A 44,586-nucleotide genomic window follows, 5' to 3' on the forward strand; every position below is an offset into this window, starting at 1 on the left:
GATCTTGCGCTCGTCGTAGGCGGCTTGGGCACGCAGCCCGTCGCGCAGCAGCCAGGCGCCCAGCAAAAGCACGCCGGCACCGACCAGCCCGACCGCCAGCCCGGCGGCGCCGGAGGTGAGTGAGGTCGCGGCGAGGATGATGGGCGGCACAAAGAGCACGTTCGAGCGTGCGCCAACGGGATCGACGCGCGCGCCATGGTAGAGCGGGCGTTCGTCCTGCGTCTTGCCGTCGGTGGAAGACCCGTCGGGGCTGTACTTTCCGCCATAGCGCTGTGCCAAGGTCAGAGCCCTCCCAGCCAGCCGGAAGTGACTCCGAAGAGAAGCACGATCAGCAGCACGTAGGCCACCTTGCGCAAGCCCTTGTCGGTCATGATGGTCCCCGCAAGCTCTCTCGGTTCAACAAGAACCTAAGCGGTTCGCGGGGTACTTGCTAGGGGGGAGTTCCGGTAGGGAAGCCTCAGGCGACCTGCTTGTCGACCATCCGGTTCCACAGAAGGTCCGCTTCGACGTCATAGGCGTCGCGGCCCTGTTCGGCGCCTGCCTTGCGCAGGCGGTCCTCGAAGGCTTCGCCGAGGGCGGTCAGCCGACCGAGGTAGCGCCGCCGCGCCCGAAGGCGGTCGTCGGTGTTCCAGGCGTCGATCAGCCGGGCGTTTTCCTTGCCAAGAAGGTCGAGGAAGCGCGCCACGGGCTTGCGCAGGCGGCGTGCGGCAAGCGGATCCTGCGATATCGCGTGCAGCAGCCCCATTACCCCGCATTGAAGGGCTTCGGCGCGGCGGCTGAGCTCTGCATCGCCAAGCGCGGCAACATCGGCAACGGCGACGGTGATCGCCGCGTCGATACGGTCGAGCGTCTCCTGGGTGCGCAGCTGGCGGAGCTCCTCGCGGGGGGCGCCTTCCTTGTCGGTGAGCGGATCTCTGCCGAAGGCGGCGACGCCGAGCCCGAAGCCGAGCACGCCGAGCCCGAAGGCCATCACCAAGGAGACGAAATGATGCCCGGCGAGAATCATCACAAGCAGGCCAAGCAGCGCCGAACCGACCATCTTGCGGGGCAGGCGCGGGGCCTTGGCGCTCTCTGCGGCATCATAAGCCGCGGCAATGGTCGCGCCGCGATGGATCAGCCGCACTGCCACAGCGAAGAGCGAAAGCATCAGCACGGCGGTGAATGCGGTGGCGGGCGGGCCCTGGAAGAGCAGCAGCAGCAACGGGAAGGCCGCGAGTATCAGGATGCCAATGCCGGACTCGAGCGGGCCGGGAGACTGGGGCTGCTGGCGAGAAGGTCGTGTCATTCTCATGCTCGGGTCCGTGGTATGAAGGCTACGGGTCTTCGATCGGGCAACTGGGGAGGAGGCGGCACCGTCAGGCGACGCGCGCCTGGCCGGGTCGGGGCCGGGTCATACATACCCAAGCAGGAAGATCATCAGCCAGAGCAGCCCGAAAGCCAGCTTCGCGCCCAATGTGCCATCGGCGCGGGCGCGGGAGGTGGCGTCGGCCAGCGCGCGGTAGGTGTCGGTCGCGACAACGCGGATATTGCCCAGAACGAGGGCAGAGGTCGCGGCAAGGATGGTCAGGGCGAGAAGTGTGCTCATGCCCCTGAGATTGTCGCCGAATCCGGGCGAAATGAGGGCGTCATCCCGCCCAATCCGTGAAAACTTCTTGAGCGTTAACGGCGCATTAGGACAAGAATGACCGCATTTGGGCGCCTGCGCCCGCCTGCCGCCGCAATCGCTGTCGTCAGGAGCGTTTCTTGGGCGGTGGACCGCGGCGCTGGCGCTGGGGCGCTGGCTTGTCGGGTTTCGCGCCCTCCAGCCCGAGCTGGTCGCGTACCACCTTGGGACGGAGCTCCTGCACCTCACCTTCCTTCAGTTCGCCGAGTTGGAACGGCCCGTAGGACACGCGGATCAGCCGGTTCACCGTCAGGCCGATATCGGCCATGGCCCGGCGGATCTCGCGGTTCTTGCCCTCGCGCAGGCCGACGGTCAGCCAGGCATTGGCGCCCTGTTGGCGGTCGAGGGTGACCTCCATCGGCTGGAACTTCTGGCCCTCCACCATGATGCCCGCCCGCAGCGGCTTCAGCATGTCCTCGGTGGGCGAGCCGTTCACCCGCACGCGGTACTTGCGCAGCCAGCCGGTCGAGGGCAGCTCGAGCTTGCGCTTGATGCCGCCGTCGTTGGTCAGCAGCAGCAGCCCCTCGGAGTTGAGGTCGAGCCGGCCGATGCTCATCACCCGCGGCAGATCCTCGGGCAGCCGGTCGAAGATCGTCTCGCGGCCCTTCTCGTCGCTGGTGGTGGTCACGAGGCCGACAGGCTTGTGATAGAGCCAGAGGCGCGGTGCCTCGGGCGCGGCCAGCGGCACGCCGTCGACGGTGATCCGGTCCTTTGCGGTGACGTTGAGCGCGGGGCTCTCCAGCACCTTGCCGTTCACCGACACGCGGCCCTCCTCGATCATCTTCTCCGCCTCGCGGCGGCTGGCGACCCCGGCGCGGGCCAGCACCTTGGCGATGCGGCCGTCCTCGGTGGCGATCGGCGTGCCGGTCGGCCGAGGCTCGGGCGCAGGCTTCGGGCCGGGGCGGGCACCGCGGGGGCCGGGCGTCGCACCGGGCTTGCCGCCCGCCTTGAAACCGCCGCGCGGGGCGCTCGCGTACTCCGCCTCGTCGCGGACGATGCCGCGGCCCTTGGGCTTGGTGGCGGACTTGGTGGCGGGTTTACCGGCCGGTTTGCCGAACGTTTTGCCCTCGGGCTTTGCGCCGCGCGCGCCACCTGCAAATTCACCCTTCGGCCCGCCCTTGAATCCGGGCTTGGCGCCGGGCTTCGAACCGGCTTTCGGAGCAGCCTTCGGACCCGTGCTGGCACGGGACTTGGGACCGGAGGGTTTGGCGGGGCGCGACGGGGGTTTGCTCATGCCTTTCGCCATACTGCATCGGCGGGGCCGGGGGAAGCCGACTCGCCAAGCGCCGCGCTTCGCGCTAAGCGAGCGGGATGAAATTTCGCTCTCACATGGATCAGGCGCTGGCCGAGGCGCGCGCGGCCGCCGCCCGCGGCGAGGTGCCGGTGGGCGCCGTCATCGTCTCGCCCGCGGGCGAGGTGCTGGCCTCGGCTGGCAACCGCACGCGCGAGCTGAACGATCCCACAGCCCATGCCGAGGTTCTGGCCCTGCGCGCCGCATGTGCCGTGCTCGGCTCGGAACGGCTGCCGGAGCATGATCTCTACGTGACGCTGGAGCCGTGCCCGATGTGCGCCGCGGCGATTTCCTTCGCCCGCATCCGGCGGCTCTACTACGGCGCGTCTGACCCCAAGTCCGGCGGCGTGGCGCAGGGCGCGCGCGTCTACGCGCATCCGCAGTGCCACCATGTGCCCGAGGTCTACGACGGGCTCGCCGCCCCCGAGGCCGAGATGCTGCTGAAAGAGTTCTTTGCCGCGCGCCGGGAGGTGTGAGATGGCCCGCGTGATCCTTCTCAACAAGCCGTTCAACGTGTTGTCGCAATTCACCGACAAGGGCACCGAGGGCAGCGCGCGCGAGACCCTGTCGAGCTACGTGAAGGTTCCGGGCGTCTACCCTGCGGGACGGCTCGACCGCGACAGCGAGGGCCTGCTGATCCTCACCGACGACGGCAAGCTGCAGGCGCGCATCTCGAACCCGAAGTTCAAGCAGCCCAAGACCTACCTCGTGCAGGTCGAGGGCACGCCGACCGAGGCGCAACTCGCGCAGCTGCGCAAGGGCGTGGAGCTCAAGGATGGCATGACCCGCCCGGCCGAAGTGCGTCTGATCCCCGAGCCCGAGCTCTGGCCGCGCACCCCGCCGGTGCGCTTCCGGAAGTCGGTGCCAGATGCCTGGATCGAGCTGAAGATCACCGAGGGGCGCAACCGGCAGGTGCGGCGGATGACGGCGCATGTGGGGCTTCCCTGCCTGCGGCTGGTCCGCTGGGCGGTGGGGGCCTGGACGCTCGACGGCATCCCGCCGGGCGAATGGCGCGACATCTGAGGGGCTGGCGCGCAGCCCGCGGCGCGCTACCCTAGCGCACATGTGCGGACGTTTCGCGGTCACCCTTCCCGACGATGCCATGACCAAGATCTTCGAGGCCATGCCCGGCAATGACTTGCCGCATGTGCCCAATTACAACGTTTGCCCGACGAACGACGTCCACGTGATCCGCTCCGAGGACGGCACGCGGCTGCTGGTCTCGATGCGCTGGGGCTTCATCCCGCAGTGGTACAAGGCGCCCAATGACGGCCCGCTGCTGATCAACGCCCGCGCCGAGACCATCGCCGAAAAGCCCGCCTTCCGCGGCGCCTGCCGCGCGCGCCGCTGCCTGATTCCGGCGAGCGGCTTCTACGAATGGACCAGGACCGAGGATGGCAAGCGCCTGCCGTGGTACATCGCGCCGGTCCGGGGTGAGGTGCTGGCCTTCGCCGGCATATGGCAGGACTGGGAGCGCGAGGGACAGGGCTTTCGCACCTGCGCCATTGTCACCACCAGCGCCAATGCCGAGATGGCGCAGGTGCATCACCGAATGCCGGTGATCCTGCAGCCGAAGGACTGGGGCCTCTGGCTGGGCGAGGAGGGGCGGGGCGCGGCCAAGCTGATGAAGGCTGCGCCCGACGCGTCGCTCCAGCTGCACAGGGTCGACCCGGCGGTCAATTCCAACCGTGCCGAGGGGCCGGAGCTGATCGAGCCGATCTGAGCCGGATCAGGAGTTGTTCTCGAGTTCGAGCGGCGCCGGATTCACGTAGTCGATGTAGCCGGCGGCGGCGCTTTCAGCATCGTAGGTGTCGCCGAAGGCGCCCTGCATCCCGTCGGTCACTTCCAGCGCAAAGCTCTCGCCCGGCTGCAGCACGCCGGAATCCCAACTCGCGTCGGTGGCCGTGGCCGACATGGGGATGGAAGACTCGTTCACGAAATTGATCACGTCCCCAACCGAGACGTAGATCTCATCGGGAAAGTAGCCGAGCCCCATCAGCTTCACTTCTTGCTCGGCGGCGGCCAGCGGCCCAGCGACACCCGCCAGAAGAATCAATGACATTCCAAATTTGCGCACCATGTCGGGATCCTCGCGCGGCATGAACCTTCGGGGCGCCATCCGCCCCGCCGGTACACAGCCGTAGTTCCCAACTGGGGCGAAATTGGGCCGCTTGAGGGCAATAACCGTGGCGCTGCGGCTGGGTCAGGCCTCGTTCGCGTGGCGCAACTCGACCTGCACCACGTCGGTGCGTCCGCTGGCGAATGTGGCGGCGCAGGCGTCAAGGTAGAATTGCCAGCTGCGCAGGAAGCTCTCGCCGTAGCCGAGGCTCTCGATTCGCTTGCGCTGGCGCAGCAGCCCGCTCTTCCAGATCCGGCACGTCCGCGCATAGTCCTGCCCAAAGGCGAAGCTTTCGCGCAGCACCAACCCAGCCTTTTGCGCCTCTCGCGCCAGCACCGCGTTACAGGGCAGCATGCCCCCCGGAAAGGTGTGCTGGCGGATGAAGTCGGTGCGCTTGCGGTAAAGCGAAAACTCGGCGTCCTGCACGGTGATCGCCTGCAGCACGGCGCGGCCGCCCTCGGCCAGCCGGTCCTTGATGGTCGAGAAATAGACCGGCCAGTAACGCTCGCCCACCGCCTCGATCATCTCGATCGACACGATGTTGGCAAAGCGCCCTTGCGTTGCTCGGTAGTCCTGCAAGCGAATCTCAGCGCGCCCGTCGAGGCGGGCGTCGGCATAGCCTTTCTGGCTGGGCGAGAGAGTGATGCCGGTCACCTGGCGTCCCTGTTCCGCCGCGCGTTCGGCAAAGCCGCCCCAGCCGCAGCCGATCTCCAGCACCGAGGGCGCGTCGTTCAGCCGTGACAGGATGCGGTCGTACTTGCGGTCCTGCGCGCGGGGCAGGGCCTCGTCGCCTTCGCCGTCCGCGAAAAGCGCCGAGGAATAGGTCATGCCCGGATCGAGCCACAGCTGGTAGAACTCGTTGCCCACGTCGTAATGCGCCCGGATGTTGCGCGACGAGCCGCTCAGGCTGTTGGCGCGCAGCACCCGGTCGATCAGCCGGAAGCGCAAACGGGCCAGCGGACCGGGGGTGACGTAGTGCTCCACCACATCCAGGTTGTCGAGCGCCAGGCGGATCAGCCGCTCGGGGTTCGAGCTGTGCCAGAGGCCCGCCACGTAGGTCTCGCCAAGCGCCACCTCGCCGCGTGTCGCCAAGGCCGGCAGCAGCGCCCAATCGTGGATGTGGATGTCCGCCTCGGGCCCGGTGTCGCCAAAGCGGTGGCGGGTGCCCTCGGGGGTGATCAGGGTGAGTTGGCCTGTCTCGATCCGCTCGAGCGTCGAAAGGAAGCGGCGTTTCATCAGGGCGGTGACGGGCAGGATCATTGGCTGACCTCGTTTTCGGGCGGCGAGGGAAGCGGACGGTAGTCCGCCCCCTTCAGTTTCAGGCGGAGCGCATTCCAGTAGATGAGCACAATCACGCGAATCGTGCCACCGGGACGCTTGAGCGCTGCGCCGAGCAGACGCTTCGGCGTGGCGGCGGCGAAATCGCCGTGCATCGTGGCGATCAGCCCCTCGGCGCCATCGATCTGGTGGATCGCGATGGCCGTGGCGGCGGGGCTAATGGCGAAGCGGAAGAGATACTTGCCGCGCACGTCCTGAAAGGGCGAGACATGGAAGACCTTGGTCGCGGTCAACTCGTCTCCGGCGCGGATCGGCGCGAAGCCGGCATGATGGCACAGGTAGCTGTGGCGCTGGCCAAAGGTGTTGCTCACTTCGGCAATCACCGCCAACAGCTCATCGCCGCGCAGCGCCAGCCAGAAGGACACAGGGCAGAACCAGTAGCCGAGAAAACGCGGCTGGGTCATCAGCGCCACGGTCGTGCCTTCGAGGCCCGCGCTGGCAAACACCTTGCGCGCCCAGGCTGCGCCTTCGCCGGCACCGCGAGCCCCGCCGTGATCGCGGTCATGCAGCGCGAAGAGGTTGAAGCGATTGCGCGAGAAAAAGGTGCGTCGCCGCACCCGCTCGGGATCGAGCAGCAGGTAATCGACCTTGTAGGCAAAGGCATGGTGGATGCTGCCGCGCCGCGCGTGGGTGACCCGGGCGGGCAGGTGCAGCAGCTCGCCGCCTTCGAGCTGGGCCGCGAGGCTGGCGCTCATGCGGCCACCGCGGCAGGCAGCATCTGCCGGGCGATGCGCACGGCGCTGGCGAATCCGTCCTCGTGAAATCCGTTGCGCAGCCAGGCGCCAGCGTACCAGCTTCGGTTCTGCCCCTGCAGCGCGGCGATCTTCCTTTGGGCGTCGAGCGCGCCCAGATCGAATACAGGGTGGCGGAAGGTGTTCTGGTCGTAGATCAGTTCGTCGGGAATATCTTGCTGCGGATTGAGCGTGACGAACATCGGGTCGCTGTCGGGAATGCCCTGCAGCCGGTTCATCCAGTAAGTTACGCCGACGGGCACGTCCGCCGGGGTCCCGGGTTCGCTGCGGAAGACCCAGGAGCTCCAGCACCGGCGGCGGTTCGGCATGAGCCGGGCATCCCGGTGCAGTACGGCATGATTGTCCTGGAATTTCACCGCCCCGAGCGCGCGACGTTCATCGGCACTGGGCGCTTCCAGCAGCGAGAGGGCGACATCGGCGTGACAGGCAAAAACCACCTGGTCGAAGGTCTCGGGGGCCTCGCCGTCGGTCATCACCTGCACGTGGCGGTCATCCCGCGTCACCTGACACACCGGGGTGCCGGGGCGCAGCGACACCTGCCGCGCCTCAAGCGCGGCGGCAAGGCGCGAGACATAGCTCTGGCTGCCGCCGGAAACCGTCCACCACTGGTGCTGGCCGCCTGCCGAGAGCAACGCGTGGTTGCGCAGGAAGCGCATCAGCGCCTGCGCCGGGAAGTCGCCAATGCGCGCCGAGGGCGTGGACCAGATTGCGCCGCAGATCGGGTAGAGATACCGCTCGCGGAAGGCGCCGCCGAGGCCCATGACGTCCAGCAGCTCGCTGATCGAGGCATCCGGGCGCGCCTCGGCCACCGCCTCGGCCTGCTGGTTGAACCGCAGGATGTCGCGGATCATCGCGTAGAAGCCGGGCCGTGCAAGGTTGCTGCGCTGGCCGAAAAGCGCGTTCCCCGAGCGCAGCGCATACTCCAGTCGCCCGCCATCCAAAGAGACGCCGAAGCTCATGTCGCTGCGCTGCACCGGCACGTCGAGATCGCGGAAGAGCGCTGTCAGATGCGGGTAGTTGGCGTAGTTGAAAACGATGAAACCCGTGTCCACCGGCTGGTCGCCGTAGCGCCCGGCGACAACCGTGCGGGCATGGCCGCCAAGCCGGGGTGCCGCCTCGTAAAGCGTGACGCGGCAACGATGAGACAAGAGCCATGCGGTGGCGAGGCCCGAGATGCCGCCGCCAATCACCGCAACGCGCTGGGGAACTCCGAAAGACAGGTCTAGGGCCACGCAAACCTCCGCCGCGAAAACTGGACATATTATTCTTACGCACGCGGATCCCAAATGGATCACCAAAGCCTTGTGACGAGAGCAAATTCCTTGAGAATGCCGATATAGGGAGTTTTTGCGCGGCCAACGGCACGGCGTTGCAGCAGCACCACCCGAAAGCTCGAAAAAATCGCTCTTCAAGGTGATCCTTTTCGTCTCGGGCGCCGTATCCTCTACATGTCTCTTGATGGCCGCCTCACCGCGCCCGAAGCGCCCGCCGCCTTCCAGCCGGAAGGTCCGAGTCCCGTTTCGGGAATGAGGCAACCGCGCAAGAGAAAGGACATACGTGTGACGCCCGCCGAACGAACCGAACAAACGCAATGGCTTCTTGCCGTGCGCGACCGGAGGGACCGCGAGGCCTTTGGTCGGCTGTTCGATTTCTTCGCGCCGCGGCTCAAGGCGATGCTGATCCGCGGCGGGCTGCGCGACGGCAGCGCCGAGGATGTGGTGCAGGATGTGATGATCTCGGTCTGGAACAAAGCCGCGCAGTTCGATCCGCACAGGGCCGAGGCTTCGGCCTGGATCTACCGTATCGCGCGCAACCGACAGATCGACCTCTACCGCCGCAAGCCCTTGCCCGAGCCGGAACTCATTCATGAGCCCGAGAGTTCGGAGCCCGACGCACCTCAGATTCTCGCCATGGAGCAGGAAGCGGCGCAGCTGCGCGCGGCGCTGAAAAAACTGCGGCCAGAGCAGATCGAAGCCCTGCGTCACGCCTACATGGACGAGCTGCCCCATAGCGAGATCAGCCGGATCACCGGCCTGCCGCTGGGCACGATCAAATCCCGTATCCGCCTTGGGCTCGACCGCCTGCGGCGCGACCTGAACGACCTGAGACCCCAATGAGCAAGATCACCCATCATATCCCCGAGGAGATGCTCCGAGCCTATGCCGCCGGCGAGCTGCCGCAGCCTTTCGCTGTGGTGATCGCGGCACATGTCTCGCTTTGCGATGACTGCCGCGCCGCGGTCGAGACCGAGGCGGCTCTGGGCGGCGCGCTGCTGTCCGGCATGGTTCCGGCACCCGTGTCTGCGGATGCGCGCGATCGCCTCTTCGCCGCGCTCGACGGCACCCCGCCGCCCGCGCCCCCGCAACGCGGCTCGGGCATCTTTCCCGCCCCTGTGATGGAGGCGCTGAACGGCCAGCCGCCGCGCTGGAAGATGCTTGGCGGCGGCATTCGCCAGCAGATACTCAGCGCCGATGCCGAAGGCTCGCTGCGCCTGCTTTACATCCCCCGGGGCCGTGCCGTGCCCGAGCACACCCACGGCGGGCTCGAGCTGACGCTGGTGCTGCAGGGGAGCTTCTCGGACTGCGAGGGCCGTTTCGGACCCGGCGATGTCGAGGTGGCCTCGGATGAGGTGGACCACCAGCCGGTGGCGGGCTCCGAGGGCCCCTGCATCTGCCTTGCCGCCACCGATGCGCCGCTGCGCTTCCGCGCGATGATTCCGCGGCTTCTGCAGCCGCTGTTCCGCATCTGACCATGGGCTACGCGGGCAAACGCATATGGCTCATTGGCGCCAGTTCGGGAATCGGCGCGGCGTTGGCCAAGGAGTTGGCAGGGCAGGGCGCGCGGCTGGTGCTTTCTGCCCGCAACGAGGATGCGTTGCAGGGCCTTGCCGCGGAGTGTGGCGGAGCCGAGGTGGTTCCGCTCGATCTGGCGCAGCCCGAGACACTCAGAGCCGCCGCCGAACGCATCGCCGCGGGAGGCAAGCTCGATGCTCTGATCTGCACCGCCGCGCTTTACGATCCAGCGCGCGTGGTCGACCTCGACCCCGAGAAGACGGCCGCACTGGTGCAGGTCAATGTGACCGGCACGCTGCTGGTGGCGCAATGTGCACCAAAGGTGCTGCGCGAAGGTGGACAGCTGGTGCTCTTCGGCTCCGTTGCGGGCTACGTGGGTCTGCCGAAGGGCCAGGCCTATTCCGCGACCAAGGCGGCGATCATCAATCTTGCCGAGACGCTGCGGGTCGAACTGGCGCCCCAGGTCGACGTGCGGCTGGTCTGCCCCGGCTTCGTTCGGACCCGGCTGACCGACAAGAACGATTTCACCATGCCCGCGATTATCGAGCCCGAAGAAGCTGCGCGCGAGATCTCCCGCGGCATGGCGGGGCGCAGTTTCGAGATTCACTTCCCCAAGCGCTTTACCTATGCGCTGAAGCTGCTCAGGCTTCTGCCCTATCCGCTCGCGCTGCGCCTCACGGCGCGGCTTGCGGGCTGAGCGCCTCGCCCCCGGAGCGGTCAAGGGCGAGGAGGGCTCATGCCCGTGACAGGGTCAGGAGGGTTTCGGAAAGACCGCCATTACCGCCGCCACCCCGGCCCAGGCCGAGACCCCGGTCAGCACCGCGCCCCAAAGGCAGTCGGCGATCACCTGCTCCCAGCTCCAGTCGGCCAGCGTGGCGAAATTGGTCATCTCGTAGGTGCCGTAGCACATCAGACCCAGCAGCGCCCCCATCCAGAGCGCCTGCAGCGTTGCGCCCTCGCGCAGGGCGGGCAGCGAGACGAAAACCAGCACCCCCACCACGTAGGCCAGATAAAAGCCCGCCGCCGGGCCGAGCCGCAGCGGCTCTGCCAAGAGGTGCCCCACGTGCCGCTCGAACACCGGGCGGATGAGGAACCGCAGCCCGAGCATGTCGAGCCCAAGGAAGACGGCGGCGGTGACGATGTAGAGAACGAGCGTTTGCATGGGGCGTCCTTTGGAACCTTACCCTGGGGATACGTTTCCCGCGCGCGGGCGGATCACCGCAAAAACCCGGCGGCATCCTGCAAAAGCCGCGCGGGGGCGGTTGACCGGGCCGAAAGGTTGCAATATCTCTCCCGCCACTACGCGGGCGTTGTGTAGTGGTAAGACCTTAGCCTTCCAAGCTAATGACGCGGGTTCGATTCCCGCCGCCCGCTCCATTCCTCCCTGACATCGTGATTTTCAAGCGACTCGTGCCTTTGTGGTCCGCGTTGCAGGACCGCGTGCGCCCCTCCGCGACACGCCGCGCCTTGACGCAGGGCGCCGCGCCCCGCAATACCGTTCTGAAGACAAAGGAGCGGCCATGGCCCACGGAAACCCGGCTGCCATCGTGCAGGACGATCGCGAGAAATCCCGGAAACTCGGCTCTCTGGCCGCTCTCTGGCCCTTCATGAAGCCGTATCGGGGGCTGATGATCGCGGCGGTCCTCGCGCTGATTGCCACGGCCACCGTCTCGCTGACCCTGCCGCTGGCGGTGCGCCGGGTGGTGGACAATTTCGGCACCCAGGACGGCGCGCTGCTCGACCGCTACTTCATGGCGGCACTCGGCATCGCCGCGCTTCTGGCGCTCGGCACCGCGGCCCGCTACGCGCTGGTCACGCGGCTCGGCGAGCGCGTGGTGGCCGACATCCGAAAGGCGGTTTTCGACCGGGTGATCGGCCTCTCTCCGGCCTTCTATGAAAACACCATGACCGGCGAGGTGCTGAGCCGGATCACCACCGACACCACGCTGATCCTGTCGGTGATCGGCTCGTCGGTGTCGATCGCGCTGCGCAACCTGCTGCTCTTCGTGGGCGGGCTGACGCTGATGCTCTTCACCTCGGCCAAGCTCACCGGGATGGTGCTGCTGATCGTGCCGGTGGTGATCGTGCCGATCCTCACGCTGGGCCGCCGCCTGCGCAAGCTGAGCCGCGAGAACCAGGACTGGATCGCGGTCTCTTCGGGAAATGCCGCCGAGGCGCTTTCGGCCGTGCAGACCGTGCAGAGCTACACCCACGAGGCGATCAGCCGCGAAGCCTTTGCCGAGGTCACCGAGAAGAGCTTCGACGCCGCCCGCCGACGGGTGAAGACTCGCGCGCTCATGACGGCGATCGTGATCTTCCTCGTCTTCACCGGCATCGTCGGCGTGCTCTGGGCCGGGGCGGTGGACGTGCGCGCGGGGCAGATGAGCGCCGGCGCGCTGGTGCAATTCGTGATTTATTCGGTGATGGTCGCCGGCGCCGTCGCGGCGCTCTCGGAGATCTTCGGCGAGCTGCAGCGCGCTGCCGGGGCGACCGAGCGGCTGGTCGAACTGCTACAGGTCGAGGACACGGTGACCGATCCCGTTCAGCCCCTGCCGGTGCCGAGAACCGTGCGCGGCGAGATCACCTTCGACAAGGTCGATTTCACCTATCCCGCGCGGCCTGGGATCAAGGCTCTGGACGGCATCGACCTCCACATTCAGCCGGGCGAGACGGTGGCCCTCGTTGGCCCTTCCGGCGCGGGCAAGACCACCATCGTGCAGCTTATCCAGCGCTTCTACGACCCCGATGCAGGCCGGGTGCTGCTCGACGGCGTGCCGCTTGACAAGATGAGCCGCAACGGCTTCCGGCAGCACATCGCGCTGGTGCCGCAGGATCCGGTGATCTTTGCGGCCTCGGCGCGCGACAACATCCGCTTCGGCCGCCCCGGTGCCAGCGATGCCGAGGTCGAGGCCGCCGCCCGCGCGGCGGCCGCGCATGACTTCCTGTCAGCGCTGCCCGAGGGCTATGACACCTATCTCGGCGAGCGCGGCGTGATGCTCTCGGGCGGACAGAAGCAGCGCGTGGCCATCGCCCGCGCCATCCTGCGCGACGCGCCGGTGCTGCTGCTCGACGAGGCGACCTCGGCGCTGGATGCCGAGAGCGAGCGGGCGGTGCAGCAGGCCGTCGATACGCTGGCCGAGGGGCGCACGACGATCATCGTCGCGCACAGGCTCGCGACAGTGAAGAAGGCCGACCGGATCCTGGTCATGGATCATGGCCGCATCGTCGCGCAGGGGGGGCACGATGCGCTGGTGGCCGAGGGAGGGCTCTATGCCCGGCTGGCGAGGCTGCAGTTCACCGACGGGGTCGCCGCGGAGTAGTGATCCCTTAGCCGTTCCGGGGTCTCCGGGCTTTGCCTTGACCGTGCGGCATGCTAAGGGCGCAGCCCTTGCGAGAGGTGATGATACCTCTCACACTTTAAACTGGTGCCGCCGCCGGTCGTGCGACGGTACCGCGCGTGGAGGAGCGGCGCGGGCATGCAATTCGTGACATTGGACGATCGCAATGCGATCGAGGCCGAGAAACCCTGGTCCGAACGGGACCTGCCCGGGAACCTGCACGCCTGCCTCGCGCAGACCGCCGCGCGCTTCGGAGAGCGCCCGGCGCTCAGCTTCCAGCTTCTTTCCGGGGCAAAGGATCCGGCCGAGACGCTGAGCTGGTCGCAGCTGGAGTCGCGCGTGAATCAGGCCGCCAACCTCTTCCGCAGCCTGGGAGTGGAGGAGGGCGACGTGGTTGCCATGGTGCTGCCCAACTGCACCGAGGCGCTGCTGACGGTCCTCGGTGGGGCAGTCGCCGGGATCGTGGCGCCGATCAACCCGCTGCTCGAACCCGAGCAGATCGCGGCGCTGCTGCGCGAGACCGGCGCGCGGGTGGTGGTGACGCTGAAGTCCTTCCCCAAGACCGACATCGCCCAGAAGCTGGCCGAGGCCTGCCGCCATGCGCCGGGGGTGGTCACGGTGCTCGAGGTGGATCTCAACCGCTACCTCACCCCGCCGAAGCGCTGGCTGGTGCCGCTGCTGCGCCCGAAACTGCCGCGCACCCATCACGCCGACATCAAATGCTTCAACGCCGAGCTTACGCGCCAGCCGACGGGGCTCACCTTCGCGCCGTCGACCGCCGACAGGGTCGCGGCCTATTTTCACACCGGCGGCACGACCGGCATGCCCAAGGTCGCGCAGCACAGGGTCTCGGGGATGCTCTACAACGGCTGGCTCGGCTCGCGGCTGTTGTTCCGCGAGACCGACAACGTCATGTGCCCGCTGCCGCTGTTCCACGTTTTCGCCACCGAGGTGGTGATCATGTCGGCCCTGTCCTCGGGGGCGCATGTGATCCTGCCGACCCCGGCGGGCTATCGCGGCGAGGGGGTCTTCGACAATTTCTGGAAGCTCTGCGAGCGCTGGAAGATCACTTTCATGATCACCGTGCCGACCGCCGTCTCGGCGCTTATGCAGCGCAAGGTGGACGCCGACATCTCGACCATGCGCCACGCCTTTTCCGGTTCCGCACCGATGCCCGTCGAGCTGTTCCGGCGCTTCGAGGAGGTTGCGGGCCTGTCGATCTGCGAGGGTTACGGGCTGACCGAGGCAACCTGCCTCGTGTCGGTCAACCCGCCGGACGGGGTCAAGAAGATCGGCTCGGTCGGCTTCCCGTTCCCCTATACAGAGGTCAAGATCGTGCGGCAGACCGCGTCGGGCCCGCAGGAATGCCCGGCAGACGAGATTGGCGAGATCTGCGTGTACAATCCCGGGGTGACCCCCGGCCGCACCTATACCGATGCGGACCGCAACCGCGATCTCTATCACGAGGAGCGCTTCCTTCGGACCGGTGATCTGGGCCGGATCGACGCGGATGGCTATCTGTGGATCACCGGGCGGGCCAAGGACGTGATCATCCGCGGCGGCCACAACATCGATCCCGCCGAGATCGAGGACGCGCTGCTCACCCATCCTTCGGTGGCGGTGGCGGCGGCAATCGGCCAGCCCGACGCCCACGCGGGCGAGCTGCCCTGCGCCTATGTCGAGCTGGTCGCGGGGGCGATGGTCACCGAGGAGGAGCTGCTGAAGCACGCGCAGGTGCATATCCACGAACGCGCGGCCTGGCCGAAACACCTCGAGATCCTGCCAGAGCTGCCGAAGACCGGGGTCGGAAAGGTGTTCAAGCCCGACCTGCGCAAGCGGGCGATCGCCCGCGTCTACGACGCCGCGCTGGAAGCGCAGGGTCTGAATGCGCGCGTGGCCGAAGTCCATGATGACACGCGCCGCGGGCTGGTGGCCAAACTGTCGCGCGGCGATGACGAGGAGGCCGCCGTCGCAAAATGTCTCGGCGCCTTCACGCGGCCGTGGGACTGGACGGAAAAACGCTGAGGGTGCGGCGCACGTCGCCGGCTCATCAGTCCTTCTTGACGCAGAAGATCTCGTAGAGCAGGCCGATCACCCGCGCGGTGTCCTCGGTCGCGAGGCTGTAGTAGATCGTCTTGCCGTCGCGGCGGGTGTTCACCAGACCCTCTTCGCGCAGGCGTGCCAGCATTTGGCTCACCGCCGCCTGGCGCATGCCGAGCAGACCTTCAAGCTCACCCACGGACTTTTCGCCCGAGCCGAGGTGGCACAGGATCATCAGCCGTCCCTCGTGGGCCAGCGTCTTGAGGAAGCCCGCGGCGTTGCGCGCGTTCTCGGCCATTTCCTCGGGTGGGGGTGTGAGCGTTTCTTCCGTCACCAGTCGATGCCTCTGCAAGGTCTCAGTCGCTATATAGAACGCGCGCTGCGGAATGCGAGATCCTGCGGCGTCTGAGGATGGCTCGGGACGGGTCTTATGCGTCTTCGTGGCTGTCCCGCTGTTAGCGCGAACCAAGCGCTGCTGGCAAGTGTTTGCGATGCCGCGCCGCTCAGGGCCGTGCCGCGAGCGAGAGCGCGGCTCCGGTGGCCAGAAGGAGCTGCGGCAGGATGAGGGACTCGACGTGGCGTCGCGCCACGGCAGACCCCTCGACCGCGCCGAGCGAAGTGCCGAGGATCCCGGCGTGCGCCTTCAGTGCGGCAAGCGGCGCGTTGCCCGGCGCGCGCCCCGCGAGCGCGCGAATCAGCCGCGCGGCCCAATCCGCCAGCATGGTCAGGGGCATCCGGTCGGCGCCCCACCCCTGATCGCCGAGGTTCAGCGCGGCGCCGAGCGCAGGGCGCAGGACCTCGGCGCTGTCGCCGTTGTGGCTCACGCAGAGCAGGGCCTCGCGCAGCGCCGGCAAGTCGGCCATGAGCGCGGCGAGATCGTCGCTGCCCGGCAGCGCCTCGGTCGCCGCTTCGAACTGGGCCAGCACCTGCCGCAGGCGCAGCGCCAGCGCGCAGTCCTGCAGATCGCCAGGGAGGGCGCCCTGGCAGAGGTACTGGGCGTAGTCGGGCGCCTGCATCAGCGACCGAAAGGCATCCAGCAGCGGCGGCACCACGCTGCCCGCCTCTGCCGTGCCCTGCGCCAGCGCGCCGGGGTCGATCTGGAGTTCGAGCGAGGCGCGGTGGATGGCCTTGGCGGCGGTCTCGGGGATCAGCCCGGCGTCGCCCTGCACCTTGGCCAGCGTGCCCACCACGATCATGATCGCCCGGACCTCGGCGCTGTCCGAGAACAGCTTGGCGAGATCCCCGGCAGGGAAGAGGCGGTGCAGGTGGGCGCTGTCGAAGGGCGTGGCGGACATGGGTCAGCTCCGGGCGATGCGGTCCAGAAGGGCGACGAGGCCCTCGGGGTCGGACAGGAAGGGCGAATGCGCGCTGCTCATGTCGTAGACCTCGTCGCTTGGCAAGACCGACGCCATGGCACGCTGGTGGTCAGGGGGCACGGCCATGTCCTGAGAGCACAGGATGTAGCTCCGCGGCACCTGCTCTACCGTGCCGGTGAGCGTGACACGTTCCTTCTGCGTCGAGATCGGCTGCGGCGTCAGGTGCCGCGCGGCGCGGTCGATGAGCGCGGCGGGACAGTCGTGGTAGAATTTTTCCCGGATCAGGGATGGATCGAAATGGAAGGTCGCGCCACCTTCGTCGCGGCGGATCGCCTCGTTCAGCGGCTGGTCCGGCCAGTCGCGGCTGAGGCTGGTGACGCTGTCGCCGTCGCCGGGCAGGAAGGCGCAGAGGTAGATGAGCCGGGAAAATTTCTCCGGGTGCAGGTCGGCGGCCTGCGTCGCGGGCACGCCGGACATCGAGTGGGCGACGACGATGGTCGGCGCGTCGAGCGCGCCGAGGATGGCCTCGACGTAGCTCCGCAGGGTGACCTCGTCGCGTGGCGTGGTATCGGCGCCATGCCCGGGCAGGTCGATGGCGCGGGCCGTGTGACCGCGCTCTTCCAGCGCCGGGATCACGTCGCGCCAGCACCATGCGCCGTGCGAGGCGCCGTGGATCAGCAGGAAGTTCGCCATCAGATATGCCCCTGTCCTTTGAGGAAGTCGGTGAGAATTTGCCCGTATTCCGCGGGCTTCTCGACGAAGGGAAGATGTCCCGCGCCCCGGATCAGCGCGAATTGCGAACCGGGAACGAGGTCTGTCGTCTCGCGCACCATGTCGGGCGGTGTCGAGCCGTCCTCGCTGGCGGCGATCCCAAGCAGCGGCAGGCGCAGGCCCGAGGTGGGCGTCATGAAGTCGGTCCCGGCGATGGCGGCGGCGCAGCCCATGTAGCCTTTTGCGGGCGTGCGCGCGAGCATGTTGCGCCAGGGCTTGATCGCCTCGGAGGCGCGGAATTTTCGGGTGAACCAGCGCTCCAGCACCGCATCCGCGATGGCCTCGACGCCGCGCTTCTCGACTTCGGCGATGCGGGTCTCCCAGATCTGCCGCGTGCCGATCTTGGCGGCGGTGTTCGACAGGACCGCCGCGCGCACGAGATCGTGGCGCTTGGCCGACAGCCCTTGCGCGACCATGCCGCCGATCGACAGGCCGACGAAGATCGCGTCACGGACCCCCGTGTGCTCCATCAGCCGCTCGGCGTCGCGCACCAGCGCGCCCATGGAATAGGGCGGTTCGGGGCAGTCCGAAAGGCCGTGTCCCCGCATGTCGTAGCGCAGGATCCGCAGCCCCTCGGGCAGGTGCGGCAGCAGCCCGTCCCAGAGCCGGAAATCGGTGCCCAGAGAGTTGGCCAGCACCAGCGGTGCGCCATCGTCGGGGCCGTCGATGTGGTAGTGAAGTCGGACATCTCCGAGATCGCCCATGAGCATGGCGGGGCCTCCATTTTCCTTGGCGCGGACCCTAGCGGGCGGGGCGGCAAGAGGGAAGGCGATCGGGCAGGCGCAGGTCATGCACATTCCATGCACCGCCCACGCGCATCACACCGCACCGGCGCTGATTGACTCCCGCGCCTCCCGCCTGCTAGCAGGCGCGCCTTGATGGCATACGAAGAGGCGCGGGGACACCAATGGCACGCAAGAAGGGTCGCGACATTTCCGGCTGGCTGATCGTCGACAAACCGGCGGGCATGACCTCGACCTCTGTGGTCAACAAGGTCCGCTGGGCGCTGGCGGCGAAAAAGGCGGGCCACGCCGGCACGCTCGACCCCGAGGCGACCGGCGTGCTGGCCGTGGCGCTCGGCGAGGCGACCAAGACCGTGCCCTATATCACCGACGCGATGAAGGCCTACCGCTTCATCGTGCGCCTGGGGCAGGCCACCAATACCGACGATGCCGAGGGCGAGATCCAGCGCGAGAGCGCCGAGCGCCCCTCGGACGACGAGATCAAGGAAGCGCTGCACCAGTTCGTCGGCGACATCCAGCAGGTGCCGCCGCAGTTCTCGGCGGTGAAGGTGGATGGCGAACGCGCCTACAAGCGGGCGCGGGACGGCGAGGAGATGGAGCTTTCGGCCCGTCCGCTCTTCGTGGAATCGCTGATCATGCTCGAGCGTGTCGATGCCGACCACGTCGAGCTGGAGATGGTCTGCGGCAAGGGCGGCTACGTGCGCTCGATCGCCCGCGATCTCGGCGAGGCGCTCGGCTGTTTCGGACACGTGCTGCGCCTGCGCCGGGTCTGGTCCGGGCCGTTCGAGGCCTCGGACGGGATCAGCGTCGAGCAGATCGACGCGCTGGCGAAGACCCCCGAGCTCGACGAGAAGCTGCTGCCGCTGCAAGTGGGTCTTGCCGATCTGCCCGAGCTGCGCTGCACGCCCGAGGGTGCGGCGCGGCTGCGCAATGGCAACCCCGGCATGGTGATTCCCGGCGAGGCCGAATACGGCGACGAGGCCTGGGCGTCCTTCGAGGGCAAGCCGGTGGCGGTGGGCATCTTCAAGGCCGGCGAGCTGCACCCGAGCCGGGTGTTCAACCTCGGCTGAGGCTCAGCCCAGCATTTTCAGCCAGCGCCGCAGCGCGCCCAGCGACTCGGGCTCGTCGAGGAACGGGACGTGGCCGCGGCCGGGGATCTCGGCGGCGATCATGTCCGGTCGGCGCCGCTGCATCTCGGCGAAGGTCTCGGCGGTGAGCAGCGTCGAGCCACCGCCCCGCAGGGCGCAGAGCGGCAGCCCCTTGAAGGCATCGAAGAGCGGCCAGAGGTCCGGCGCGGGCTGCGCGCCCGCCTCGAGCACCGCGTCGCGCAGGCGCGGATCGTACTGGATGCGCAGCCCTTCGGGCGTTTCGCGGTAGAACTTCGTCACCTCTTCCATCCAGCGCCCCGGCGGCACGTCCTTGAAGGCGGTCATGCCCATGGCCATCTTCTCGGCGGCCTCTGCATGGGTTTGCCAAGCCGGGTTCCGGCCGATGTAATCCTTGATGACCGCAAGCCCTTCGCCTCCGATCTCGGGGCCGATGTCGTTGAGCGCGACGCCGAGCAACCGCTCCTTCACCGTCGCCGCCAGCACCATGGCGATCAGCCCGCCGCGCGAGGTGCCGAGCACCGCCACCTGCTTCAGCCCGAGGTGGTCCATCAACTCGACCGCGTCGCGGCCCTCGATGGGAATGGTGTAGCTGGTGTGATCGGTCCAGTCGGACTGGCCGCGGCCCCGGTAATCCATGCGGATCAGCCGCACCTTCGCGGGGTCGAGATGGGGCGCAAGATAGTCGAAATCGCGCCCGTCGCGGGTGAGGCCGGCGAGGCAGAGCAGCGGGATGCCGTGGCCCTCGTCGGTGTAATGGATCGACAGGCCGTCGGAAGTGGTGAACTCGGGCATCAGAGAAGCTCCGGGATTGTGGTCAGGTCGTTCAGCACGTGCTGCGGTCGGCCGGGCAGGCGGTCGATGGGCTCACCGGCGCGGTTGACCCAGGCGGTGCGAAAGCCGTAAGCCGCCGCGCTGCCCGCGTCCCAGCCGTTGGAGGAAACGAAAAGCACCTCTCCCGGTTCCTTCCCGAAGCGCTGACCCACGAGGTCGTAGACCGCGCGGGCAGGCTTGAAGACGCCGACCTCCTCGACCGAGAGCACGGCGTCGAGGTAGCTTTCAATCCCGGCACTGGCGACCGCGCCCTCGAGCATGTCCGGACTGCCGTTGGAAAGGATGGCGCAGTTCAGTCCCTGCGCCTTCAGTGTCGCGAGGAGTTTGGGCACCTCGGGGTAGGCCGAGAGCTCCCAGTAGAGGCCGAGCAGGGTTTCGCGCAGCTCGGGGTCGGTCAGGCCATGGCGCTCCATCGCCCAGTCGAGCCCGTCCTGCGTCACCTGCCAGAAGCTGCAGTGATCGCCGGTCACCGCGCGCAGCCAGCTGTATTCCAGCTGCTTGCGCCGCCAGTCGGCGGAGAGGGCCGGCCAGACTTTGGCCAGCGCCTGCTGCCCGGGCGCTTCGGCGGCGCGGCGCGCGGCAGCAGAGACGTCGAAGAGCGTGCCGTAGGCGTCAAAGACGCAGGTGGCGATCTGGCCGGCTTGGGTCATGGGGCGAACTGTCCTCCTCGCGATCCGGCGCAGGGTGGCACGGGCCGGGGCGGGTCGAAAGAGTGAATTTGCCAAGGTTTGGAGGGGCAGGGCGCCGTGCCCGGGCCTCGCCCGGACATCCTCTTTGCAATCCCGGGCGTGGATGCTTAGGTTGGAGGGGAGAGCAAACGAGCACCCGCCGCGACAGGTGGCCTCGTCCCATCCACAGAACTTTCCCAAAAGATCGGAGACTCCCATGACGCAGGTCAAGACCGGCGACACCGTTCGTATTCATTACACTGGCACCCTGAACGACGGCACCACCTTTGATTCCAGCGCAGGCCGCGACCCGCTGGAATTCCAGGTCGGCTCGGGCCAGATCATCCCCGGCCTCGACAAGGCGATGCCGGGCATGGCGGTCGGCGAGAAGAAGACCGTGGAAGTGCCCGCCGAAGAGGCCTATGGCCCGGTCCACGCCGAGGCACGCCAGGCCGTGCCGCGTGCCGACATCCCCGAGGACATCCCGCTCGATCTGGGCACCCCGCTGCAGATGCAGACCCCCACCGGCCAGGTGGTGCAGGTGACCGTGGTCGAGGTGAATGACACCGAGGTCACGCTCGACGCCAATCACCCGCTGGCGGGCAAGGATCTGACCTTTGCCATCGAGCTGGTAGAGATCGCCTGATCGGCGCTGATCGCCCGGGGCTGCGGCTCTGGCGAACATGAGAGCGGCGCGGGGATGATCCGCGCCGCTTTTTCCTTTGCCATTCGGCGCGCGGGCTTACCCGAGCGTCAGGATGGTCTGGCCAGTGGTCTTGCGCGCCTCGAGCGCGCGGTGGGCCTCGGCGACATCTTCCAGCGCGAAACGCTGGCCAATGCGGATGTTCACCGCGCCCGAGGCGACCTTGTCGAAGAGCATCGCCGCCATTTCCTGGCAGGCTGCCGGGTCGGCGATATGGGCAAAGAGCGTCGGGCGGGTGACCTTCAGCGAGCCCTTCTGCGCCAGCAGACCGAGGTTGAATGCCTCTACCGGGCCCGAAGCATTGCCGAAGGAAATCATCATCCCCAGCGGCTTGAGGCAGTCGAGCGAGCCCATGAAGGTGGATTTGCCGATCGAATCCATCACCACGTCGACACCCTTGCCATCGGTCAGCTCGCGGGTGCGCTGGGTGAAATCCTCGGTGTTGTAGTTGATGCAGGCGTCGGCACCGTGGTCGAGCGCCAGCTGGCATTTCTCGTCCGAACCGGCGGTGCCGATCAGGCGGATGCCCTCGGATTTCGCCCATTGGCAGGCGATGAGGCCGACGCCCCCCGCCGCGGCGTGGAACAGGACCGTGTCGCCCTTCTTCAGCGGCGTCGTGCGGTGGAAGAGGAACTGGACGGTCATGCCCTTCAGCATCATCGCCGCGCCTTCCTCGAAGGAGATGTTCTCAGGCAGCTTGCAGACCTGCGCGGCGGGCATCACGCGCACCTCTGTGTATGCGCCGGCGGGCATCGCGGCATAGGCGGCGCGGTCGCCAGGGGCGAGATGGGTGACGCCTTCGCCGACGGCCTCGATCACGCCCGCGGCCTCCATGCCGAGCGCGTGGGGCAGCTCGAGCGGGTAGAGACCCGAGCGCTGGTAGCAGTCGATGAAGTTGAGACCGCAGGCCTTGTGGCGGATGCGGATCTCGCCCGGGCCGGGCTCACCAACCGGCAAGTCGACCAGCTTGAGTGCTTCGGGGCCTCCGGTTTGCTCGATGATGACGGTGCGGGCTGTCTCGGCCATGGTCCTGTGCTCCTATCTGACGTTTGGGCCAGACCCTGCGACAAGGCGCGGACAGGGGCAAGGGGGCATGGCCCAGGGGTGCGCGCGTCTCATCGACGTGATTCACCGAGAGCGTGTTTCGTGCTAGGCTGTAGAGATACGCGCGGCCGGCCCGTCTGGTCATCGGCGCGTGCCAGGACCAGACCCGCGATTGGCGCTGCGCAGGACGCCAAGGGAGGAGGCTCATGGCACAGACACCTCATACGATCGGAAACCCGCTAAGCTGGGCGGCGCAACGGCTCTCGGCGGCGGGCGCGCATGTCTCGGCCGCCACGCGCGAGCTCGGGACGGATCACGCCCATACGCCGCGCCGCGTGCGGACCATGGCAATGTCGGACATTTCGGAATCGCTGCGCGCCGGCTGGGAGGACTTCAAGGCCTGTCGCAGCGACGTGCTGTTCATCGTGCTCATCTACCCCGTGATGGGGCTGTTGCTGATGGGCATGGCCTTTCACCAGGCGCTCCTGCCGCTGATCTTTCCCATGGCGGCGGGCTTTGCGCTCCTCGGGCCGATGGCGGCGGTCGGGCTCTACGAGATGAGCCGCAGGCGCGAGATGGGGCTTGAGGCAAGCTGGCGCGATGCCTTCGCGGTGCTGAGCTCGCCCGCCTTCGGGGCGATGCTGGTGATGGGGCTCTATCTCATCGCGCTGTTCTGCGCCTGGATGCTGACGGCGCATTTCATCCACCAGGTGACCATGGGGCCGGCGCAGTACGAGAGCTTCGGCGCCTTTCTCGATCAGGTGTTCGGCACCCCGGGCGGCTGGTGGATGATCTTGCTCGGCTGCGGTGTGGGCTTCGTCTTCGCCCTGGCGGCGCTGGCGGTTTCGGTGATCTCTTTCCCGCTGCTGCTGCACCGGCACGTGGGCGCGCCGGTGGCAGTGATGACCTCGGTTCGGGTGCTGCGGAAAAACCCGAAGGTGGTGCTGAGCTGGGGCGCGCTGGTCGCGGTTCTGCTGGTGCTGGGATCGCTGCCCCTGCTGCTGGGGCTGATGCTGGTCCTGCCGCTGCTCGGCCACGCGAGCTGGCACTTCTACCGCCGCGCGGTGGCTTGAGGGATCGGCTCGGCAGGCGGGCTGCCGAGCCGGGATCGTCGGTCAGGCGACCCTGAGGACGATTTTGCCGATATGTGTCGAGCCTTCCATGCGGGCATGCGCCTCGGAAGCCTGATCCAGGGCGAAGTCCGAGTCCATCACCGGGCCCACGCGGCCCGCCTCGATCAGCGGCCAGACGTGTTCGCGCAGGGACGCGGCGATCCGCGCCTTGGCGAGATCGCTTTGCGGGCGCAGGGTCGACCCGGTGATCGTCAGGCGCCGGGCCATCACCTGCGCGAAGTTCAGCTCGGCCTTTGGCCCTTGCAGGAAGGCGATCTGCACCAGACGCCCGTCGTCGGCCAGCGCCTTGACGTTGCGCGGGATGTAGTCGCCGCCGACCATGTCGAGGATCAGGTTCGCCCCGCCGATGCCGCGCATCACCTCGACGAAGTCCTCGTCGCGGTAGTTGATCGCGCGCTCGGCGCCGAGTTTCTCGCAGGCGGCGCATTTGTCTGCCGAGCCGGCGGTGGCGAAGACCCGCGCGCCGAGCGCGCTGGCAAGCTGGATCGCCGTGGTGCCGATGCCCGAAGAGCCGCCATGCACAAGGAAGCGCTCGCCCGCCTGCAGCCCGCCGCGCTGGAAGACGTTGCTCCAGACGGTGAAGAAGGTCTCGGGCAGGCAGGCCGCTTCGCGCAGCCCCATTCCGGCGGGAACGGGCAGGCAATGCGCAGCAGGCGTGGCGACATACTCGGCATAGCCGCCGCCGGGCAGCAGGGCGCAGACCTCATCGCCGACGGCGGGCCAGCTGACACCGGGGCCGGTGGCCACCACTTCACCCGAGCATTCGAGCCCGGGTAGGTCCGAGGCGCCGGGAGGCGGCGCGTAGCTGCCGGCGCGCTGCAGAGCATCGGGGCGGTTCACCCCGGCATGGGCGACGCGGATCACCACCTGCCCATGTCCAGGCTCGGGAACGGGGCGCTCGGTGAGGCGCAACACCTCGGGGCCGCCGGGCTGCGAGATCTCGACGGCGCGCATGGTCTTGGTCATTTGTCGTCCTGTCTTGCTGTCGTGCGGGAAGGGCAGGGGGCTCAGCGCGGCGCGGTCCAGCCGCCCGGCAGCCCGTGGCGCGGACTCTTCGGAGCGCGCAGCCTGCCGAGCATTTTTTCCGGTCCGGCCACCAGCATCTTTCCCAGCACCGGAGTGCCGCGCACCTTGGCCTTGGTCTTCTCGAAGCGCATCACGTCTTCGATTCGGCGATCGAGGAACTCCCATGTGGCGTGGTTTTCGAGCGAATCGTCGCCCAGCCAGTAGAGCACGGTCGAGGAGTAGACGGCGCTCAGCGTGGCGCGCTTGGTGTACCAGTTGAAATCGCGCGAGCTGTCGCCCAGTTCGGTCCAGATGCGGTCGGCGGTGCCCCAGATCAGCTTGGCACCATCGGCGGCGTACATCGGCAGCGCGAAAAGCGCGGTGCCGCGGCGCACCGCCTCGCGGTCGTCGACCGCCTCGATCCTACTGCGGACGGCCAGCGCGACGCGGTCGCGAAAGCGCATCTCGGACTGGTCGATTTCCTTGAGGCGCGCGGACATAGCCTCGTCGCCGCGGCGGTGGAAGGCGATCGCCATGTCCACCGCACCGCGCGGATAGAGCCCGCGCGCCACCACCGGGTCGATCCCGGCATCGCTCGCCGCCGCGCGGAAGGTCGTCTCGGACCAGCCGTCGAAGGCGACATGGTTCAGCGCCGCATCTAGCAGGCGCCCGGTAATTTCTTCACTCATGGGGCCTCTCCTTCGACTCAATGGGTAGGAGTCTAGACAAGATTGGCAACCCTTGCTATAGACCGGCTTCCTGCAATTTCCTTGCAACTCAAAACTAGAAAGGTGGTGAAAACCACATGCAGGTTAGTGTTCGCGACAACAACGTCGATCAGGCGCTCCGCGCCCTGAAGAAGAAGCTGCAGCGCGAAGGCGTGTTCCGTGAAATGAAGCTTCGGCAGCATTTCGAGAAACCGTCCGAGAAGAAGGCTCGCGAGAAAGCCGAGGCCGTCCGCCGCGCCCGCAAGCTGGCGCGCAAGAAGGCTCAGCGCGAAGGTCTCCTCTGAGTTTACGCTCGTGAGATCTATCTCGTGAGGTCAGGCAGCTGACCTTCCGACACGAAGAAGTTGACGACCCCCGGGGCTCTGCCTTTCGGGGGTTTGTCGTTTCTTGGGGGGGCGGGGAGCCGCTGAGAGGCTTACGCGCGGTGCAATAGAAAAACCCCGGGTGCGAAGCCCGGGGTTTTCTTTTGTCGGCGCCATGAGGCGCCTGTCAGCTCGGCCCGATCATGAAGCAGGTGACCTGCCGAGCCTGCAGCCGGCGGCAGGCGAGATCGGCGGTCTCGCGGGTCAGGCCCATGAAGTTCGCATCGAAGCCGCCCGAGCGGTCGACGACCTTGCGCAGCGAGCCGTCCAGCGTGGCGGTCTCCATCAGCGCGGTCTGCAGCAGCACCTTCTCGGCGGCGTAGCGGCTGGGGTAGCGGCCGACGTTGATGCCCCAGTGACGCCCGCCCGAGGTCGACACCCGGGTGACCACTTCCTGTGCCTCCGGCTCGGCGGAGGCGACGGCGACGGCCGCGGGTTCGGGCGCGGCAACAACCGGGGCCGAAGTCTGGGCGGGGGCGCTGACCAGAGCCATCGCCTGCGGTCGGCGCACCGGCTTGATCGAGGAATCGGGTGCAATTCCGGTGTCGCCCTCGGCAACCACCATCGCTTCGGCGACCGTTGCAATGTCGATCGGCTCGGGGGCCTCGGAGACGGCGGGGGCGACGGCGGCCACCTGCACCGATTCCAGCACGCTGTTGATGTCATCCTCGACGCCGGCGACCAGAGGTGCCACGTCGGAGCTGGTCACACCGGGGCGGATCTGCGGGCGCAGGCTCTTGGTGACGGCGGCGGCGGCGACGCGGATCGACTTGCCGCGCAGGCCTGAATCATTCGACTCGGCGCTGGCCACGAGCATCTCGGCCCCGCCGCCGACGCGGCCCATGTAGGGCGGCTTGGCCGGACGGCGCAGCGCGACATTGGTCGCGGCACGCTTGAAGCCGAGATCCAGCAGCTCGGCGCTCTTGGCGTTGCGCGCGGCGGTGGAGGTGCCGCCGAAGACCACCGAGATGATCCGCTCGCGGCCGCGCTCGGCGGAGGCGACGAGGTTGAAGCCCGCGGCGCGGGTATAACCGGTCTTGATCCCGTCAGCGCCCTTGTAGGCGGCGAGAAAGCGGCGGTTGGTATTGGCCACTTCGCGCATGCCGGCGTCGGTCGTACGGCGCGAGAAAAGGTTATAATAGCCGGGATAATCGTAGAGAATGTGCCGGCCCAGGATGCCCATGTCGTGGGCGGTCGACAGGTGGCCCTCGGAGGTGAGGCCGTTGGCGTTCTTGAAGGTGGTGCGGGTCATCCCCAGCGCCTTTGCCGTGCGGTTCATGCGGCGGGCAAAGGCGGCTTCGGAGCCTTCGATGGCCTCGCCGATGGCAGTGGCGGCGTCATTTGCGGATTTGACGGCGGCGGCGCGCACGAGATAGCGCAGCGCGATCTTCTGGCCCGAGCGCAGGCCCAGCTTCGAGGGCGGCTCTGCGGCGGCGTTCTTCGAGATGGTCACCATCGTGTCCATCGTGATCTCGCCATGCTCGACCGCCTCGAAGGCGATGTAGAGCGTCATCATCTTGGTCAGCGATGCCGGGTGGAGTCGGGTCTCGGCGTTCTCGGAAAACAGGATCTCGCCCGACCGGGCGTCCATCACGAGGGCAGCGTAGGGGGCAGCCCAAGCGCCCACTGGCCCCACGAGGGCAAGCCAAATGAATGTGAGAATATACAGGCCTGCTCGGCCCGGTCGCTGCCTGCGCCGTCCCGTCACGGTTCTCGCCTTCTCTGCCTCTCGCCTCCGGTTTTCCGGTGGCCAACTGTTCTAGTTTGCGAAAACGCTACCACGCGATCCAAAAAAAATAAAGTCTGCAATGCCTTGATTTTCTGTTGTTTTCTGGATCGTGATTTCCCTCATTTTGTGGGAATTCGCGCGATTCACCACTATATGAGCGATTGCGGCGCGAATGCGGCGGGGGCTTCCACGTCGGCCGCGACCTGGGGTCAGTCGAGCGAGTCCACAAGCTGGGCGAGTGCGCCGAGGTCGGGAATCTCGCGGAACCTCGGGTGGTCGAGCTTTTCGTCGTGTTCGAGGCTCCAGGCCAGATCCTGCGGCACGAAGACCCCCCAGCCGCCGGCTCGGATCGCCGGGTTGACGTCGGACTTCAGCGAATTGCCGACCATCATCGACGCCTCGGCCCCGCCGGGGCTGGCGCCGAAGATGCGGGCGTAGGTCTGTGGCTGCTTGTCCGAGACGATCTCGACCGCGTCGAAGAGCTCGCCCAGACCCGAAGCCGCCAGCTTACGCTCCTGATGCAGCAGGTCGCCCTTGGTGATCAGCACGAGGTGGTGTTCGGCCGCCAGGGCTTCGACCGCGTCCTTGGCGTGCGGCAGCAGCTCGACGGGGTGGGCGAGCATGTCCCGCCCGGCCTCGAGGATCTTGCCGATGGTCGTGCCGGGCACGCGGCCATCGGTGACCTCGATGGCCGTCTCGATCATCGACAGCACGAACCCCTTCACGCCAAACCCGTAGTGGCCGATATTGCGTTTCTCTGCGGCGAGCAGGCGGGCATCGAGATGCGCGCGCTCGGAGTGATCGGCGAGCAATTCGGCGAATCGCTCCTGCGTCAGGGTGAAGAACCGCTCGTTGTGCCAAAGCGTATCGTCCGCATCGAAGCCGATTGTTTGCAGTTTCCGGGCCATATTGTCGCCTCTTCCCGCCGCGGGTCTTTCCTCTGCGGCTCCTTGGAATTATATAGACCCTTCAAAGCCGGAACCGCAAAGCACACGCAAAGCAAAAGCGTCCCCGAGATGATCCAGTCCGTCACGGCACAGAAACTCCGTATGTCCGACCCGAACGACCCCCGCGATGGCGAGGGCGATGCCGGTGTCGTGCTGCAGACCAAGCCCAAGACGAAACGCCCGCCGCTCTACAAGGTGCTGCTGCTGAACGACGACTACACGCCGATGGAATTCGTCGTGCATGTGCTCGAGCGTTTCTTCGGCATGACCCATGCGCAGGCTTTCGAAGTGATGCTCACCGTCCACAAGAAGGGGGTCGCGGTGGTTGGCGTATTCAGCCACGAGATCGCCGAGACCAAGGTGGGCCAGGTCATGGATTTTGCCCGGCGTCACCAGCATCCGCTGCAATGCACCATGGAAAAGGAGTGATCCGCCCTCCGCGGCGGTTCTGCCATGTCTGATACCCGATTGAGTTTCGCGCTCGAGGGAGGTCTCGACCTGCCCTCCGAGGGGCGCATCCTGCTGCTCGGCGCGCCGGGCGATTTGAACCTTGGCGACATCGACGCCGGCGATCTGCCGCGCGAGCGCTGCACCGTGGTTCAACGCCTGGCGCCCGACCACGCGGCCTGGGAGCGCCGCGGCTGGACTGTCGCGCTGGCCCCCGAAGGGGACTTCGCCGCTGCCATCGTCTTCCTGCCGCGCGCCCGCGACCGGGCCGAGGCCTGGATCGCCGAGGCCAACAAAGCCGCCAAGGGCGGTCTGGTCATCGTCGATGGCCAGAAGACCGACGGCATCGACGCCTGCCTCAAGGCGCTGCGCAAGCGCACCGACATCCTGGGGCAGGTCTCCAAGGCGCATGGCAAGACCATCTGGTTCGCCGCCACCGATGCCTTTGCCGAGTGGGCCAAGGGCCCGGCACAGCTGCCCGGCGGGCAGTGGACCGCGCCGGGGGTGTTCTCGGCCGATGGGCCGGACCCGGCCAGCGAGGCGCTGCTCGCGGCGCTGCCCGAGAAGCTCGGTGCCCATGTCGCCGATCTCGGCGCGGGCTGGGGCGGGCTCGCCAATGGCATCCTGCGCCGCGAGAAGATCGCCGCGCTGCACATGGTCGAGGCCGATCACGATGCGCTTGACTGCGCGCGCCGCAATGTCACCGACCCGCGGGCGCAGTTCCACTGGGCCAACGCGCTCGACTGGCGCCCGCCGGCGCTGCTCGACGCGGTGATCATGAACCCGCCCTTCCACACCGGGCGCAAGGCCGAACCCTCGCTCGGGCAGGCCTTCATCGACGCGGCCGCGCGGGTGTTGAAACCCTCGGGCCAGCTCTGGCTCGTTGCCAACCGGCACCTGCCCTACGAGACGCGGCTCGCCGAGCGCTTCCGCAACACCGAGGAAATCGCCGGAGATTCCCGGTTCAAGATCCTTCACGCCTCTCGCCCGGGGCGCTGATCGCGGCTAGCTTGGCGCAAACATTCAAGGGATTCCCATGAGTTTTTCCATCGAAGGCAAGACCGCCATCGTCACCGGCGCCGCCAATGGCGTGGGCCTCGCGATCGCGCGGCACTTTGCGGCACGTGGCGCCAACGTCATGTTCGCCGACATGGACGAGAACCGGCTGGCCAAGGAATGCGGGCAGGTCGATGAAGAGAGCACCATGCGCTATTTCGCCGGCGACCTGCGCGAGAAGCTGACGCTGGCCAACCTGCTCTCGGCCACGCTGGACGCCTATGACCGGGTCGATATCCTGGTGAACGGCGCGCGGCAAATCCTGCCGACCAACGTTCACGACTGCGAGGACGCCTCGCTCGAAACCATGATTGGCCAGAACTTGATGCCCGCGATGCGGCTGAGCCAGATCGTCGCCAAGCGCATGATCAAGCAGGCCGAGGGGCAGGACATCCGCTCCGCCGGCTCGATCATCAACATCTCGTCGATCGCCGCCGCGCGCACCAACCCGCACTTGCTGGGCTACTCGGTCTCGGTGGCGGCGCTCGACCAGCTGACCCGTTCCATGGCGGTGTCGCTGGCGGACCAGAAGATCCGGGTGAACTCGGTGGCCTTCGGCTCGCTGATGTCCTCGAGCCTCAAGAACATCCTCAAGGAGCACCCGGGCTACCGCGAGGAAATCGAGAAGCACACGCCCGCCGGGCGCATCGCCGGGCCGGACGAGGTCTGCGAGGCGGTGCAATTCCTTGCCTCCGAGGCTTCGGGCTTCATGACCGGCCAGATCATGACCGTGGACGGTGGCCGCACGCTGATCGACCCGGTCGGCACGCCGATGCACTGACCCGGGCCAGGGAGACACTGATGAGCGACGTATTCGACGAGCGCAAGGCGCGCGCCTCGACCTGGTTCCGTGCGCTGCGAGACGAGATCGTGGCCGCCTTCGAGGGGCTGGAGGACAGCCATTCCGAAGGACCGCTGTCCGAGCATACGGCGGGCCGATTCACCGTGACGCCGACCACCCGCACCGCCGACGACGGCAGCGACGCAGGGGGCGGGCTGATGAGCGTGATGCGCGGCGGCCGGGTGTTCGAGAAGGTCGGGGTGAACGTCTCGACCGTTTACGGCACGCTCGGCACGGCGGCGCAGAAGTCCATGGCGGCGCGCGGAGTGCCGGGGATCGAGGGCGATCCGCGCTTCTGGGCGTCGGGGATCAGCCTCGTGGCTCACATGCAGAACCCGCACGCACCGGCGGTGCACATGAACACCCGGATGTTCTGGACGCCGGGCGCCTGGTGGTTCGGCGGCGGCTCGGACCTCAACCCCTGCCTCGAGTACGCTGAGGACACGGCGCATTTCCACGCCACTCAGAAGGCATACCTCGATCCGCATGGCGAGACGCTCTATCCCGAACTCAAGGCTTGGGCAGACGAGTACTTCTACATCCCGCACCGCAAGCGCGCGCGCGGCGTCGGCGGCATCTTCATGGATGACCGAAACACGGGTGACTGGGAGGCGGATTTCGCGCTGACGCAGGACATCGGCCGGGCCTTCCTGCCGGCCTACCTGCCGCTGGTCGAAAAACGCCGGACCATGGACTTCGGCGAGGCTGAGAAAGACGCGCAACTGGTCCATCGCGGGCTCTATGCCGAGTACAACCTCGTCTACGACCGTGGCACGAAGTTCGGTCTTGCCACAGGGCATGATCCCGACGCGGTGCTGATGAGCCTGCCGCCGCTGGCGAAATGGGTCTGATCCCCGCCTGACATTCCGATACGCCCCGCCCGTTCCGGCGGGGCGTGGCTTTTCCGGCGGCAGCGGCGTGCACGAGGTGCATGTGCACTGGCGTGACCGGGCCAAACGCTGTATCGGGCAGGCCAACCCCTATAGGAGAGCACGAGATGGCCAAGACCTGGACCGCCTTCACCAAGCTGAGCGACAAGACCGCTGCCGAGGCCCTGGGCGAGGCGATCGAGGAGATCGATCCCGAGCCCATCGGCGTGGGCGTCTTCGAGATCGAGGACGGTTCGGGCACCTGGGAAATCGGGGGCTATTTCCTGGGCAAGCCGAACGAGGTGGAGCTGGCACTGCTTGCCGCCGCCTTCGACGCCGTGCCCTTCGTGATCTCGGAAGTGCCGGACCAGGACTGGGTCGACAAGGTGCGCCGCGAGCTGACCCCGGTCGAGGCCGGGCGTTTCTTCGTCTACGGCTCGCATGACGCCGACAAGATCCCCGAGGGCGCCGAGCCGCTGCTGATCGAGGCCGCGATGGCCTTTGGCACCGGCCACCACGGCACCACGCTGGGCTGTCTGCGGGCGCTCGATCGTCTGGCGAACGAGGGCATGGTCGGCCAGAACGTGGCGGATATCGGCTGCGGCACCGCGGTGCTCGGCATGGCCGCCGCGCGCATCTGGCCCAACCCGGTGATCGTGTCGGACATCGATGAAGTCGCCGTGGAAGTGGCCGAGGCGAATGTCCGGGCCAACAACCTGACCGACAAGGTGATCTGCGTCGAGGCGGCCGGGTTCGGCCACCCGGACCTTGCGGCCCGCGCGCCCTTCGATCTTGTTTTCGCCAATATCCTCAAGCAGCCGCTGATCGATTTGGCCCCTGATATGGCAGCACATCTCGCCCCGGGCGGCTATGCGATCCTGTCGGGCATCCTGATCCGCCAGGCCGATGAGGTCGTCGAGGCATATGCCGCGCAGGGCGTCGAGCTGGTGCGCCGGGACGAGATCGGCGAATGGGTCACGCTCACGCTGCGCAAGCCTTCGTGAACCAAACGCGGCATAATTGCCGCGTTATTGCCTAAATTTTGCCGTGCTTCCCGAGCAAATGCGTCCTGTATTTGTATGATATCGAGGGGTTTCGCGGTATGGAAAGCGCTCTGAGAAGTTTCGAGCGTCGCCAGCGTGCTGTGACGCAAAAGCACCGCAAGCTGGCCCGGGGCTATGTCACCAGGCTCAACCGCAACGGCGTGATCGAGCACAAGCCGCTCCGCAAGGTCAAGCTGCCGCGGCTCGGCGGGCTGCTGATCGCGCTGATGTGCTTTCTGGTGTTCAAGGGCGCCATGCTCGCCAGCCTTGGCGTCGCGCATTACGGCGAACATGTCGCGCTGCTGCGCGACGGCAGCCTTGCCGACAAGCTGGGCGCCTGGGTGCTGGGCGTCGATCCGGTGACGCTGTGGATCGGTATGCTTCTTCAGGGGATCCTGGTCTGAGGGCGAAGGGGCCACGGCCCCGCCAGCTGCCCTCGACCGGGCAGATCTCTTTCGGACGGACATAAGAAAGGCCGCTGTCCCGAACAGGACAGCGGCCTTTATGCATGATCTCGGAAGAGATCAGCGGCGACGAGCGATCGCGGGGATGTCGGCGCGGGTGAGGCCGATATCGTCGAGTTCCCGGTCGGTCAGAGCCATCAGGCTCTTGCGGGTCAGACGGGCGTCATTCCACTCGGCAACCATGCCGAAGAGGGTAGCAAAGAGGCCGGCCGAACGGGGGGTCTCATCAGCGGCGACGGGCGCGAAGCCGGTGACGAAGACGTTGCCGATGCGACCTGCCAGACCAGCGGCGCCCGAAGCGTCGCGCGAGTAGTCATAAGCAGCCATGGGTCAGTGTCCTTGTCTCGAAGTTTTTAAAGTGCCTGAATTCTGAGCGGGAGATAGAGGCGCCGCGCATTTCTAACAACTGGTCAAAAATGCATGGGGGCTCTGCGGTTTTCACATAGCACTCAAATTGAGCAACAGCTTTGTAAAATAACCCAAAAACCAGGCGGTCCATGTCGCGCTTTGACTGTCAGATGTCGCGTTTGCTCTCCGGAGTCGCCGCTGCCGTGCTCGCACGGTCGCAGGCGGAGAAAAGCAGGGGGCCGAGGGCTTGGCGGATGTTCGCGTTTCGTGCTAGTTCGGACGCAGAAAAACAAGAACGGGCAGGCAAAAATGCGGGTGATCGGAATCGATCCCGGCCTCCGACACCTCGGTTGGGGGGTGATCGAGGCGGAGGGCAGCCGCTTGCGGCACGTTGCAAACGGCACGTGCGATTCGGGACAGGGGACGCTCGCCGCGCGGTTGCTCACCCTGCATGAACAGCTGACCGACGTTCTGCACCGCTGGCAGCCCGAGATCGCCGCGGTGGAACAGACCTTCGTCAACCGCGACGGGGCGGGCACGCTGAAGCTTGGTCAGGCCCGCGGCATCGCCATGCTGGTGCCGGCGCAATTCGGGCTCGAGATCGGCGAATATGCCCCCAACAAGGTCAAGAAGACGGTGGTCGGCGTCGGCCATGCGGAAAAGGCGCAGGTGGATCACATGGTGCGGATGCAACTGCCGGGCGTCGTCATAGACAGCCCCGACGCGGCGGATGCGCTGGCCATTGCGATATGTCATGCGCATCATCAGGCCGTGCAGAGAATGAAGGTGAAGGCATGATCGGACGGATCGCCGGACGGGTGGATTACAAGGGTGACGATCACGCGCTGATCGATGTGCGGGGCGTGGGCTACGTGGTCTATTGCTCCGAGCGGGTGCTCATGACGCTGGCCCCGGGCGAGGCGGCGGCGCTCTACACTGACCTTCTGGTGCGCGAGGATTTGCTGCAGCTCTACGGCTTTCCCTCGCTGGTGGAAAAGGAATGGTTCCGCCTGCTGATGTCGGTGCAGGGCGTGGGGGCCAAGGCCTCGCTTGCCATTCTGGGCACGCTGGGCCCGGACGGGGTGAGCCGCGCCATCGCGCTTGGCGACTGGAACGCGATCAAGGCCGCCAAGGGCATCGGCCCGAAGACCGCGCAGCGCGTGGTCAATGAGCTGAAGGACAAGGCGCCGATGGTCATGGCCATGGGCGCGGGGCAGGTGACCTCGGCCGAGGATGTGGTGATCGAGGATACGCCGGCAGCGACACCCGCGCCGGCGGCGCGCAAGACGCCTGCGGCCAAGCACAACGCCTCGGCGCAATCCGAGGCGCTCTCGGCGCTCGGCAACCTCGGCTACGGTCCGGGAGAGGCGGCCTCGGCGGTGGCGCAGGCGGCGGGTGAGGATCCAGAGGCCGAGACCCCGGCGCTGATCCGCGCCGCGCTGAAGCTGCTAGCGCCGAAGGGATAAATCATGGTCGGTTCCGATCCCACCCTGCGTCCCGAGCCGCTGCCCGAGGACGAGGGCCGCGCGCTGCGCCCGCAGATGCTCGGCGATTTCATCGGCCAGGCCGAGGCGCGCGCCAACCTGCGGGTGTTCATCCAGTCGGCCCGGTCGCGCGGCGAGGCGATGGACCACACGCTGTTCCACGGCCCGCCCGGCCTCGGCAAGACGACGCTGGCGCAGATCATGGCGCGCGAGCTGGGGGTCGGCTTTCGGATGACCTCAGGCCCGGTGCTGGCCAAGGCCGGGGATCTGGCGGCGATCCTGACCAACCTCGAGGCACGCGACGTGCTCTTCATCGACGAGATCCACCGGCTCAACCCGGCGGTCGAGGAGGTGCTCTACCCGGCGATGGAGGACTACGAGCTCGATCTGGTGATCGGCGAAGGGCCGGCTGCGCGCACCGTCCGCATCGAGCTGCAGCCCTTCACGCTGGTCGGCGCGACCACGCGGCTTGGCCTGCTGACAACGCCGCTGCGCGACCGCTTCGGCATTCCGACCCGGCTGCAGTTCTACACCGAGGACGAATTGCACGAAATTGTCAGCCGCAACGCCGTGAAGCTGGGGGTGCGGGCCGAGCCCGAGGGCGCGCGCGAGATCGCCCGCCGGGCGCGCGGCACGCCCCGCATTGCCGGGCGACTGCTGCGCCGGGTGGTGGATTTTGCCGTTGTCGAAGGCGGCGGCGTCGTCACCCGTGAGCTGGCCGATGGCGCGCTGACAAGGCTCGGGGTCGACCAGCTCGGGCTCGACGGGGCGGACCGGCGCTACCTGACCCTGATGGCCGAGAATTACTCCGGCGGGCCGGTGGGCATCGAGACGCTCTCGGCTGCGCTCTCGGAAAGCCGCGACGCGCTTGAGGAGGTGATCGAGCCCTACCTGCTGCAGCAGGGGCTGATCCAGCGCACCCCGCGCGGGCGGATGCTGGCGCAGCGGGCCTGGGATCACCTCGGCCTGCCGATGCCGCGCCCGCAGGGCCCGGGGCAGGGCACGCTCTTCGACGGCTGACGCGCCGCCGGGCTTGCGCGGGCGCGCCCGGCATGGCAGGTGGAGTGCCGCGTGGCGCGCGCCGCGCTTTGCGTATTTGCCGAAGAGAAGAAGGGGCGAGCCATGGACGCGGCCGAAGTCGAAGCGCTGTTTACCCGCGAGGACGGGTCCTATCTCTGTGCCCGCTGGGGGCGGCCCCTGGTGCCGGTGGTCTTCGGGGTGGAGGATGCGACGCTCTCGGTGGTCAAGGGGGCCTTCGAGGGGGTCTGCGCCATGGCGGGCCACAAGATGGCCGAGCATGACCCCGAGCTCGGCGCCAACGTCATGGTGTTTTTCTTCCGCGAGTGGGCCGAACTTCTGGAGTTGCCGGACCTCGGGCGGATGATCGACGGGCTGCCGGAGATGGTGGCGCGGCTGCAGGCCGGGGGCGCGAACCAGTACCGGGTGTTCCGCTTCGACAAGGACGGCGCGATCAAGGCGGCCTTCGTGTTCCTGCGCATGGACGAGAGCCTGTCGCAGATGCCTGCCGAGGACCTTGCGCTGGCGCAGGTGGCGCAGGTGATGCTCACATGGGGCAACGGGGCCTTTGCGTCGCGCTCGCCGCTGGGGCGATTGGAGGACGGGCGGGTGGTGCTGCGCCCGGAGATCGGCGCGCTGATCCGCGCGGCTTATGACCAAGTGATGCCGCCCGCTGGCCTGGACCCGAGCCACGCGCTGCGGCTAGCGGCGCGCATGGGGCTGAGCGGAGCCTCTGGCGTCTAGCCTGACACCCGCCGCGCGATCTCGCGCAGGTGGCGCAGGTCGGTGCCGCAACAGCCGCCCAGCACACGCAGCCGAGGGTGGCTGCGCTGCAGGTCGGCCAACTGGGTGCTCAGCTCTTCGGGGTCGCCGTCGTCGAGCGTGTCGCAGGCGTCGAGTTCGGCGTGGCTCTGGCGCGAGGCATTGGCGACGATACCCGCCAGATGCGACTCCCATTCGCCGCCGTCGAAGGCTTCGGCGATGTGGTCGGGATGGGCGCAATTCACCATGATCGCGGCAGGTTCGGCGGCGCCGGCGAGGCGCTGCACCGCCTCCGACAGCAGCGTGCCGTCGGCAAGCCGGCCATCGGTTTCAACGGTGAAGGCGATAAGCGCGGGGATGCCCGCCTCCTCGGCCGCTCTGGCAATGCCGATCGCCTCCCCAGCGGCGCCGAGAGTATAGGCGCTGACCATGTCGGCCCCGGCCTCGGCGGCGGCGCGGATCTGCGGGCCGTGGTAGGCGGCGGACGCCTCGGCGGCGGCCATGCCGGGCTGGTAGCCATCGCCCTGCGGGCCGATCTGCACGCTAATCCGGGTCGAGACGTCGAGGTGCCGCGCCGCCATCTCGCGCAGCAGCGCAACGGCCTCCTGCGTCACCCGGGCAAGGTCGTCGGCGGCGTAGCCGACGGGCGCGGCGCGGTCGGGGTTGGCCATCCAGGTCGGCGTGTCGAGGATGATGCCAGCGCCGGTCTCGCGGCCGATGGAGATCAGCGCTTCGGCATAGCCGCGCAGCCGGGCGCGGCCCTCGGTGTCGTCGATCATCGGAAAGGCGGCGAAGTGCGGAAGATCGACGCCGTGGTTGAAGATCAGGTCGGTCTCCATCCCGGTCCAGGCGATCCATGTGCGGTCGGGGGTGAGTGCCATCGCGCAGGTCCTCCCTAAAGCCCGGGGCGATGGCACGAGTATAGCATGAAACGCGCGCGCCGCCTCGTCCCGAGTGCGCTGCGGCGGACGTGCAAAGGGCCGCCCCTGCGGACGGCCCTTCGGCTCGGTCTCGGCTCCGGGGCAGGGCCGGGGTCAGGCCCTGGCGCCGACCATGCCGACGATCTCGTAGGTCCGTTGCAGGATCGGATCGGCGATGGCGCGGGCGCGCTCGCTGCCGGCGGCGAGGATCGCATCGATCTGCGCCGGGTCCTGCATCAGCCGGGCCATCTCGGTGGAGATCGGCGCCAGCTTGTCGACCGCGAGATCGACCAGCATCGGCTTGAACTCCGAGAACTGCTTGCCGCCGGCCATGGCCAGCACCTCGTCGACGCTTTGCCCGGCGAGGGCGGCGTAGATGTTGACGAGGTTGCGCGCCTCGGGGCGGCCCTCGAGGCCCTTGGCCTCCGACGGCAGCCCGTCCGGGTCCGTCTTGGCCTTGCGGATCTTTTTGGCGATGGCGTCGGCGTCATCGGTCATGTTGATGCGCGAGGCGTCGGAGGGGTCGGACTTCGACATCTTTTTCGAGCCGTCGCGCAGGCTCATGACGCGGGTGGCCGCGCCCTCGATCACCGGCTCGGTCATCGGGAAGAAGTCTGTGCCGTAGTCGTGGTTGAACTTTGCCGCGATGTCGCGGGTCAGTTCGACGTGCTGCTTCTGGTCCTCGCCCACCGGCACGTGGGTTGCGTGGTAGAGCAGGATGTCGGCGGCCATCAGAGCGGGATAGGCGTAAAGGCCGAGCGAGGCCTTCTCGGCGTTCTTGCCGGCCTTGTCCTTGAACTGGGTCATCCGGTTCATCCAGCCAAGCCGGGCGACGCAGTTGAAGATCCAGCCGAGCTGGGCGTGGCCGGCGACCTGGCTCTGGTTGAAGAGGATCGACTTTTCCGGATCGAGGCCGGAGGCAAGGTAGCCGGCGGTCAGCTCGCGGGTCTGTCGGCGCAGCGCCTCGGGGTCCTGCCAGACGGTGATCGCATGCATGTCGACGACGCAGTAGATCGTTTCGACCCCGCTGTCCTGCATGTCGACGAAACGCTTGATCGCGCCAAGGTAGTTGCCCAGCGTCAGCCCGCCCGAGGGCTGGATGCCGGAAAACACGCGCGGCGTGAAAGCGGAATTGTTGTCGCCCGCCTCGGACATGGGCTTCCTCCGTCTGGATATTCGGTCCCGGCTGGCTTACCCATGGCCCGACATGCCGTCAAGAAAGAGGCCACCATGGCGCACAACCACAATGTCTCGCCGTTCAATTCGATGCCGCCCGCGATCGTGGCGCTCGCCGTGGTCATCGTCGGCGTCGAGGCGGCCTTCTCGCTGGGCGCACGCGGGCTTCTCGGGGGGCCGGGGGCGGTGGGCTGGCGGCTCGATGCGTTGCAGCGTTTCGCCTTCTCGAACGAGATCTGGCACTGGATGCTGTCGACCGGGCAGTTCCCGGCCCAGCACCTGCTGCGCTTCTTCAGCTACCCCTTCGTGCATGCCAGCTTCAGCCATGCGCTTTTTGCCGCGGTGATGCTGCTGGCGCTCGGCAAGATGGTCGGCGAGGCGCTGGGAACGCCGCGCACGCTGGCGATCCTCGCGGTCTCGTGCCTCGGCGGGGCGCTGGCCTATGGCTTCGTGAGCACGCCGATCCCGCTGATCGGGGCGTTCCCGCCGGTCTACGGCTTGATCGGAGGCTTCACCTACCTGCTCTGGCTGCGGCTCGGGCAGATGGGGGCGCAGCAGGCGCGGGCTTTCTCGTTGATCGGAATCCTTCTGGGGATCCAGCTGCTCTTCGGCCTGCTTTTTGGCGGCACGCTCGACTGGGTTGCGGACCTCGGCGGCTTCGCCTCGGGCTTCCTTCTGACCATGGTGCTGGTGCCCGGCGGCTGGGCACGTCTGCGTGAGCGGCTGCGCCAGCGGCGCTGACCCCGGCCTGATCAGAACATGTCGGCGGGCAGAATCGGCAGGGCACGCGAGAACTTGCGCCCGGCAGCCTGCGGATAGGGCAGGATGAACCCCTCGCGTTCCTCGGCCGGCTGCGCCGCGTTGCTGAGGGCCGCCTGACGCCAGGTGCGGGCGCTGACCGGGTCGTGGCCATCCAGGTGATCCCGCAGCCAGGTTTTTGCCAGCCGTCGCTGCAGGTCATGCACCGCGTCCGGCTTGCGGAAGAGCACCGAGGCCTCGGTGTCCCAGTGCAGGCTGCGCCCGTTGAGGTTTGCCGAGCCGACGAGCCCGACACGGTCATCGATGAGCATCACCTTCGAATGCACGTAGATCGGTCCCGAGCCGAGCAGGTCGGGAATCTCGTCAGGCGAATCCTCCTGCTGGCCCGGAGAGACGATGGCGGCACGGTCGCCGAAGGCGCGCTGGACTATGGTGACCGCCTCGGTCTGCAGCGCGTGGCCGTGCCGCGTGTCCCAGCCGTCGTTGCCCTCGTAGAGCACCCGGTCGGGGAAGGATGGCATGAGCAGCACCAGTTGCAACCCCGGGTTGCGCTCCGCCGCCTTGGCGAGCGCCTCGGCGACCGGGCGGTGGCGGAGGAACTGGGTCTCGATGTAGATGTGCCGCTGCGCCTCACCGATCAAGGCAAGCACCGCTTTCTCGTGCTCGATGATCGAGGGACGGGGGGAGAGCCGCGTGGCGCCCGGGCAGGGGGCGGAGAAGGTGCGCACGAGGCGCAGGTCCTCTGGCGCTTTCGCACGCTTGCTGGTGGGGCGGCGCTCGGCCTGCCCTGTCACGCCCGAGGTGCCGCAATCCAGTGCGGCGTTCCAGCAGTCGTCGAAATGACCACGGAGGGCGGTGGCGAAACCGGCGTCGTCCACTTGCATCGACACGTCGTGCCAAGTCTCGTCGGCGGGACGGTCGTGCTCGGGCGTGTCGAAACGGCGCTCGTTGATGTCGAGCCCTCCGATCACGCAGGCCTTGCTGTCTGCCACGGCGAACTTCTGGTGGATGGTCACTGGCCGGAGCAGGACCGCGCCCTTCAGAACCGTGCGCTGCACGGGTGTGAGACTTGTCTCATCCTCGCGGCGCAGCTCGGCGATGTAGCGTGCGATCTTGCCGCGCATCGCCCACCGCCAGAGCCAGCCGGCGTTCTGTCCGTGCGGCGCGCAGAGGATCTGCACGTCGCCAGACATCCGTTCTGCGAACACCATGGCCGAGCGCCAAGCGCCCCGGTGCAGCGACGAAGTGAAGACCGGGTCGAAGTCAGAGATGATCATCCGCACCGTCACGCCGCGCCGGGCCACGTCGGCCAGAAGGTCGGCCCAGTTCTCCAGCCCTTGCTCACGCAGCTCGGGGCTGCGCAGCTTGGTGCGTGGGTCGAGGATGCGGAAGCTCATCACCAGCTCGTGCTGCGCCGCATGGCAAAGCCGTTCGAGGGCGGGAAAACCCTCGGCAGCGGTGATCAGCGATGTCAGCGTCATATGTCAGCCCTTGCGGCGAAATGCGGTTCTGAACTCGGACAGGCGGAAGGCCCCCACGGTCTGGCCGGCGATGCCATAGGAAACGATGCCGACGCCGATCAGACCGACGAGCGCGAGGCTCCGCCAGTAGCTTCTCTCCAGCAACGGGCCGAGCAGCAACATGGTTCCCCAGAGAATTGCGCCCATGATCACCGAGGCAAGGCAGATGCGCAGGATGCGCTGGCGGAAGCGGCTGTCGAAGCGGGCCACCTCGCCGAGCTTGCGCCCGCCCCAGGCAAGCTGCGCGACCATTGTCCAGGCGGCAACCGTGGTTGCGATGGCGGGGGCGTACCAGCCCAGCACCGGCGCGAGACCGATGGCGAGCACTGCGTTCACCGCCATGCACCAGAGTGCGTAGCGGAACGGCGTGCGGGTGTCCTCGCGGGCAAAGAAAAGCGGCTGCAGCACTTTTTGCAGCACGAAGGCCGGCAGGCCGAGCCCGTAGATCGCCACGGCAAAGGCAATGGCCTGCGCGTCGGCGACAGAGGTGGCGCCGCGTTGGAACAGCACAGAGACAATCGGGAAGGGTACCACAACCAGCGCCACGGCGGCGGGCACCGTCAGCGCCAGCGACAGCTCGCCGGCGCGGGAAAAGGCGTGGCGTGCGCCCGCATCGTCCTGCGCTTTGAGCCGCCGCGAGAGGTCCGGCAGCAGCACGATCCCCACGGCGATGCCGACGACGCCGAGCGGCAGCTGGTAGAGCCGGTCGGCGGCGTAGAGCCAGCCAACCGCCTTTTCGAAGGTCGAGGCGACCTGTTGGCCGACCAGCAGGTTGACCTGCATCACCCCGCCCGCCAGCGCCGCCGGAATGGCGACGCGCAAGAGCCGCTTCATGTCCTTGGTCCAGACCGGGCGGCCGGGGCGCAGGCGGATGCCGGCGCGCTCGGCAGCGACCCAGACCAGCACCAGCTGGGCCACGCCCGCGAAGGGGATGGCCCAGACAAGCCATTCAATTATCTCACCTCCCATGGCCCTGCCGGTGACCATGGCGATAATCACGAAGATGTTGAGCAGCACCGGTGCGGCGGCGGCGGCGGCGAAGTGGCCGGTGGCGTTCAGCGCGCCCGAGAAGAGCGCGGCGAGCGAGATGAAGAAGATATAGGGAAAGACGATGCGCCCATAGCCGATGGTGAGGTCGAAGCGCGCGTCCCCCGCGAAGCCCCCGGCGGTGGCCCAGACCAGCGCCGGCATGAAGATCAGCGCCAGTGCCGAGAGCACCAGCAGCACGAAGGCCAGACCGTTCATCGCATCGCTGCCGAATTTGAGCGGGTTCTCTTCGCCCTCGTACTTTTTTGAAAAGATTGGGACAAATGCCGCGTTGAAAGCGCCTTCGGCAAAGAAGCGGCGGAACATGTTGGGCAGGCGGAAGGCGGCCACGAAGGCATCCATCACCGGACCCGGGCCGATGTAGGCGAGGATGAAGATCTCGCGTGCGACGCCGAGGACGCGGCTTGCGAGAGTCCAGAATCCGACCGTGAGAATGCCCGAGATCAGGCGGATGGGTTTCATGCTGCTGCTGCCTCTGCGCGTCTTCTTGTGCGCCAGAGGTAGACTATCGAAGGAGGCCGAGGAAGGGGGCACATCCCCTGCACATTTCGTGCATACGCGGGGGGGTGCTGGTTGCGCGGGCGGCCGGAGGCGGCGTCGGGCGGGGATGCGGATTGTCGGCTGGGCAAAAGTGCAGTTGAATTCTCTGCGCCCTCGCCGCAAGGCTGCGGGGCCGACGCCGCGTCAGCACCGGGCCGGCAAGTCGAGAGAAAGCCGTCATGTCCTTTATCTACTTCATCAACGGTCTGGTCTGCGTGTTCTTTGCGCTGCTGATGGCGCTGGTGGCGCTGCTTTTCCCGGGGACCGGCGCGACCTTCGGCCTGTCGGCGGCGCTTGTGGGTATGGTTGGCGGCGGGGTGAGCCTGTCCACATGGTCCGACTTCCACGAGCAGAACCGTCTGCTGACCTTCCTGCTGACCTCCTCGGTCTGGGTGACCGCAGCCGTCGCCGGGGCGGTGCCGCTCTGGATGTGGGGGATGACCCCGGTGGACGCGGTCTTCGAGGCCATGTCCGGCATCACTACAACCGGTTCGACGGTGATGAGCGGGCTCGATGAGACGCCGCGCGGGGTGATCCTCTGGCGGGCGCTGCTGCAGGGGGTTGGCGGCGTCGGCTTCATCGTCACCGGCATCGCCATGCTGCCGCTGCTGCAGGTCGGCGGCATGCAGCTTTTCCGCACCGAGAGTTCGGACAAGGGCGACAAAGAGCTCAAGAACGCGGCCGCCTTCGCCTCGGCCACGCTGAGAATCTACCTCGGGCTCATGGCGCTCTGCGCCTTCGTGTACCTGATCGGCGGGATGAGCGTCTTTGATGCGATCACCCATGCGATGACCACGCTCTCGACTGGCGGCTACTCGGGCTACGACGCCTCGTTTGGGCATTTCACCAGCCCGTTCCTGCAATGGGCCTGCACGGTTTTCATGCTGCTCGGCGCGCTGCCCTTTGCCTGGTACCTGCGGATCGTGCTGCGCGGGGTGATCCGCAGCGAGCAGGTGGCGGCGATGGTCAAATCGCTGATCGCGGTGATCACCGTGCTGACCGTCTGGCTCGTGGTCGACGAGGGCATGGCGCCCTTCGAGGCTGCCACGGCGGTGGCCTTCAACGTGGTCTCGGTGGTGACGACCACCGGTTACGCAACCACCGACTACACGCTCTGGGGGCCGTTTGCCGCCGTCGCCTTCTTCCTGCTCACCGCCGTCGGGGGCTGCACCGGCTCGACGGCGGGCGGTGCCAAGGCGATGCGCTGGCTGCTCTTTGCCCGCGCGCTCAAGGCCAAGATGCAGACCATCCGTGCGCCCCACTCGGTCACCGCGATCCGCTACGAGGGGGCGCGGGTCGACGAGGACGTGATGAAGGGGGTGATCAGCTTCATGATGTTCTACGGGCTGACCTTCGGTGGCTTCACCATCGTGCTCGACTTCTTCGGGTTGGATTTCGAGACCTCGGCCAGCGGCGCGCTGACCGCGTTGGCCAATGTCGGTCCGGGGGTGGGGCCGATCATCGGCCCGGCCGGCAATTTCGCCAGCATGAGCGATCCGGTGAAGCTGGTGCTCGCCTTTGCCATGTATCTCGGGCGGCTGGAAATGATCACCGTCTACGTGCTGCTGACACCGCTGTTCTGGCGCGAGGTCGGCGATTTGCGACGGGGCTGAGTCCAGCCCAAGCGGCGGCGGGGCGGTGGACCGGGGGCGGCGCCGCAAGGGTGACGGCGCGGGCGCAGGGCCGATCGCCTGACGCAAGGGCAAAGAAAAAGGCGCGGAGGGGTCTCCGCGCCTTTGGTCGTGTCGGATCAGGCCGAGGCGTGGGCCTTGCTCCGCGCGTTGCCGCCACCCCCGCTGCGGCGGCCACGGCCCCCGCGCGGGCGGCGGGCACCGCTGGGTTTGCCGGCGCTGCCCCCGGGCTTGCCGCCC

General features: G+C 67.5%; 48 protein-coding genes, 1 tRNA gene and 1 pseudogene (1 of these 50 running past the window's edge). 25 read left to right on the plus strand and 25 right to left on the minus strand.

What is annotated here, in order from left to right; all coding sequences use genetic code 11:
- From G0D83_RS12820 to G0D83_RS12835, 4 genes and pseudogenes are all read right to left on the minus strand, one after another.
- Positions 1-279: the start of a 5-bromo-4-chloroindolyl phosphate hydrolysis family protein gene (locus G0D83_RS12820; RefSeq protein WP_164194488.1), read on the minus strand. 621 nt of this gene lie to the left of the window's left edge; 279 of the gene's 900 nt are visible here — the first part of the coding sequence; it begins with the start codon at positions 277-279; its stop codon lies off the left edge, out of view.
- A 178-nt stretch (positions 280-457) separates the two neighbouring features.
- Positions 458-1,285: a hypothetical protein gene (locus G0D83_RS12825; protein WP_235940036.1), complete on the minus strand. Its 828-nt coding sequence runs from the start codon at positions 1,283-1,285 to the stop codon at positions 458-460.
- 105 nt (positions 1,286-1,390) lie between these two features.
- A complete protein-coding gene (locus tag G0D83_RS12830) occupies positions 1,391-1,585 on the minus strand; it encodes a hypothetical protein (protein ID WP_164194494.1) in 195 nt (64 codons plus the stop codon).
- 154 nt (positions 1,586-1,739) lie between these two features.
- Positions 1,740-2,660, minus strand: a pseudogene (locus G0D83_RS12835) (pseudouridine synthase); the annotation flags it as partial.
- Between the two features lie 314 nt (positions 2,661-2,974).
- Here G0D83_RS12835 and G0D83_RS12840 point away from each other — a divergent pair.
- From G0D83_RS12840 to G0D83_RS12850, 3 genes are read left to right on the plus strand one after another with little or no spacing between them, the layout of a single operon-like run.
- A complete protein-coding gene (locus G0D83_RS12840; RefSeq protein ID WP_108967117.1) occupies positions 2,975-3,430 on the plus strand; it encodes a nucleoside deaminase in 456 nt (151 codons plus the stop codon).
- Between the two features lies 1 nt (position 3,431).
- Positions 3,432-3,977 (plus strand): pseudouridine synthase, encoded by a 546-nt coding sequence (locus G0D83_RS12845; RefSeq protein WP_164194497.1) that lies wholly within the window; start codon positions 3,432-3,434, stop codon positions 3,975-3,977.
- Positions 3,978-4,017: 40 nt separating this feature from the next.
- The gene (locus G0D83_RS12850) at positions 4,018-4,677 is read left to right on the plus strand and encodes an SOS response-associated peptidase (RefSeq protein ID WP_164194501.1); all 660 of its coding nucleotides are present in this window, start codon (positions 4,018-4,020) and stop codon (positions 4,675-4,677) included.
- 6 nt (positions 4,678-4,683) lie between these two features.
- Here G0D83_RS12850 and G0D83_RS12855 read toward each other — a convergent pair whose 3' ends face one another.
- The 4 genes from G0D83_RS12855 to G0D83_RS12870 form a co-directional block, all read right to left on the minus strand.
- Complete coding sequence (locus tag G0D83_RS12855; RefSeq protein ID WP_235940040.1) at positions 4,684-5,016, minus strand: hypothetical protein; 333 nt, start codon at positions 5,014-5,016, stop codon at positions 4,684-4,686.
- Positions 5,017-5,157: 141 nt separating this feature from the next.
- A complete protein-coding gene (locus tag G0D83_RS12860) occupies positions 5,158-6,330 on the minus strand; it encodes a cyclopropane-fatty-acyl-phospholipid synthase family protein (protein ID WP_164194626.1) in 1,173 nt (390 codons plus the stop codon).
- Positions 6,330-7,106 carry a DUF1365 domain-containing protein gene (locus tag G0D83_RS12865; protein WP_164194509.1) on the minus strand — a complete coding sequence of 259 codons (777 nt, stop codon included), beginning with the start codon at positions 7,104-7,106 and terminating at the stop codon, positions 6,330-6,332. The genes G0D83_RS12860 and G0D83_RS12865 overlap by 1 nt, the downstream gene beginning before the upstream one ends.
- Positions 7,103-8,395 (minus strand): FAD-dependent oxidoreductase, encoded by a 1,293-nt coding sequence (locus G0D83_RS12870; RefSeq protein WP_164194512.1) that lies wholly within the window; start codon positions 8,393-8,395, stop codon positions 7,103-7,105. The genes G0D83_RS12865 and G0D83_RS12870 overlap by 4 nt, the downstream gene beginning before the upstream one ends.
- A gap of 327 nt (positions 8,396-8,722) precedes the next feature.
- Here G0D83_RS12870 and G0D83_RS12875 point away from each other — a divergent pair, with 327 nt between their 5' ends.
- The 3 genes from G0D83_RS12875 to G0D83_RS12885 are packed head-to-tail and all read left to right on the plus strand — an operon-like array spanning position 8,723 to position 10,652.
- Complete coding sequence (locus G0D83_RS12875) at positions 8,723-9,280, plus strand: sigma-70 family RNA polymerase sigma factor (protein WP_254694397.1); 558 nt, start codon at positions 8,723-8,725, stop codon at positions 9,278-9,280.
- Positions 9,277-9,912: a ChrR family anti-sigma-E factor gene (locus tag G0D83_RS12880; protein WP_164194516.1), complete on the plus strand. Its 636-nt coding sequence runs from the start codon at positions 9,277-9,279 to the stop codon at positions 9,910-9,912. The genes G0D83_RS12875 and G0D83_RS12880 overlap by 4 nt, the downstream gene beginning before the upstream one ends.
- A 2-nt stretch (positions 9,913-9,914) precedes the next feature.
- Positions 9,915-10,652, plus strand: coding sequence for an SDR family oxidoreductase (locus G0D83_RS12885; protein WP_164194520.1), 738 nt, complete (start codon positions 9,915-9,917; stop codon positions 10,650-10,652).
- 54 nt (positions 10,653-10,706) lie between these two features.
- Here G0D83_RS12885 and G0D83_RS12890 read toward each other — a convergent pair whose 3' ends face one another.
- Positions 10,707-11,117 carry a DUF2177 family protein gene (locus G0D83_RS12890; RefSeq protein ID WP_164194523.1) on the minus strand — a complete coding sequence of 137 codons (411 nt, stop codon included), beginning with the start codon at positions 11,115-11,117 and terminating at the stop codon, positions 10,707-10,709.
- Positions 11,118-11,258: 141 nt separating this feature from the next.
- Here G0D83_RS12890 and G0D83_RS12895 point away from each other — a divergent pair.
- From G0D83_RS12895 to G0D83_RS12905, 3 genes are all read left to right on the plus strand, one after another.
- A tRNA-Gly gene (locus G0D83_RS12895) sits at positions 11,259-11,332 on the plus strand.
- A 143-nt stretch (positions 11,333-11,475) separates the two neighbouring features.
- Entirely contained in the window at positions 11,476-13,275 is a 1,800-nt protein-coding gene (locus G0D83_RS12900; protein WP_164194528.1) for an ABC transporter transmembrane domain-containing protein, read from the plus strand.
- Between the two features lie 156 nt (positions 13,276-13,431).
- Positions 13,432-15,318, plus strand: a complete 1,887-nt coding sequence (locus G0D83_RS12905) for an acyl-CoA synthetase (RefSeq protein ID WP_164194532.1) — start codon at positions 13,432-13,434, stop codon at positions 15,316-15,318.
- Between the two features lie 25 nt (positions 15,319-15,343).
- On the opposite strand, the gene G0D83_RS12910 is transcribed toward G0D83_RS12905, so the two are convergent.
- The 4 genes from G0D83_RS12910 to pcaD form a co-directional block, all read right to left on the minus strand.
- Positions 15,344-15,631 carry a metalloregulator ArsR/SmtB family transcription factor gene (locus G0D83_RS12910; protein ID WP_164194629.1) on the minus strand — a complete coding sequence of 96 codons (288 nt, stop codon included), beginning with the start codon at positions 15,629-15,631 and terminating at the stop codon, positions 15,344-15,346.
- A gap of 205 nt (positions 15,632-15,836) precedes the next feature.
- On the minus strand, positions 15,837-16,628 hold the full coding sequence (locus tag G0D83_RS12915; protein WP_164194536.1) for a hypothetical protein: 792 nt from the start codon (positions 16,626-16,628) through the stop codon (positions 15,837-15,839).
- Positions 16,629-16,631: 3 nt separating this feature from the next.
- Complete coding sequence (locus G0D83_RS12920) at positions 16,632-17,342, minus strand: alpha/beta fold hydrolase (protein ID WP_164194540.1); 711 nt, start codon at positions 17,340-17,342, stop codon at positions 16,632-16,634.
- A complete protein-coding gene (pcaD, locus tag G0D83_RS12925; RefSeq protein WP_164194632.1) occupies positions 17,342-18,130 on the minus strand; it encodes a 3-oxoadipate enol-lactonase in 789 nt (262 codons plus the stop codon). The genes G0D83_RS12920 and pcaD overlap by 1 nt, the downstream gene beginning before the upstream one ends.
- A gap of 197 nt (positions 18,131-18,327) precedes the next feature.
- Between pcaD and truB the strand changes: the two genes are divergently transcribed.
- On the plus strand, positions 18,328-19,233 hold the full coding sequence (gene truB / locus G0D83_RS12930) for a tRNA pseudouridine(55) synthase TruB (RefSeq protein ID WP_164194544.1): 906 nt from the start codon (positions 18,328-18,330) through the stop codon (positions 19,231-19,233).
- Between the two features lie 3 nt (positions 19,234-19,236).
- Here the strand turns inward: truB and G0D83_RS12935 are convergent, their stop codons facing one another.
- Both G0D83_RS12935 and G0D83_RS12940 read right to left on the minus strand, forming a co-directional pair.
- The gene (locus G0D83_RS12935; protein ID WP_164194547.1) at positions 19,237-20,064 is read right to left on the minus strand and encodes an alpha/beta fold hydrolase; all 828 of its coding nucleotides are present in this window, start codon (positions 20,062-20,064) and stop codon (positions 19,237-19,239) included.
- Positions 20,064-20,753, minus strand: a complete 690-nt coding sequence (locus tag G0D83_RS12940) for a haloacid dehalogenase type II (RefSeq protein WP_164194551.1) — start codon at positions 20,751-20,753, stop codon at positions 20,064-20,066. Before G0D83_RS12940 ends, G0D83_RS12935 begins: the two co-directional genes overlap by 1 nt.
- Before the next feature lie 235 nt (positions 20,754-20,988).
- Between G0D83_RS12940 and G0D83_RS12945 the strand changes: the two genes are divergently transcribed.
- On the plus strand, positions 20,989-21,417 hold the full coding sequence (locus G0D83_RS12945) for a peptidylprolyl isomerase (protein ID WP_108967080.1): 429 nt from the start codon (positions 20,989-20,991) through the stop codon (positions 21,415-21,417).
- A gap of 96 nt (positions 21,418-21,513) precedes the next feature.
- Here the strand turns inward: G0D83_RS12945 and G0D83_RS12950 are convergent, their stop codons facing one another.
- Positions 21,514-22,500: a quinone oxidoreductase gene (locus tag G0D83_RS12950; protein ID WP_164194553.1), complete on the minus strand. Its 987-nt coding sequence runs from the start codon at positions 22,498-22,500 to the stop codon at positions 21,514-21,516.
- A 224-nt stretch (positions 22,501-22,724) separates the two neighbouring features.
- Here G0D83_RS12950 and G0D83_RS12955 point away from each other — a divergent pair, with 224 nt between their 5' ends.
- A complete protein-coding gene (locus tag G0D83_RS12955; protein WP_164194557.1) occupies positions 22,725-23,591 on the plus strand; it encodes a DUF2189 domain-containing protein in 867 nt (288 codons plus the stop codon).
- A 42-nt stretch (positions 23,592-23,633) separates the two neighbouring features.
- On the opposite strand, the gene G0D83_RS12960 is transcribed toward G0D83_RS12955, so the two are convergent.
- Positions 23,634-24,617 carry an NAD(P)H-quinone oxidoreductase gene (locus G0D83_RS12960; RefSeq protein WP_164194561.1) on the minus strand — a complete coding sequence of 328 codons (984 nt, stop codon included), beginning with the start codon at positions 24,615-24,617 and terminating at the stop codon, positions 23,634-23,636.
- Between the two features lie 41 nt (positions 24,618-24,658).
- Entirely contained in the window at positions 24,659-25,345 is a 687-nt protein-coding gene (locus G0D83_RS12965) for a COQ9 family protein (RefSeq protein WP_164194564.1), read from the minus strand.
- Positions 25,346-25,461: 116 nt separating this feature from the next.
- Between G0D83_RS12965 and rpsU the strand changes: the two genes are divergently transcribed.
- Positions 25,462-25,668 (plus strand): 30S ribosomal protein S21, encoded by a 207-nt coding sequence (gene rpsU, locus G0D83_RS12970; protein ID WP_008885097.1) that lies wholly within the window; start codon positions 25,462-25,464, stop codon positions 25,666-25,668.
- A 205-nt stretch (positions 25,669-25,873) separates the two neighbouring features.
- Here the strand turns inward: rpsU and G0D83_RS12975 are convergent, their stop codons facing one another.
- Together G0D83_RS12975 and G0D83_RS12980 are read right to left on the minus strand one after the other, a co-directional pair.
- Positions 25,874-27,337 carry a D-alanyl-D-alanine carboxypeptidase family protein gene (locus G0D83_RS12975; protein WP_203594974.1) on the minus strand — a complete coding sequence of 488 codons (1,464 nt, stop codon included), beginning with the start codon at positions 27,335-27,337 and terminating at the stop codon, positions 25,874-25,876.
- Between the two features lie 347 nt (positions 27,338-27,684).
- A complete protein-coding gene (locus tag G0D83_RS12980; protein WP_164194572.1) occupies positions 27,685-28,383 on the minus strand; it encodes an HAD family hydrolase in 699 nt (232 codons plus the stop codon).
- Positions 28,384-28,524: 141 nt separating this feature from the next.
- Here G0D83_RS12980 and clpS point away from each other — a divergent pair, with 141 nt between their 5' ends.
- From clpS to G0D83_RS13010, 6 genes are all read left to right on the plus strand, one after another.
- Entirely contained in the window at positions 28,525-28,851 is a 327-nt protein-coding gene (gene clpS / locus G0D83_RS12985) for an ATP-dependent Clp protease adapter ClpS (protein WP_176476647.1), read from the plus strand.
- 24 nt (positions 28,852-28,875) lie between these two features.
- Positions 28,876-29,868: a class I SAM-dependent methyltransferase gene (locus tag G0D83_RS12990; RefSeq protein WP_164194576.1), complete on the plus strand. Its 993-nt coding sequence runs from the start codon at positions 28,876-28,878 to the stop codon at positions 29,866-29,868.
- Between the two features lie 37 nt (positions 29,869-29,905).
- A complete protein-coding gene (locus tag G0D83_RS12995) occupies positions 29,906-30,706 on the plus strand; it encodes an SDR family NAD(P)-dependent oxidoreductase (protein ID WP_108967067.1) in 801 nt (266 codons plus the stop codon).
- 20 nt (positions 30,707-30,726) lie between these two features.
- The gene (gene hemF, locus G0D83_RS13000) at positions 30,727-31,617 is read left to right on the plus strand and encodes an oxygen-dependent coproporphyrinogen oxidase (RefSeq protein ID WP_164194579.1); all 891 of its coding nucleotides are present in this window, start codon (positions 30,727-30,729) and stop codon (positions 31,615-31,617) included.
- 146 nt (positions 31,618-31,763) lie between these two features.
- The gene (locus G0D83_RS13005) at positions 31,764-32,639 is read left to right on the plus strand and encodes a 50S ribosomal protein L11 methyltransferase (protein WP_164194583.1); all 876 of its coding nucleotides are present in this window, start codon (positions 31,764-31,766) and stop codon (positions 32,637-32,639) included.
- Between the two features lie 98 nt (positions 32,640-32,737).
- Complete coding sequence (locus G0D83_RS13010; protein WP_164194587.1) at positions 32,738-33,082, plus strand: hypothetical protein; 345 nt, start codon at positions 32,738-32,740, stop codon at positions 33,080-33,082.
- 120 nt (positions 33,083-33,202) lie between these two features.
- On the opposite strand, the gene G0D83_RS13015 is transcribed toward G0D83_RS13010, so the two are convergent.
- On the minus strand, positions 33,203-33,469 hold the full coding sequence (locus G0D83_RS13015) for a DUF1127 domain-containing protein (RefSeq protein ID WP_108967058.1): 267 nt from the start codon (positions 33,467-33,469) through the stop codon (positions 33,203-33,205).
- 330 nt (positions 33,470-33,799) lie between these two features.
- Between G0D83_RS13015 and ruvC the strand changes: the two genes are divergently transcribed.
- The 4 genes from ruvC to G0D83_RS13035 all read left to right on the plus strand — a co-directional run bounded on the left by ruvC (position 33,800) and on the right by G0D83_RS13035 (position 36,735).
- Positions 33,800-34,288: a crossover junction endodeoxyribonuclease RuvC gene (gene ruvC / locus G0D83_RS13020; RefSeq protein ID WP_164194591.1), complete on the plus strand. Its 489-nt coding sequence runs from the start codon at positions 33,800-33,802 to the stop codon at positions 34,286-34,288.
- Complete coding sequence (ruvA, locus tag G0D83_RS13025; RefSeq protein WP_164194595.1) at positions 34,285-34,956, plus strand: Holliday junction branch migration protein RuvA; 672 nt, start codon at positions 34,285-34,287, stop codon at positions 34,954-34,956. Before ruvC ends, ruvA begins: the two co-directional genes overlap by 4 nt.
- Positions 34,957-34,959: 3 nt before the next feature.
- Entirely contained in the window at positions 34,960-35,994 is a 1,035-nt protein-coding gene (gene ruvB / locus G0D83_RS13030) for a Holliday junction branch migration DNA helicase RuvB (protein ID WP_108967051.1), read from the plus strand.
- 102 nt (positions 35,995-36,096) lie between these two features.
- Complete coding sequence (locus G0D83_RS13035; protein WP_164194600.1) at positions 36,097-36,735, plus strand: hypothetical protein; 639 nt, start codon at positions 36,097-36,099, stop codon at positions 36,733-36,735.
- Here G0D83_RS13035 and G0D83_RS13040 read toward each other — a convergent pair.
- Both G0D83_RS13040 and trpS read right to left on the minus strand, forming a co-directional pair.
- Positions 36,732-37,634 carry a homocysteine S-methyltransferase family protein gene (locus G0D83_RS13040; RefSeq protein WP_164194602.1) on the minus strand — a complete coding sequence of 301 codons (903 nt, stop codon included), beginning with the start codon at positions 37,632-37,634 and terminating at the stop codon, positions 36,732-36,734. The two genes, G0D83_RS13035 and G0D83_RS13040, sit on opposite strands and share 4 nt — an antisense overlap.
- 153 nt (positions 37,635-37,787) lie before the next feature.
- Positions 37,788-38,828 carry a tryptophan--tRNA ligase gene (trpS, locus tag G0D83_RS13045; RefSeq protein ID WP_164194606.1) on the minus strand — a complete coding sequence of 347 codons (1,041 nt, stop codon included), beginning with the start codon at positions 38,826-38,828 and terminating at the stop codon, positions 37,788-37,790.
- 75 nt (positions 38,829-38,903) lie between these two features.
- Here trpS and G0D83_RS13050 point away from each other — a divergent pair, with 75 nt between their 5' ends.
- A complete protein-coding gene (locus G0D83_RS13050) occupies positions 38,904-39,590 on the plus strand; it encodes a rhomboid family intramembrane serine protease (protein WP_108967043.1) in 687 nt (228 codons plus the stop codon).
- A gap of 11 nt (positions 39,591-39,601) precedes the next feature.
- On the opposite strand, the gene G0D83_RS13055 is transcribed toward G0D83_RS13050, so the two are convergent.
- Both G0D83_RS13055 and murJ read right to left on the minus strand, forming a co-directional pair.
- Entirely contained in the window at positions 39,602-41,089 is a 1,488-nt protein-coding gene (locus tag G0D83_RS13055; RefSeq protein ID WP_164194610.1) for a phospholipase D family protein, read from the minus strand.
- Positions 41,090-41,092: 3 nt separating this feature from the next.
- The gene (murJ, locus tag G0D83_RS13060) at positions 41,093-42,637 is read right to left on the minus strand and encodes a murein biosynthesis integral membrane protein MurJ (protein WP_164194613.1); all 1,545 of its coding nucleotides are present in this window, start codon (positions 42,635-42,637) and stop codon (positions 41,093-41,095) included.
- 257 nt (positions 42,638-42,894) lie between these two features.
- On the opposite strand from murJ, the gene G0D83_RS13065 reads away from it, so the two are divergent.
- Positions 42,895-44,328 carry a TrkH family potassium uptake protein gene (locus G0D83_RS13065; RefSeq protein ID WP_164194617.1) on the plus strand — a complete coding sequence of 478 codons (1,434 nt, stop codon included), beginning with the start codon at positions 42,895-42,897 and terminating at the stop codon, positions 44,326-44,328.
- Positions 44,329-44,586: the final 258 nt, after the last annotated feature.

This window comes from Salipiger sp. PrR003, assembly GCF_010500785.1.
Lineage (GTDB): Bacteria > Pseudomonadota > Alphaproteobacteria > Rhodobacterales > Rhodobacteraceae > Salipiger > Salipiger pacificus_A.

Excerpts from the sequence above, each read along its gene's own strand:
- G0D83_RS12905 (WP_164194532.1), top strand. The coding sequence starts at position 13,432 with ATGCAATTCGTGACATTGGACGATCGCAATGCGATCGAGGCCGAGAAA.
- G0D83_RS13040 (WP_164194602.1), bottom strand. The coding sequence starts at position 37,634 with ATGGCACTCACCCCCGACCGCACATGGATCGCCTGGACCGGGATGGAG.
- G0D83_RS13050 (WP_108967043.1), top strand. The coding sequence starts at position 38,904 with ATGGCGCACAACCACAATGTCTCGCCGTTCAATTCGATGCCGCCCGCG.
- G0D83_RS12880 (WP_164194516.1), top strand. The coding sequence starts at position 9,277 with ATGAGCAAGATCACCCATCATATCCCCGAGGAGATGCTCCGAGCCTAT.
- ruvC (WP_164194591.1), top strand. The coding sequence starts at position 33,800 with ATGCGGGTGATCGGAATCGATCCCGGCCTCCGACACCTCGGTTGGGGG.
- G0D83_RS12965 (WP_164194564.1), bottom strand. The coding sequence starts at position 25,345 with ATGAGTGAAGAAATTACCGGGCGCCTGCTAGATGCGGCGCTGAACCAT.
- ruvB (WP_108967051.1), top strand. The coding sequence starts at position 34,960 with ATGGTCGGTTCCGATCCCACCCTGCGTCCCGAGCCGCTGCCCGAGGAC.
- G0D83_RS12865 (WP_164194509.1), bottom strand. The coding sequence starts at position 7,106 with ATGAGCGCCAGCCTCGCGGCCCAGCTCGAAGGCGGCGAGCTGCTGCAC.
- G0D83_RS13065 (WP_164194617.1), top strand. The coding sequence starts at position 42,895 with ATGTCCTTTATCTACTTCATCAACGGTCTGGTCTGCGTGTTCTTTGCG.
- G0D83_RS13035 (WP_164194600.1), top strand. The coding sequence starts at position 36,097 with ATGGACGCGGCCGAAGTCGAAGCGCTGTTTACCCGCGAGGACGGGTCC.
- murJ (WP_164194613.1), bottom strand. The coding sequence starts at position 42,637 with ATGAAACCCATCCGCCTGATCTCGGGCATTCTCACGGTCGGATTCTGG.
- G0D83_RS13005 (WP_164194583.1), top strand. The coding sequence starts at position 31,764 with ATGGCCAAGACCTGGACCGCCTTCACCAAGCTGAGCGACAAGACCGCT.
- G0D83_RS12960 (WP_164194561.1), bottom strand. The coding sequence starts at position 24,617 with ATGACCAAGACCATGCGCGCCGTCGAGATCTCGCAGCCCGGCGGCCCC.
- rpsU (WP_008885097.1), top strand. The coding sequence starts at position 25,462 with ATGCAGGTTAGTGTTCGCGACAACAACGTCGATCAGGCGCTCCGCGCC.
- G0D83_RS12990 (WP_164194576.1), top strand. The coding sequence starts at position 28,876 with ATGTCTGATACCCGATTGAGTTTCGCGCTCGAGGGAGGTCTCGACCTG.
- G0D83_RS12945 (WP_108967080.1), top strand. The coding sequence starts at position 20,989 with ATGACGCAGGTCAAGACCGGCGACACCGTTCGTATTCATTACACTGGC.
- G0D83_RS12845 (WP_164194497.1), top strand. The coding sequence starts at position 3,432 with ATGGCCCGCGTGATCCTTCTCAACAAGCCGTTCAACGTGTTGTCGCAA.
- G0D83_RS12850 (WP_164194501.1), top strand. The coding sequence starts at position 4,018 with ATGTGCGGACGTTTCGCGGTCACCCTTCCCGACGATGCCATGACCAAG.
- G0D83_RS12840 (WP_108967117.1), top strand. The coding sequence starts at position 2,975 with ATGAAATTTCGCTCTCACATGGATCAGGCGCTGGCCGAGGCGCGCGCG.
- G0D83_RS12940 (WP_164194551.1), bottom strand. The coding sequence starts at position 20,753 with ATGACCCAAGCCGGCCAGATCGCCACCTGCGTCTTTGACGCCTACGGC.
- G0D83_RS12910 (WP_164194629.1), bottom strand. The coding sequence starts at position 15,631 with ATGGCCGAGAACGCGCGCAACGCCGCGGGCTTCCTCAAGACGCTGGCC.
- G0D83_RS12900 (WP_164194528.1), top strand. The coding sequence starts at position 11,476 with ATGGCCCACGGAAACCCGGCTGCCATCGTGCAGGACGATCGCGAGAAA.
- G0D83_RS12935 (WP_164194547.1), bottom strand. The coding sequence starts at position 20,064 with ATGCCCGAGTTCACCACTTCCGACGGCCTGTCGATCCATTACACCGAC.
- G0D83_RS12830 (WP_164194494.1), bottom strand. The coding sequence starts at position 1,585 with ATGAGCACACTTCTCGCCCTGACCATCCTTGCCGCGACCTCTGCCCTC.
- G0D83_RS12995 (WP_108967067.1), top strand. The coding sequence starts at position 29,906 with ATGAGTTTTTCCATCGAAGGCAAGACCGCCATCGTCACCGGCGCCGCC.
- G0D83_RS12980 (WP_164194572.1), bottom strand. The coding sequence starts at position 28,383 with ATGGCCCGGAAACTGCAAACAATCGGCTTCGATGCGGACGATACGCTT.
- G0D83_RS13055 (WP_164194610.1), bottom strand. The coding sequence starts at position 41,089 with ATGACGCTGACATCGCTGATCACCGCTGCCGAGGGTTTTCCCGCCCTC.
- G0D83_RS13010 (WP_164194587.1), top strand. The coding sequence starts at position 32,738 with ATGGAAAGCGCTCTGAGAAGTTTCGAGCGTCGCCAGCGTGCTGTGACG.
- G0D83_RS12855 (WP_235940040.1), bottom strand. The coding sequence starts at position 5,016 with ATGTCATTGATTCTTCTGGCGGGTGTCGCTGGGCCGCTGGCCGCCGCC.
- G0D83_RS12825 (WP_235940036.1), bottom strand. The coding sequence starts at position 1,285 with ATGACACGACCTTCTCGCCAGCAGCCCCAGTCTCCCGGCCCGCTCGAG.
- pcaD (WP_164194632.1), bottom strand. The coding sequence starts at position 18,130 with ATGCTCATGGGCGATCTCGGAGATGTCCGACTTCACTACCACATCGAC.
- G0D83_RS12975 (WP_203594974.1), bottom strand. The coding sequence starts at position 27,337 with ATGGACGCCCGGTCGGGCGAGATCCTGTTTTCCGAGAACGCCGAGACC.
- G0D83_RS12885 (WP_164194520.1), top strand. The coding sequence starts at position 9,915 with ATGGGCTACGCGGGCAAACGCATATGGCTCATTGGCGCCAGTTCGGGA.
- ruvA (WP_164194595.1), top strand. The coding sequence starts at position 34,285 with ATGATCGGACGGATCGCCGGACGGGTGGATTACAAGGGTGACGATCAC.
- G0D83_RS12955 (WP_164194557.1), top strand. The coding sequence starts at position 22,725 with ATGGCACAGACACCTCATACGATCGGAAACCCGCTAAGCTGGGCGGCG.
- G0D83_RS13015 (WP_108967058.1), bottom strand. The coding sequence starts at position 33,469 with ATGGCTGCTTATGACTACTCGCGCGACGCTTCGGGCGCCGCTGGTCTG.
- truB (WP_164194544.1), top strand. The coding sequence starts at position 18,328 with ATGGCACGCAAGAAGGGTCGCGACATTTCCGGCTGGCTGATCGTCGAC.
- G0D83_RS12915 (WP_164194536.1), bottom strand. The coding sequence starts at position 16,628 with ATGTCCGCCACGCCCTTCGACAGCGCCCACCTGCACCGCCTCTTCCCT.
- clpS (WP_176476647.1), top strand. The coding sequence starts at position 28,525 with ATGTCCGACCCGAACGACCCCCGCGATGGCGAGGGCGATGCCGGTGTC.
- trpS (WP_164194606.1), bottom strand. The coding sequence starts at position 38,828 with ATGTCCGAGGCGGGCGACAACAATTCCGCTTTCACGCCGCGCGTGTTT.
- G0D83_RS12920 (WP_164194540.1), bottom strand. The coding sequence starts at position 17,342 with ATGGCGAACTTCCTGCTGATCCACGGCGCCTCGCACGGCGCATGGTGC.
- hemF (WP_164194579.1), top strand. The coding sequence starts at position 30,727 with ATGAGCGACGTATTCGACGAGCGCAAGGCGCGCGCCTCGACCTGGTTC.
- G0D83_RS12950 (WP_164194553.1), bottom strand. The coding sequence starts at position 22,500 with ATGGCCGAGACAGCCCGCACCGTCATCATCGAGCAAACCGGAGGCCCC.
- G0D83_RS12890 (WP_164194523.1), bottom strand. The coding sequence starts at position 11,117 with ATGCAAACGCTCGTTCTCTACATCGTCACCGCCGCCGTCTTCCTTGGG.